This is a genomic window from Zhenhengia sp. (assembly GCF_046966505.1).
GTDB classification, from domain to species: domain Bacteria; phylum Bacillota; class Clostridia; order Lachnospirales; family Cellulosilyticaceae; genus Zhenhengia; species Zhenhengia yiwuensis.
In genome coordinates this window covers 115,343-173,013 of record NZ_JBKVCH010000008.1, presented here as the reverse complement: position 1 = coordinate 173,013, position 57,671 = coordinate 115,343, and the positions used below count along the sequence as shown (strand labels likewise).

At 32.7% G+C, this 57,671-nt stretch carries 53 protein-coding genes (2 of these 53 running past the window's edge); 4 read left to right on the top strand and 49 right to left on the bottom strand.

The features are described from left to right. The 34 genes from ACLTBU_RS10670 to rfbA form a co-directional block, all read right to left on the bottom strand. Nucleotides 1-145, bottom strand: partial view of a lipopolysaccharide biosynthesis protein gene (locus ACLTBU_RS10670; protein ID WP_412218883.1) — the beginning only. 1,373 nt of this gene lie to the left of the window's left edge; the window shows 145 of its 1,518 coding nt (coding positions 1-145); the start codon lies at nt 143-145; the stop codon falls past the left edge of the window. Then, nucleotides 138-1,235 (bottom strand): polysaccharide pyruvyl transferase family protein, encoded by a 1,098-nt coding sequence (locus tag ACLTBU_RS10665; protein WP_412218881.1) that lies wholly within the window; start codon nt 1,233-1,235, stop codon nt 138-140. Before ACLTBU_RS10665 ends, ACLTBU_RS10670 begins: the two co-directional genes overlap by 8 nt. Before the next feature lie 18 nt (nt 1,236-1,253). Then, entirely contained in the window at nt 1,254-2,297 is a 1,044-nt protein-coding gene (locus tag ACLTBU_RS10660) for a glycosyltransferase family 2 protein (protein ID WP_412218879.1), read from the bottom strand. Next, nucleotides 2,290-3,531: an O-antigen ligase family protein gene (locus tag ACLTBU_RS10655; protein WP_412218877.1), complete on the bottom strand. Its 1,242-nt coding sequence runs from the start codon at nt 3,529-3,531 to the stop codon at nt 2,290-2,292. The genes ACLTBU_RS10660 and ACLTBU_RS10655 overlap by 8 nt, the downstream gene beginning before the upstream one ends. 28 nt (nt 3,532-3,559) lie before the next feature. After that, nucleotides 3,560-4,726, bottom strand: a complete 1,167-nt coding sequence (locus tag ACLTBU_RS10650; RefSeq protein ID WP_412218875.1) for a glycosyltransferase — start codon at nt 4,724-4,726, stop codon at nt 3,560-3,562. Nucleotides 4,727-4,737: 11 nt separating this feature from the next. Next, nucleotides 4,738-5,757 carry a hypothetical protein gene (locus tag ACLTBU_RS10645; protein WP_412218873.1) on the bottom strand — a complete coding sequence of 340 codons (1,020 nt, stop codon included), beginning with the start codon at nt 5,755-5,757 and terminating at the stop codon, nt 4,738-4,740. Nucleotides 5,758-5,776: 19 nt separating this feature from the next. After that, complete coding sequence (locus ACLTBU_RS10640) at nt 5,777-6,571, bottom strand: glycosyltransferase family 2 protein (protein ID WP_412218871.1); 795 nt, start codon at nt 6,569-6,571, stop codon at nt 5,777-5,779. Continuing rightward, nucleotides 6,564-7,715: a glycosyltransferase family 4 protein gene (locus tag ACLTBU_RS10635; RefSeq protein WP_412218869.1), complete on the bottom strand. Its 1,152-nt coding sequence runs from the start codon at nt 7,713-7,715 to the stop codon at nt 6,564-6,566. Before ACLTBU_RS10635 ends, ACLTBU_RS10640 begins: the two co-directional genes overlap by 8 nt. Continuing rightward, complete coding sequence (locus tag ACLTBU_RS10630) at nt 7,715-8,569, bottom strand: NAD-dependent epimerase/dehydratase family protein (protein ID WP_412218867.1); 855 nt, start codon at nt 8,567-8,569, stop codon at nt 7,715-7,717. Before ACLTBU_RS10630 ends, ACLTBU_RS10635 begins: the two co-directional genes overlap by 1 nt. A 3-nt stretch (nt 8,570-8,572) precedes the next feature. After that, nucleotides 8,573-9,217: a sugar transferase gene (locus ACLTBU_RS10625; RefSeq protein ID WP_412218865.1), complete on the bottom strand. Its 645-nt coding sequence runs from the start codon at nt 9,215-9,217 to the stop codon at nt 8,573-8,575. A 1-nt stretch (nt 9,218) separates the two neighbouring features. Continuing rightward, nucleotides 9,219-9,764, bottom strand: coding sequence for a NeuD/PglB/VioB family sugar acetyltransferase (locus ACLTBU_RS10620; RefSeq protein WP_412218863.1), 546 nt, complete (start codon nt 9,762-9,764; stop codon nt 9,219-9,221). A 180-nt stretch (nt 9,765-9,944) separates the two neighbouring features. After that, nucleotides 9,945-10,715 carry a CpsD/CapB family tyrosine-protein kinase gene (locus tag ACLTBU_RS10615; RefSeq protein WP_412218861.1) on the bottom strand — a complete coding sequence of 257 codons (771 nt, stop codon included), beginning with the start codon at nt 10,713-10,715 and terminating at the stop codon, nt 9,945-9,947. Nucleotides 10,716-10,729: 14 nt separating this feature from the next. Continuing rightward, entirely contained in the window at nt 10,730-11,428 is a 699-nt protein-coding gene (locus ACLTBU_RS10610; RefSeq protein ID WP_412218859.1) for a YveK family protein, read from the bottom strand. Nucleotides 11,429-11,512: 84 nt separating this feature from the next. Continuing rightward, a complete protein-coding gene (locus tag ACLTBU_RS10605; protein WP_412218857.1) occupies nt 11,513-12,166 on the bottom strand; it encodes a hypothetical protein in 654 nt (217 codons plus the stop codon). A gap of 3 nt (nt 12,167-12,169) precedes the next feature. Continuing rightward, nucleotides 12,170-13,681: an S-layer homology domain-containing protein gene (locus ACLTBU_RS10600; RefSeq protein WP_412218855.1), complete on the bottom strand. Its 1,512-nt coding sequence runs from the start codon at nt 13,679-13,681 to the stop codon at nt 12,170-12,172. A 186-nt stretch (nt 13,682-13,867) separates the two neighbouring features. Next, nucleotides 13,868-15,835, bottom strand: a complete 1,968-nt coding sequence (locus tag ACLTBU_RS10595) for an S-layer homology domain-containing protein (RefSeq protein WP_412218853.1) — start codon at nt 15,833-15,835, stop codon at nt 13,868-13,870. 192 nt (nt 15,836-16,027) lie between these two features. After that, nucleotides 16,028-17,035 (bottom strand): UDP-glucose 4-epimerase GalE, encoded by a 1,008-nt coding sequence (gene galE, locus ACLTBU_RS10590; RefSeq protein ID WP_412218851.1) that lies wholly within the window; start codon nt 17,033-17,035, stop codon nt 16,028-16,030. Nucleotides 17,036-17,231: 196 nt separating this feature from the next. Beyond that, on the bottom strand, nt 17,232-17,792 hold the full coding sequence (locus ACLTBU_RS10585; RefSeq protein WP_412218849.1) for an ECF-type riboflavin transporter substrate-binding protein: 561 nt from the start codon (nt 17,790-17,792) through the stop codon (nt 17,232-17,234). A gap of 162 nt (nt 17,793-17,954) precedes the next feature. Beyond that, nucleotides 17,955-19,700, bottom strand: coding sequence for a polysaccharide deacetylase family protein (locus ACLTBU_RS10580; RefSeq protein WP_412218846.1), 1,746 nt, complete (start codon nt 19,698-19,700; stop codon nt 17,955-17,957). A 32-nt stretch (nt 19,701-19,732) separates the two neighbouring features. Next, a complete protein-coding gene (locus ACLTBU_RS10575) occupies nt 19,733-20,689 on the bottom strand; it encodes a glycosyltransferase family 2 protein (RefSeq protein WP_412218845.1) in 957 nt (318 codons plus the stop codon). Further along, entirely contained in the window at nt 20,628-20,819 is a 192-nt protein-coding gene (locus tag ACLTBU_RS10570; protein WP_412218844.1) for a hypothetical protein, read from the bottom strand. Before ACLTBU_RS10570 ends, ACLTBU_RS10575 begins: the two co-directional genes overlap by 62 nt. Before the next feature lie 204 nt (nt 20,820-21,023). Further along, nucleotides 21,024-21,596, bottom strand: coding sequence for a dTDP-4-dehydrorhamnose 3,5-epimerase (rfbC, locus tag ACLTBU_RS10565; protein WP_412218843.1), 573 nt, complete (start codon nt 21,594-21,596; stop codon nt 21,024-21,026). Beyond that, on the bottom strand, nt 21,589-22,542 hold the full coding sequence (gene rfbD, locus ACLTBU_RS10560) for a dTDP-4-dehydrorhamnose reductase (protein ID WP_412218841.1): 954 nt from the start codon (nt 22,540-22,542) through the stop codon (nt 21,589-21,591). The genes rfbC and rfbD overlap by 8 nt, the downstream gene beginning before the upstream one ends. Nucleotides 22,543-22,682: 140 nt before the next feature. Continuing rightward, nucleotides 22,683-23,657 (bottom strand): glycosyltransferase family 2 protein, encoded by a 975-nt coding sequence (locus ACLTBU_RS10555; RefSeq protein WP_412182141.1) that lies wholly within the window; start codon nt 23,655-23,657, stop codon nt 22,683-22,685. A gap of 45 nt (nt 23,658-23,702) precedes the next feature. After that, complete coding sequence (locus tag ACLTBU_RS10550; RefSeq protein WP_412182140.1) at nt 23,703-24,107, bottom strand: GtrA family protein; 405 nt, start codon at nt 24,105-24,107, stop codon at nt 23,703-23,705. Continuing rightward, nucleotides 24,108-25,049, bottom strand: a complete 942-nt coding sequence (locus ACLTBU_RS10545) for a glycosyltransferase family 2 protein (protein ID WP_412182139.1) — start codon at nt 25,047-25,049, stop codon at nt 24,108-24,110. It lies immediately after the preceding gene. A gap of 47 nt (nt 25,050-25,096) precedes the next feature. Next, nucleotides 25,097-26,926: a hypothetical protein gene (locus ACLTBU_RS10540; protein WP_412218840.1), complete on the bottom strand. Its 1,830-nt coding sequence runs from the start codon at nt 26,924-26,926 to the stop codon at nt 25,097-25,099. Nucleotides 26,927-27,041: 115 nt separating this feature from the next. Further along, the gene (locus ACLTBU_RS10535; protein ID WP_177671911.1) at nt 27,042-28,142 is read right to left on the bottom strand and encodes a hypothetical protein; all 1,101 of its coding nucleotides are present in this window, start codon (nt 28,140-28,142) and stop codon (nt 27,042-27,044) included. A gap of 2 nt (nt 28,143-28,144) precedes the next feature. Beyond that, on the bottom strand, nt 28,145-28,996 hold the full coding sequence (locus ACLTBU_RS10530) for a glycosyltransferase (RefSeq protein ID WP_177671910.1): 852 nt from the start codon (nt 28,994-28,996) through the stop codon (nt 28,145-28,147). Nucleotides 28,997-29,013: 17 nt separating this feature from the next. Beyond that, nucleotides 29,014-30,543 carry a methyltransferase domain-containing protein gene (locus ACLTBU_RS10525; RefSeq protein ID WP_412218839.1) on the bottom strand — a complete coding sequence of 510 codons (1,530 nt, stop codon included), beginning with the start codon at nt 30,541-30,543 and terminating at the stop codon, nt 29,014-29,016. Nucleotides 30,544-30,545: 2 nt separating this feature from the next. Then, nucleotides 30,546-31,733, bottom strand: a complete 1,188-nt coding sequence (locus ACLTBU_RS10520; RefSeq protein ID WP_412218838.1) for an ABC transporter ATP-binding protein — start codon at nt 31,731-31,733, stop codon at nt 30,546-30,548. Between the two features lie 18 nt (nt 31,734-31,751). After that, nucleotides 31,752-33,137, bottom strand: a complete 1,386-nt coding sequence (locus ACLTBU_RS10515; protein WP_412218837.1) for an ABC transporter permease — start codon at nt 33,135-33,137, stop codon at nt 31,752-31,754. A gap of 51 nt (nt 33,138-33,188) precedes the next feature. Then, nucleotides 33,189-34,241 carry a dTDP-glucose 4,6-dehydratase gene (rfbB, locus tag ACLTBU_RS10510; protein ID WP_412218836.1) on the bottom strand — a complete coding sequence of 351 codons (1,053 nt, stop codon included), beginning with the start codon at nt 34,239-34,241 and terminating at the stop codon, nt 33,189-33,191. A 38-nt stretch (nt 34,242-34,279) separates the two neighbouring features. After that, nucleotides 34,280-35,152, bottom strand: coding sequence for a glucose-1-phosphate thymidylyltransferase RfbA (gene rfbA, locus ACLTBU_RS10505; RefSeq protein ID WP_412218834.1), 873 nt, complete (start codon nt 35,150-35,152; stop codon nt 34,280-34,282). A gap of 238 nt (nt 35,153-35,390) precedes the next feature. Here rfbA and ACLTBU_RS10500 point away from each other — a divergent pair, with 238 nt between their 5' ends. After that, a complete protein-coding gene (locus ACLTBU_RS10500; RefSeq protein ID WP_412218833.1) occupies nt 35,391-36,788 on the top strand; it encodes an undecaprenyl-phosphate glucose phosphotransferase in 1,398 nt (465 codons plus the stop codon). Between the two features lie 49 nt (nt 36,789-36,837). Here ACLTBU_RS10500 and ACLTBU_RS10495 read toward each other — a convergent pair whose 3' ends face one another. The 9 genes from ACLTBU_RS10495 to spoIIR all read right to left on the bottom strand — a co-directional run bounded on the left by ACLTBU_RS10495 (nt 36,838) and on the right by spoIIR (nt 49,212). Beyond that, nucleotides 36,838-38,751 carry an O-antigen ligase family protein gene (locus ACLTBU_RS10495; protein ID WP_412218832.1) on the bottom strand — a complete coding sequence of 638 codons (1,914 nt, stop codon included), beginning with the start codon at nt 38,749-38,751 and terminating at the stop codon, nt 36,838-36,840. 112 nt (nt 38,752-38,863) lie between these two features. Then, nucleotides 38,864-41,026, bottom strand: a complete 2,163-nt coding sequence (locus tag ACLTBU_RS10490) for a stalk domain-containing protein (RefSeq protein WP_412218831.1) — start codon at nt 41,024-41,026, stop codon at nt 38,864-38,866. A gap of 123 nt (nt 41,027-41,149) precedes the next feature. Further along, nucleotides 41,150-42,289 (bottom strand): stalk domain-containing protein, encoded by a 1,140-nt coding sequence (locus ACLTBU_RS10485; protein ID WP_412218830.1) that lies wholly within the window; start codon nt 42,287-42,289, stop codon nt 41,150-41,152. A 250-nt stretch (nt 42,290-42,539) separates the two neighbouring features. Then, nucleotides 42,540-44,675 carry a stalk domain-containing protein gene (locus ACLTBU_RS10480; RefSeq protein ID WP_412218829.1) on the bottom strand — a complete coding sequence of 712 codons (2,136 nt, stop codon included), beginning with the start codon at nt 44,673-44,675 and terminating at the stop codon, nt 42,540-42,542. A gap of 485 nt (nt 44,676-45,160) precedes the next feature. Next, complete coding sequence (gene galU / locus ACLTBU_RS10475; protein WP_249332075.1) at nt 45,161-46,030, bottom strand: UTP--glucose-1-phosphate uridylyltransferase GalU; 870 nt, start codon at nt 46,028-46,030, stop codon at nt 45,161-45,163. 49 nt (nt 46,031-46,079) lie between these two features. Continuing rightward, nucleotides 46,080-46,493, bottom strand: a complete 414-nt coding sequence (locus ACLTBU_RS10470; protein WP_412218828.1) for a DUF1934 domain-containing protein — start codon at nt 46,491-46,493, stop codon at nt 46,080-46,082. 100 nt (nt 46,494-46,593) lie between these two features. Beyond that, nucleotides 46,594-47,400, bottom strand: a complete 807-nt coding sequence (gene murI, locus ACLTBU_RS10465; RefSeq protein WP_412218827.1) for a glutamate racemase — start codon at nt 47,398-47,400, stop codon at nt 46,594-46,596. Nucleotides 47,401-47,410: 10 nt separating this feature from the next. Then, on the bottom strand, nt 47,411-48,460 hold the full coding sequence (locus ACLTBU_RS10460) for a D-alanine--D-alanine ligase family protein (protein WP_412218825.1): 1,050 nt from the start codon (nt 48,458-48,460) through the stop codon (nt 47,411-47,413). A gap of 113 nt (nt 48,461-48,573) precedes the next feature. After that, on the bottom strand, nt 48,574-49,212 hold the full coding sequence (gene spoIIR, locus ACLTBU_RS10455; RefSeq protein ID WP_412218823.1) for a stage II sporulation protein R: 639 nt from the start codon (nt 49,210-49,212) through the stop codon (nt 48,574-48,576). A 141-nt stretch (nt 49,213-49,353) separates the two neighbouring features. Between spoIIR and ACLTBU_RS10450 the strand changes: the two genes are divergently transcribed. Beyond that, the gene (locus tag ACLTBU_RS10450; protein ID WP_412218822.1) at nt 49,354-50,526 is read left to right on the top strand and encodes a MalY/PatB family protein; all 1,173 of its coding nucleotides are present in this window, start codon (nt 49,354-49,356) and stop codon (nt 50,524-50,526) included. A gap of 53 nt (nt 50,527-50,579) precedes the next feature. Next, on the top strand, nt 50,580-51,083 hold the full coding sequence (locus ACLTBU_RS10445; protein WP_412218821.1) for a putative ABC transporter permease: 504 nt from the start codon (nt 50,580-50,582) through the stop codon (nt 51,081-51,083). On the opposite strand, the gene ACLTBU_RS10440 is transcribed toward ACLTBU_RS10445, so the two are convergent. The 6 genes from ACLTBU_RS10440 to ACLTBU_RS10415 all read right to left on the bottom strand — a co-directional run bounded on the left by ACLTBU_RS10440 (nt 51,035) and on the right by ACLTBU_RS10415 (nt 56,860). Beyond that, entirely contained in the window at nt 51,035-52,033 is a 999-nt protein-coding gene (locus ACLTBU_RS10440) for a glycosyltransferase (RefSeq protein ID WP_412218820.1), read from the bottom strand. The two genes, ACLTBU_RS10445 and ACLTBU_RS10440, sit on opposite strands and share 49 nt — an antisense overlap. Before the next feature lie 236 nt (nt 52,034-52,269). Beyond that, nucleotides 52,270-52,494, bottom strand: a complete 225-nt coding sequence (locus ACLTBU_RS10435; protein WP_412218818.1) for a hypothetical protein — start codon at nt 52,492-52,494, stop codon at nt 52,270-52,272. Between the two features lie 217 nt (nt 52,495-52,711). Continuing rightward, nucleotides 52,712-53,896, bottom strand: a complete 1,185-nt coding sequence (locus tag ACLTBU_RS10430; RefSeq protein WP_412218817.1) for a Ger(x)C family spore germination protein — start codon at nt 53,894-53,896, stop codon at nt 52,712-52,714. After that, entirely contained in the window at nt 53,889-54,992 is a 1,104-nt protein-coding gene (locus ACLTBU_RS10425; RefSeq protein ID WP_412218815.1) for a GerAB/ArcD/ProY family transporter, read from the bottom strand. Before ACLTBU_RS10425 ends, ACLTBU_RS10430 begins: the two co-directional genes overlap by 8 nt. 2 nt (nt 54,993-54,994) lie before the next feature. Then, nucleotides 54,995-56,647, bottom strand: coding sequence for a spore germination protein (locus ACLTBU_RS10420; RefSeq protein ID WP_412218814.1), 1,653 nt, complete (start codon nt 56,645-56,647; stop codon nt 54,995-54,997). Between the two features lie 15 nt (nt 56,648-56,662). After that, nucleotides 56,663-56,860 carry a CLC_0170 family protein gene (locus ACLTBU_RS10415; protein WP_249332057.1) on the bottom strand — a complete coding sequence of 66 codons (198 nt, stop codon included), beginning with the start codon at nt 56,858-56,860 and terminating at the stop codon, nt 56,663-56,665. 644 nt (nt 56,861-57,504) lie between these two features. Between ACLTBU_RS10415 and ACLTBU_RS10410 the strand changes: the two genes are divergently transcribed. After that, nucleotides 57,505-57,671, top strand: the start of a protein-coding gene (locus ACLTBU_RS10410; protein ID WP_412218813.1) for a beta-N-acetylhexosaminidase. Its footprint extends 1,723 nt past the window's final position; only the first 167 of its 1,890 coding nucleotides appear in the window; the start codon lies at nt 57,505-57,507; its stop codon lies off the right edge, out of view.

Sequence of the window (57,671 nt, the reverse complement as noted above, 5' to 3'; positions counted from 1 at the left end):
GTGCAATAGAAGAAACTAATCCATTTATCTCTGATCCATAAGTATTTATCATAATTCTAGGGGTAATAAAGCCAACTAGCATAGTTACTAATTGCATAATTGCTGTAGTAATTGAGTTATAAAAAAACTTTTTAGTTCTATTCATTGCTTACTCCTAGAATTTCTCTCAAATAGGACTTTGCTACTTCTCTCTCCTCAGCTATTTTAGCATTAACCTTATTATAATCAATACTTTTATCTATATTTATATTTTTACCATTTACAATCTGTCTATCTCTTAAATTCAATAAATCCATAATATTTTCAAGTCTTGAATTTACTTTCGCTGGTGGTGGCAGTAATTCTACAAAGAAATTCTTATTAAAGTTGATCGAAAATGCTGTACCATGAAATGAATTAGTAACTATATATTCTGCACCAGCAAAAAGTCCTAAAAATTCTTCTGGACCACTTGTTCTGATGTATTTTCCTTTTGCTTTTTTTATAATTTCATTATTTATATGAATTATCTTATATCCTGAACTTTTTGATAGATTTTCTGCAAATTTAATAATACTAGGTGAATATTGCATTAAATACACTAAAATATATTTATCTTTATTACTAGTATCTTTTACAACATTCAACCACTCTTCCTTAGTAAGTAAAAATGTGGGATCTAAGTGTACAGGTACATCTATATTAATTAGTTCTCTTAAAATTTCTTGTCCCTGTTTCTCTCTTATTGAAATATTATTAAACTTTCCAAGCAATTTTCTATAATCCTCTTCCAATTCTTCTATTATACAATTAGTTCCAAAACTTGCTGCATAAGAATTTTTTTTCGTATCATCTTTAACAAAATCTAGAAAATAAGCTTTATCAAATCCAGTACACTTATTATTCCATACTTGATCACTTCCTGTTATAAAAGCTTCATAATTCATATTAATTTCATTTAAGTCATTTTTAGTTTCTATTTTAGAACTCATTTTGATATTTTGCTCTATAAATTTTTTAAACTTATTTGATTTTATTTTATTCACTGGATCATATAAAACAATATGTATTAAATTTCTTAAAGATTTTATTTTTTTTATATCAAATAAGGAATATGCATCTTCAATATGTCTACATCTATAATCAATAATTTCATTATCTACTCCTAATTTATTTAAAGCTTGTTGTAATGCATATGCTTGTAATATAGCTCCATAATTTACTGCTCTATGAAATGTAATTATTCCTATTTTCATTATTAAACCTTCCTTATATTATCTTTTAAATATTTTATAGATTAAATATAATAAATTAAACATCTTAAGTTTCAACATAATAAACTTAATTTTATTTGATATACTAAAAAAATCCATTTCATCTATAGTAAAGTATTCTTTTATTATTTCATCTTTACTATAGATTACTCTTATTTTTTTTATTTTATTTTTATATCTATTGGTATTTTTTATACTATTTTCATTTCTAATTATTCCAATCATATATGAAAAAGCTAATGCATTTATTCTCTTTTTTAATTTAATTCTTATATCTTCACGTATATAATTTTTTGCTAATATTTCTTTTAGTTTTATTAATATTTTTTTATGTATATCCCAATAGTTTTCTTTGTATATATTAGTAGCAGATTCATCATTTATACAGTAATGGTAAAAATAACCTTTACTAACAGCTAACTTTTCTATGTTTAACATATATAATATATTAAATATAAAATCTTCTCCTATAATTAGAGATTCATCAAAACAAATATTGTATTTAGTTAAAATAGATTTCTTATACATGTATATCCAAGGACTTCTAAAAGAAGATAATATGTGTGTTTTTCCAATTTCTTCTCCCCCTATTAAATTTAAAACTAATTCTTCAATTATTTCTTCTTTTTTTAACTCATCTTTTTCTATAAGATTATCAATATATACTGCATCTTTATTAGTGTGCTTTATATAATTATAAATTAACAGATCACTGTCTTTTTGAATTATATTCTTATATAATTCTTCACATGCATCTACTTCTAAATAATCATCAGAGTCTACAAATAGTATGTATTCTCCGTTTGCTATTTTTAGTCCTAAATTTCTGGTAGATGACACCCCACCATTTATCTTATTTATTACTTTAATTCGTTGATCTGTTTTTTCATATCTCTTACATATTTCTAAACTATTATCTTTAGAGCCATCATTGATTAATATTATTTCTATGTTTTTCATTGTTTGGCTTATTAAGCTGTCTATGCATTTATCCAAATATTCTTGAGCATTATAAATGGGTACTATAATACTTATTTTACTCATACACTTCTCCTCTATTAGTATAAATTATTTTAGATCTATAGTCCGTATTGCTATAAATAAGATAAAGTAAAATAATAAAATAATCAAATAATGGATTGCCACTAAAGCCATATCCAATAAAGAATATTTGAATATATAAAGATTGAATTAAATATTCTTCATATATCAACTCCTCTTCATTTAAGGGAATTTTATGTGATAATTTTTTGATGGTATTAATAATATTTAAAATAAGTATAGTTAAAAATATCATTAATCCTATTATCCCGATATCATTTAATAATTGAATATATATATTATGCACACCTGTACTAAATAAGCTCCAAGAAGCACCTAATCCATGACCAAGTAACGGCTTATCCATAAAACTTTCCATTACTACCTCATACATATGGAATCTTCCATTACTAATGTCTCCTTGCTCTATTAAAAGATAAAATTTTTGTATGATATCTCTAGTTGTGGGAATAAGAATAAATGCAAAGGGAATAGTCGTCACTCCACCGATTAGCATCTTAAGAGGTAATTCATATTTCTTTTTTCTAACCATAATAATTACACATATCATTACTAAAACTAGTATGTTTATTAGTAAAACTGCTCTTTTTGATGTAAGTAATAGTGCAATAAATCCTATAACCAAAAGAACACTATATTTCCTATTTTCATTTTTTCTTCTCATTAAAATTTTAGATATAATTATTGCTAAATATACAGTTATATAAACTGAATTAGTTCCAGTTTGATTAGCTATACCTGTATTTCCACCGTTACTTATTAAATAAGTAGTGGTGCGGAACTCATATTCACTTAAAATAATTTTCCTTATAAAATTAACGATATCTGGAACAATTAAGATTAATAAGGTACACGCAACATGTATTAGCGAGAAAGCATGCACTAATTTAACAAAATATTTTTTCCATTCTCCTATATTACAGGTAATAAGCTTTATTATTATTAACATTGTTAGTACAGATAAATATATTATTCCATCTCTAAAATTATCTGTGTATATTAAAGAAAACATCATTATTGATATAAGCAATATCCATAAAATATCACTATAATTAATTCTTATTCTTATTTTATTGCTAAAAATTATTAATATAAAACTATTTATAAATAATCCTATGATAATTACTATAGGATTATAAAATGTATACCAAAACATTATGAAAACTGCTATCAATAAAATTTCTAGTTTTAATAAAATATCCTTTTGGCTTATCATTATTTTACTATCCTTATTTATTTTTTATTTATATCTTATTTATTATATTTTCTAATTCAGCTAAAATTTTTTGACTACTAAACTCACTTACCCTTTCAGTAGATTTCTTAGAGTAATAATCATAATCCTCTTTATTCAATAATAGCCTAAATATTTTATTAGCCATATCTTGTGAATCTCCCACTTTACATACTAGTCCATATTCATCATTTCCTAAAATTTCTCTAACACCTGGTAAACTGTCTGTTGCTATTATTGGTTTAGCATAACACATGGCTTCTAAAATTACTGTAGGTAGCCCTTCTGCTGGGCTTGAATGTATAAATAAATAAGATGCTTTATAATAATTTTGTACATCTTTCCGATTACCCTCAAAAACCACATCTTGTATAATATCTAATTTTCTAGCTATACTTTCTACATGTTTTCTCGTTTCTCCATCTCCCACAAAAACTAACTTCTTATTCACGTTATATCTTTTCTTTAAAATACTAAACGCCTTAACTACTGTACCCTGATCTTTTTGGGTACTAAATCTACCCACCATTAATAAAAATTCCCCATATTTATTCTGAAGATCTTGAACAATTATGTTATCTATGTTTGTATTTGTGATATCGATAGGATTATATATTTTTTTAATGTTTAAGTTTTTTAAAAACTTATTTCCTAACATAGCACTTTCTTGAGCATAATTAGATAATACACATACATTTTTAATTTTATTATATAAATTTCCATATCCAAATGTAATTAATAAATATTCAGCTACTGCACCGTGGGCCCAACATAACTTTTTATCCGCATTAATGAAATTCTCAGCTATAAAAGTTAAGTCATTAATATGCCCTGAAAAAGCTATAGCTATATCATATTTTTTATTTCTATTCTTTCCTACAATTTTAAGTATATTAATTAAGCCCCACATTAGTATATAAGCTATAGGGTAAATATATTTACCCCACCACCATCTTTTTACACCATAACTATAGATCTCCGGGCACATTTTAGAATTTAGTCCATATTTTATTATTCTACATATATTTTTTAATTCTTCTTCCATCTCATTTTGTTTTGGATTTAAGTTATATACATCTATCTCATATCCCGCATCTATCAACATTTTTATATAACTAATTCCAACTTTTTCTATCCCCCCAATACCTAACCCATCAAATACTATAGCTATTTTCAAATTATTTCCTCCTACTTATTTTTCTCAAAATCATATAAATACTTATTAAGATTACTTTCTATAAACTTAATTTCTTCATTAGGACACTGAATTTGCTTCCATATCTGTGTGTTTTTTTTAGAATTTTTAGGATTTAGGTGATTGAATTTGTATTTGTGTGAATTGGAATCTATCCCCAGCCACTGTTCTATATTTTTAACACTCCTTTCATAATCATATATTAAATCTTCAAACTGAATAAACATAACTTTTTTCTGATCATATATTTCCGTATTTCTATGCTTTCTCGTATACTTATACCATTCACAGAATACTTCTACACTCTCCGTAGGTATTACTTTACCTTTCCATATATATTTTTCTAATAAATAAATATCCCTAGGGTCTCTATCTACAACGAATACTTTTATATCATTAAAATATCTTAGATATCTATTGACATTAGAGGGTGGTACTATCTGATCTACAATAATATTAGGTTTCTTTTCGCCATTAGCTTCACCAAATAATTTATCTATATATTCTCTAGTTAAATCTAAAAACTGCCCTTGAGAAGGTGCTGAGCATAATGTTATTTCTTTTTTCATTTCATCTAAGTTTCTATCTTTTTGGTTCTTCCATATTGTCTTCTGTAATATTTTATTATGTAGCCTCTTAACAAAATAAAACACTTCTCCTCTATCTATAACATCCTGATGCCAATAACCTTTATAGCTAAACTCCGTTAATTTATCAATATACTCATATGAGTATTCTTTCCAGTGGTAATTAAAAAAAGGTTCGTACTTCTTAATTATTTTGTTTCCAGCCAAAAAATCTACTTTCTTCTTATATCTTTTAAGTGCATGTCCAGAATTATGTCTATGGTGATTTTCTACTAAATTATACTCTAAATCTGAAATACCTTCTGGGTCTTGTACGAATCTAAATTCATATTCTGACATCGACTTACAACATTCATATTCTGATAATAAGTCTGTTATTGCACTAGAACCAGTTCCATAATAACTTGCACATGTTAATATTCTCATACCCTATTCTCCTATTTTATTAACGCTCTTGCTTAATTTTTAATAGCAATTTATTTGGAAATAATCCCACTATTAAAGGTTTAATTACATATATGACTCCCTTAGGAAATAATCCTAATCTCTTAAATCCTTTATATCTTACAATTGCTTCATCTATTCTATACCTATATTTTCTCTTTCTCATTGCTTCAGAGTTTACAAAATATCTAAGCAATGCTTCCTCAAAGTTGTATCCTTTCATTCCCCTAGCATACATTCTCATAAATAAATCATAGTCTTCCGCTCTTCTCGTTTCTTGTGCGAATCTATATCCCTTAACTTCTTTAATTTTTGAAGCTCTAAACATAGTTGCTGGGTGTACAAAAGGTGAGTTCCATAAAAAATCTTCTTTTTGTGGGAATTCTTTTCTTTTTTCTTTATAAACCACTTTTTCCCCATCATATATATCTACAGCTGAAGATACAAAATCATATTCTTTATTTATTTCTAAAAAATTCACCTGTGCTTCTAGTCTATTTGGATAGCTAAAATCATCATCATCCATTCTAGCTATGTACTTACCTTTTGCAATTTTCAAGCAGTGATTAAGCGTTTTTGTTAATCCGATATTTTCTTCATTTTTAATAGGTTTGATTCTACTATCTTCTTCTGCTAATCTCAAAAGGATTTTATATGTATTATCTGTAGATCCATCATCACAAATTATAAATTCCCAATCTGGAAATGTTTGATCTTGTATAGATCTAATGGCCTCTTGCATTCTATTCTCAGCATTTAATACACCCATTATGATAGATACTGTTGGATTATTCATTTACTACCCCCTGATATATTTGTTTCATACTCTTATTTACTATTTTCACATCATAATCGTTACTTCTAATAAGGTTGTATTTTCTCATACTCTCCCTTAAATTTGAATCTTTTATAAGGATATTTAGAGCTTCAACATAATCATCTACATTTTCAACATTACATAAATATCCTCCTTTTTTTTGATGAACTAGATCTTTATTTCCTCTAATATTTGAACATACTACCGGTACACCTGCTGCTAATATTTCCATAAGAGCTACTGATAACCCCTCTCTATATGATGGAAAACAGAATATATCTGCAGCTTTACTTAATTCTGCTATATCATTTCTAAATCCTAATAGGTATACTTGTTTATCTAAATTTAACTTACCAATCTCTTCTTTAAGATCAGACTCTAAATCTCCTTTACCAGCAATATAATATTTTACCTTAGGATTATTTAAGCGTGATATTGCTTTTATTATTATTTGATGGTTTTTATTCTTATTGAGTTCTCCCACTGAAAACAACATAACTTCATCTTTATTTATATCTAAGCTTTTTCTTTTTTCTACTCTATCTACTATTTGCTTAAATCTATCTGTTTCAATGCCTACTCCTGGAATATAGCTGATTTGTTTGGCTTTCATCCTTTTTTGTGCTAATGAATAATCTTCTTTATTGATAGTTATTAAAACATCTGTAAACCATGAACATATCCATTCTACTGGATAATAAATTAACCAATTTACTAGTGATGATCCTTTATAAAAATGGAACCCATGAGCTGTATAAATAACTTTTGTCCCCTTTTTCCTTGCCCTTCTTGCAGCTAAGCGAGTTATTACTCCACCTATAGGTGAATGGCAGTGAATAATTTCATAGTCATTCTCGTCTATAATCTTTTTCAATTGCTTATACACTTGAATATTACATTTATCAAATATCTTCCTATTAAATAATAAGTTGAATACATTTACATTAACATCTTTTAACTCTTTTTGAAATTCTTCAACTCGCTCTTTTGAGGATGTGCTTCCAAACTCAAAGTTTGCCACTACATCTACTTCATATCCTAATTCTTGCAATATATTTATATTAGGCATAGTAAACTGATCTATCATAGAAGCAACCGATGCTACTTGTAGTGCTTTTTTCATCACTTCTCCTCCTGTGTTAATTCAATAGATTCTTTAAATGTTCTAACACAGTATTTAAAATCCATGTAATTAGACATAGATTCGTCATATGTAAGATTACCAAATACCTTATTTGCTAAATTGATTTTGTTTATCATTACCTGAACTATAGGATTAAATACTTTCGTTACATAAACCTTTTTATGATGCACTTCAGCTATTGTTTTCACCAAATAAGTAGTATTTACATACTCTTTATTCTGAGGATAAAAATATCCCTTTTCATTATTCTTTATAATTAAACGAATGCATTCACATAAGTTATCGATATGCAACATACTACGACTATTATCTATATTAGGAAATACTGGCGTTATCTGTGCTAACTTAGCTAATTTAGGATAATTTCCTTTTGAACCTTTCCCATAAATCATAGGAGGTCGTATACTTACTACATTGAATTTACTATCTTGTAGTTGTTGTATTCCTTCATCTGCTTGTAATTTACTATTTCCATAAAAGTTTTCTGGTTTAGGAACCGTATGCTTAGTTATTACTTTTTCGCCATTTCCATAAACGATAATACTACTCATAAATACAAATTGCTTTACACCTTCTGCTTTGGCTTTTTTAGCTATATCAATAGTTAAATCTCTATTAACCTTATAATATAACTCCTCTAACTTAGGGTCCGAAGATACATGCGCAATCCCTGCTACATGGAAGATCGTATCATATTCTGAAAAACTCATTTTCTTCCACTCTTCACCTTTTGTATCTACTGTATCTATTTGCCACTCTGGATTATCTTGTTTTACCCATTTTTCAAAACTAGTCCCTATGTAACTATCTTTGCCTGTTATTAATATCTTCAAGGCCTATGCCCCCATTTCTTCTTTTACTTCTCTGTTTTGTGCTACTTTTTCAGTTTCAAGCTTGCCTGTTCCACCTTCAACTACGCCTTCAGACTTCGCTACACTAATAAAGGTTCTAAAGAATAGTTGTACATCTAACTTAAAGCTCATTTTCTCTACATACTCTCCGTCGTATGCAGCTTTTACGGGTATAGGTAGTTCATCTCTACCACTTACTTGAGCAAGCCCTGTTAATCCTGGCCTTACACTATGCACATTTAGCCTATCTCTTTCTTCAATTAAATCCTCTTGACTAAAGAGTGATGGTCTTGGGCCTACAAAACTCATATCTCCTTTTAGAATATTGATTAATTGAGGTACTTCATCAATGCTTGTCTTTCTAAGAAATGCTCCTACTTTGGTAATGAATTGATTTGGATCACTTAATAAGTGTGTTGGCACATCTGGTGTCTCGGTCCACATACTTCTAAACTTATAAATCTTAAAGGGTTTCTTATCTTTTCCAACTCTTATTTGTTTAAAGATAACAGGCCCTTTAGGATCCTCAACCTTAATTGCTATAGCTGCAATCAACATAAATGGCCATGCTCCTATTAAAATACCAACTGATAAAACCACATCTAATACTCTTTTAATCTTTGGATACATCTTATTTCTCTCCCCTTATTTCAATATTTCTACCTACCATTGCCCCAATATCCACTAGAACTTTACATCCCACTTTAGCCTCCCCGCCTAATACTGCTCGGTAGGCTATATGACTTCCATCTCCTACTATGCAATCATGTTCAATGATGGCTCCTGTATTTATGATGCAAGCCTTGCCTATCTTGGCATCGGCATTGATAACAGCTTGTGGCATGATAACAGTTCCTTCCTTTATAGTGGTGTACTGACTCACTACACTTGTCGGGTGCACCAATGTCGGTACATGATAACCTAGCTCTTTAAGCTTCTTAGTAAGTTCAAGTCTTATTTCATTATTTCCTAATGCAACAATGGCATCTGTATAATCTTTGCTATGTAAATGACATTCAGTAATCTTCCCGACTACTTGATGCCCTAAGACTTCTTCTCCTATTTCCTTACCATCATCCAAGAAGTGAATGGTCTCATAACACCTCATAGACTCCGCTACATCTAGCACCACTTTTCCATGCCCACCTGCTCCTAATATGAGTAAGTTTCTACGCAACACTTCACCCCCTAAAAACTTTTTATACCTCTTTAACTACCACTTATTCTATATAGGTAGCATTAAACAAGTATAAAATATATGTCTTGCTTTCCCCTAAAAAGCCCATGAAAAATACCAAGTATGCCTTGGTATCTTTCATGTAACTTTATTGATATCTCATCTTTAATGCTTTAATTTTTACTGTCCATATTGTGTATAGGCATCATTTTTATAAGCATAGCGGCTATACTTACCATATTTACCATATTTACCGTACTTACTGCCTTTCCCTTCTTTTACATCATGAAGGATAAAGCCGAGCACTTTGGCGTTAGCAAATTCAAGTTTTCCAAGGGCATCTTGCACATCTCTATGATGTGTTACCCCTTCACGTACAACAACCACTGTACCCGATACGCGTTGTGATAAGACCGTTGCATCGGTTACCACATTAAGTGGTGGTGTATCAATAAAGATGTAATCATAATTTTGTTCAAGTGCCTCGAGTAATTCTCCCATCATCTCTGATGCAAGAAGCTCTGCTGGGTTTGGTGGAATATGTCCTGATGTAATAGCATCGAGATTCTCATAGCTTGTATGCTGGATAGCTTCTTCTACTGTACAGAAGTTACTCAGTAAATGAGCAAGCCCATTACCATTGGTCATATCCAGCTTGCGATGTACAGTTGGCTTTCTCATATCTGCATCAATTAGAAGTACGCGTGAACCTGTCTGTGCAAAGGTAATGGCTAAGTTAATGCACGTTGTACTTTTACCTTCTCCTGGGAAGGAGCTTGTCACAACAATTCTTTTACAGCCCTTACCTACTAGTGAGAACATAATATTGGTACGTGTTGCTTTATAGGCTTCTTTAATATGAAAGCTCGATTCTCCTGTAAGAATCATCTCTTGTTCTTGTTCCTTTGTTCTTTGGGTTTGTTGTTTATTTTTATTAAATAATGTTTTCATGGTTAATCCCCTCTTTATTTGATACGCGTTGCAGCATCTTCTAAGTCTGGTATAGTCCCAAGAATAGGAAAGTCATAACCTTTTTTAAGGTCATCTTCAGTTTTGATACGATTATCAAGCATTTCCGCCACTAATACACCAAGTACAGAGAGTACACCACCTAACATAAGACCAATAATGGTATTTAAAAGCACATTAGGAGAAGATGGACTTGTAGCTGGCACTGCTTCATCAATAAGTTCTACTGAACCTGCTTTAACAACACGAATGATTTCTTCTGGTGCCACTGCTGCTATGGTATTGGCAATGACTGCAGCTTCATCGGCATCTTCTGTTGTAATTTTCACTTCAAAAATCTCTGTACCATTTACAGCGCTTGCTGTAAGCATTTTACGAATTTGTTCTGGTGTATAATGAAAGTCTGTTTCTGTAATTACTTTACTGAGCACGTTATCACTTTTTAAAATCTCAATATAAGTACTTACAAGCTTTTGAGAAGCATTAATATCATTAAGACTAGCAATTGTATTTTCACGTTCTGTATTACTGTTCACATACATACTCACACGGGATGTATAAGTTGGGTCGAGTACAAAAGCACTTATGCCAAACGCCGCTACACCTCCTATAAGGGAACAAAGTATAATCACCCATACTTTGTTCCATAAGATCATAAAGATCTCCTGTAATGAAATTTCATTTGTTTCTTCCATCTCTAATCCTCCTATTTTGTCTTTTCCCATGCAAAAAGGCCACTCGTTATGTTATTCGAGTAGCCTTATCGATCACCATTCAGTTTAGGGTATCAGATGTTTGTAGGTATCATAATATCCTTTTACGCGTTCAAGATCTTCCTCATTAAAGCTTTGCATCGCAATGCGTTTGGCCTGCGCTAAATCTGAACTTGATACTCCATCTAATGCTAAACCCATTAAGTAATTTAGATCTGAAGATGTCAAATTACTTAACACCAAATTAAGCATGGCACTTTTATCTTTGGTTGGAATACTTTTTGCAATATTTTTAGCCTGTTGCTCCACAGCGATTTTTATATCATCTGTTGTCACGGGCTGTGTCTTTTCCTTAGCTGTTTCATGCCTAGTAGCCTCTTCTACTGTACTAGACTCTGTATTCCCCTGCTGTGATTGTACAACCTCATCCTGTTCTAGTTTAGTTTGTACACTTTCAGCACTTTCTGCCCCTTCTTCCTTACTTGGCTCTTTGGTGTTTAATATGGCTTTAAAGCTCTCTTTTTCTTCTTCTGTAAGCACTCTACCTACTTCCCCTAGGTCAATGCCTGTCTGTGCTATAAGTTCTTGTGTCATCTGACTGACTAAAGTTTTTTCTACAAAATAAGCACTTACTCGATCATATAAAAGATAACCTGCTCCCCCTAATAGTATAAGTAGGGCAAGTATAATCCCTATAAGAATTAAACCTCGTTTTTTCATAACCTACTCCATAATAAGGCGAATCGTAAGTGTTATAGGTGCTTCGTTTTCATAACGAAGATTACGTTTTAAGGTGTATTCACTTGGCAAAGTAGCCCCTGTATAGCTCTTTACTAGACTTTTCACATTTTCATATTGCATAAGCATATGGTTAAGTGAAATTTGCCCTCCATCTGAAAGAAGTGCATAGATAGTATCAGATGAAATACCGAGTGAATCTGCCATCTCTTTAAGTTCGCTAGATGTCGCTGTGATTTTATCTAACATTTCTTCAAATATACCAAGCTGAACATCTGCTTGTCTAAAGGAATAAGCTGTATTGGTTCTCATTGTTCCCCCAAATGAGCCTTCAATATAAGCCCCTTCTACATTTGTATAAACCGCTAAGCTTTCCATTTTATCATTCATTGGATACTGCTTTGCGAGTTCTTTTACATTGATCGTAATTTCTGTCCCTGCTACTTCAACAGGTACAAAGTTGCCGCCAATGAAAACACCTGCTTCTTCTACGTACATTTTAGCTTTTTCTGTTGTAGAAGTTTCTTTTACAAGCCCCTCGATTGTAAAATCCGCTTTCGCAGCGACTAAGAGGTAATCTGTAACCGTATTTTCATAAAGTCTGATTTTAGAACCTTCTTTAGCTACAATCATTTGTTTCATATTACCTTTAATAAATTCAACAGGCTTGCCACTTTCTACTTGAACAATGTTATAGTCTCCAAGTAATTTTACATTTCCACCTTGAATATAAACTGTCCCTGTAACTTTTACATTATCAAGTCTTACCTTACCATCACCAATACCAGCACTTAAATACACATCCCCTTCAATCGTTGTATCTTTAAGCGTCACATCACCTGTATTAATGACTACATTGCCTTTAACCACTTCTGTATAAGTCCCTGGCTCATGAATAAAGTTCGGTGTTAGATTTTCTAATAAAGTAACCACTTCAGCACGTGTAATCGATGCCTTTGGTTTGAAGCTTCCATCTGGATTCCCTTTTATAAAGCCATTTTGCACAAGCGCCTTCACACTATCTATAGCCCATGCAGAAATATCTTCTACATCTGTAAGGTTAATCTCTGTAGCACTATCTGCTTTTACACTGTACGCTTTTGCAAGGGCATAAGCCACTTCTTCTCTTGTAGCTGCCTTACTTGGCTCAAACTTTGAACCTGGTGCATACATGATTCCACGTCCTGTTACATTGGCAATGGCCTCACTATACCACGCCCCTGGTGTAAGGTCTTCATATTTTCTATTTGTTTCGACTTCAGTAAACTGGAAAGTACGATTAAGAAAAGTTGCAAGTTCCGCTCTTGTAACCGATTCATTTGGTTTAAAATCACCATTTTCCATTCCTTTTACAACTTCATAAGTAGACCATCTATCAATCGCTTCTTTCGCCCAATGCCCTTCATAATCTTTGGCCCATACTGGCTGAGCTAAAATAAATGCTCCCATTATCATTGTTATGGCTAATTTATTATAAAACTTTTTGCTAAGCTTCATATGTCCCCCTGCTCAAAAAATATAACTAAATATATTTTTATATTAATATTTATTTTACAAAAGTGATTTTATCATATATTTTGTCGCTTTAAAACCTATTTTTTAGATTTACATAGATTTATATAAAACAATATATAAAAGATAGGCTTCTTATAGTATAACTATACGAAGCCTATCTTCTAAAATTTATTTATATGTTACTGTAATTGTGTAATCTGAAGTTGTTCTACCCTCTTTTTTAAGTGTTACAGGTACTTTAACTGTAATAGTTCCAACTTTTTCTTCGAAATCTAAACCTGAAATAGTGCCATTCATAACACCATTAATAGCAGCTTGTAATTGAGTACGACCATCTAGAGTAATTTCCTCTAACATAACTTTACCTGTTGCTACTTTAGCTAATACTTTAGAAAGGTCTACATCCTTAGCTTCTGAATTCACAAATTCATTATACTCTGTATCTAATTTTGCTACTAATTTATTATATCTGTCCTCTGTTAAACCTTTACCTATTAATTTTGGTAAAATTTCACCTTTAAGTACTGGATAAAGGTCTTGTACCATATCTTTTAAGTCTACTAATTTTTGTTCTTGTCCAGCTTCTAATGATACTGTAGTAGTTGTAAGTCCTGCAATACTTGCTGTTATAAGACCAGAGCCAGTTTTTTCAAAAGCAGTTACACTTTGAATAGCCTCTTCTTGACCAATGTACTCATTTTCAATGACAATACTATCATCATATACAAATACTTGGATATCTTTGTCTGATAATTCAATATTTCTTGTTCTTGTTTCTTCACCAACTGTACTAATTACTTTAAGCTCTGTAAGTTTTACAGAATCATCAACAACAGTGCTGCCGCCGCCTGTGCTTCCACCTGTGCTTCCGCCACCGCCGCCGCTGCCGGATGCTGGGAATTTAGGTGCTGTCGTTACGCCTTCAGCTACTGTAACTTTATCTTTGTTGTATTTAAAGCCTTTTTTAAGCTCTAAACCATTTGCTTCAACAATGATATTTTTGATTTCACTCTTTTCCCCTCTACCACGAAGGATTGTGTTGACTGCATCTTTTGTTACAGTTAATTTGTTAATGGTTACACCATCTACAAGTACAAGTTCTGTAGTTTTATTGATGATTACTTCTTCAATTTTTAAAGTACCTACAAGTTGTGGTTCAGCTGCACCATCTACTACTACTTTGCTAAGGCTAACAGCGTTACCTTCAAGAACAGATGTAGATGCAAGTGTAACAGTTCCTTTTACTTCAACTAAGTTACCAAGTAATACGCGAACTGGGTTTTTACCTGCTTTATCTACGATAATGTTGTTAAGTTTTGATTGACCAAGTACATGTACAGTGCTTACACCGCCACCTTCAACAATTACATCACCAAGTACAGTTACGTTGTTAAGTTTAACATCACCTTCACCAATACCTTCTGCAAGGTAAAGGTTACCTGTAATTGTCATATCTTTAAGTTCTACATCTTTTGTATTCACTACAAGATGTCCGTCGATATCTTGTGAGTATGTACCTGCTACATTTACAAGATCTGCTGTAATTTTGTCTACCATTGTTACAGCTTCTGCACGTGTAAGAGATGCAGTTGGTCTAAATGTACCATCTGGGTTACCATTTAAGTAACCACCTGCTACTAAACTTGCAATTTCAGCTTCTGCCCAATCAGAGATTTGAGCTTGGTCTTTGAATGTCACATTTGTTTCTTTAGTTGCTACTTTGTAAGCTTTTGCAATAGCGTAAGCTGCTTCTTCACGAGTTGCTTCTTGATTTGGTTTGAATGTACCATCTTCATAGTCATTCATAATCCCTGCAGATGATACTTTTGCGATATCTGATGCATACCATTTAGTTGCTTCTACATCTGTGTATTTTTCTGCTGCTGATGTATCTGTTAAACCAAACACTCTTACAATAATTGCTGCTAATTCCCCACGAGTTACTTTGTTGTTTGGTTTGAAAGTTCCATCTTCATAACCTTCAAGAACTTCCTTTTCTGACCACTTTGTAATAGCTTCCTTAGCCCAGTGGTTATCATAGTCTGCTGCATAAGTTACAACTGGTAAAGCTGTTGCCATAATTGTAGCAGCTGCAGTTGTTGCAAGCACTTTTTTTAGTCTAAGATTTAATCGCATCTTACTCCTCCTTAATACTTTTGAACATTTTTATACTATTATATAATAATACTTTAATAATTTTATCTTAACACTTGCCAATAATCAACCCTTTTATGCACACTATTCGCACTAAAGGTACATTTTAATAAAAATAAAGCCCTAGAACACTTCCGTAAGGCAGAAATGTCTAGGGCTATAAAGCTTTTTACTCTATTTATTTGCTTCTCTTTGACACATATATCTCCAAGAATCCTCACACATATCATCAATATTCTTTGTTGCTTCCCATCCGAGAAGTTCTTTAGCTTTCTTCGTTTCTGCATAGCACTCTGCAATGTCACCAGGTCTTCTTGGTGCAATGCGGTAAGCTACTGTGCGTCCACTTGCTTTTTCGAAGGCTTTAACCATTTGAAGTACGCTGTAGCCATTTCCTGTACCTAAGTTGTAAGCATCAATGCCTGTTTCGCCAAGGATTTTCTCAATGGCTTTCACATGACCTTTAGCAAGGTCTACAACGTGAATATAGTCACGTACACCTGTACCGTCTACTGTTGGGTAGTCATCTCCAAATACGTTAAGGGCTTCGAGCTCACCTACTGCTACTTTTGCAATATAAGGAAGTAGGTTGTTTGGAATACCGTTTGGCTCTTCGCCGATAAGGCCTGATGCATGTGCACCAATTGGGTTAAAGTAACGAAGAAGTGCTACGCTCCACTCCTTGTCTGCTGCATACACATCTTTAAGGATGTTTTCTGTCATCAGTTTTGTAGCGCCGTAAGGATTTGTTGTAGAAGTTGGGAAGCTTTCATTAATTGGTACTGAAGCTGGGTCTCCATATACTGTAGCGGATGAGCTAAATACTAATTTTTTAGCACCATGTGCTGCCATAACTTCACAAAGTATGATTGTGCTCATTAAGTTGTTATGGTAGTAAGCTAAAGGTTTCTCACAAGATTCGCCTACTGCTTTAAAGCCTGCAAAGTGAATAGCTGCTTCAATTTTATGCTCTGTAAAAATACGTTCAAGTAAATCTTTATCTTTTACGTCTCCCTCATAAAAAGCAAAGTCTTTGCCTGAAATATGTCTGATCTTATCCAGTACACTTGGATTAGAATTGCTAAAATCATCAATAATAACAATTTCATATCCTGCATCTAATAACTCGACGCATGTGTGACTTCCAATATAACCTGCACCACCTGTTACTAATATCGCCATGCTCATACCCTCCTGAATAAATATAATTTTACTAAAAATTTTACTCTATTCTTATTTTATCGTATTAATCACTCAAAATCAAGTGAAGGCAAAGATTTAACACAAATTTAAAAATCTAAAAAAAGACGCACGCGCGCCTTTTTTATGGAGTCCATTTTACCTCTATTTTTACTAGTATTTTACTACTTTTTTACTACTATTCCTCTTCTAAGTCTGTTGTTCGACCTTTAAGTGTGGCAATAGCAACCACAACTGGAATACCAATCACTGCTACAACAATAAGGTTTGTTATGTTCGCTACAATGATTTGAAGCCAAACTTTCTCTGCTGGTTCACCATATACGCATACATCCCCTACATAAGAAAGCACACTTCCTAATACTGCACCTAATAGAGCGTACACATACAGTAAACCAATATGCACTGTGTTGATTTGACCTTTAAGGACATCGAAGTCCGCTTTCATCACAATGAAACCTGTGCATAAACCAATTGAGCCTGACATAAAGACCCAGCTCCACCATACACTCCCGTAAGAAATAGCATCATTTAAAGCATGCCCAATAAAACCTACTAAAAATCCTACTACAGGTCCGAATATTGCCCCAAAGATACAAAGAAGTGCTACAGCAAGTCTAAGTGACGTATTCGGTGCTACGTTAATTGAAATCATAGATGCTGCCGCATAAAGCGCTGCACCAATACCAATGGCTACAACATGTTTCGTTGTTAACTTAAAAATTGATTGTTTCTCCATTTTCTTCTCCCTTTATTCTTTTATGATACGAATATTTTGTCAAGAATCGTATTCATTATACAGGATAGAACGGATAAAATCCAGTCTAAGCTACCTATTCCTTTACTCCATCTAACCCTTTTCGAACCTCTCTCTCTTTACTTTGAAAAGGTAAATCCTCTGTTATTCTGTTAAGTGTTTAATCTGATTTAATAACTTCTGTGGGGATAAATCATTCGAAACATGAATACGCTTAATATCTATCTTTTGGGTAGCTGTGGGTCTATACTTAGAAACGAGGTTCGTCACCTGCAAGTCTACACCACATTCACTTGCCCATTCCTTCACCTTACTTGTATGTAAAAACTGAGGGTAAGCCAGTACCTTCACATCTCGCTTGCCTAAGTACTTCTCAATGTCTCCAAAAGATTTTTGAATTTCATAAGAAACATCTGTCTTATCTAACGCATTCATCAGTGTATGCCCATGGGTATGACTTTGAATATCAATAAGCCCACTTGCCTCCATCTCCTTCGCCTGTTCCCAAGTGAAATGTTCATTCTCATTGGTTATCCCTACATAAAGGCTCGTCACAAAAAAGGTTGCTTGTACATTGTACTTTTTAAGGATTGGATAAGCCTTTGTATAATTACAAAGATACCCATCATCTGCTGTAATGAGGATAGGCCTTTTAGGTAGTCCTGACGTTCCTTCAAGATAATCCTTAAGTTGCTTAAAGTTAATAGGTGTATACCCCGCTTCAAGTAAAGCTTTAAGCCGGGCTTCAAAGTTGGCTGTGCTGACGGACATGCTTTGGTCATCCTCTGTGTTTTCTACTTGGTCCTTAATCTTATGATACATCAGAGTAGGGATATAGCCCTTCTTATAAACGGGTTTCTGACTGATAGGGTAGACTGCTTCCTTCCTAGCTGCTCTTTCTTGGTAACCGATCTCTCCTTTGTAGTCTATAGAGAGATTCTGTACATGATACTGCTCTTTCCCCTTTAATTTCATAACCACTTTAACCTCATTGATACCCTTATGTAAAAGTTCTTCGTCTAGGGTAATGGGATAAGGATACCTAAAACTCTGTCCTGCAGCTGCATCATTCACCTTATATTCTATATAATCTACGGGTTCTTTAGTACGTACTGTAAAGCGCAAAGTCTGATTAGGCTTGCTTAGCTTTTTGACTTCATAAAGATTTTCTTTCTTTATAAGTTCATCATTCACTTGAAGCATTTCTTCTAGTCCTGCATAGAAGTCACTATATTTAATAGGTAATTGACCTAACTTACTTTGCCTAAAAATCTTATCGATATGCTTATACTCAAAAGGCAAATCATAATAAATTTTATAAGCGGCATCTAACCCTTTTGCCACATCTTGCCCATAATGAGTTGCTAATTCATCTGTAAGTATAAGCTCATACTGCTGATTATATTGATCATTTAGGTACTTCATTAGCTTTTGGTCTTCTTCTTGATCTACATGCATATTTAATACCTTTATAAAAGGCATCTCCTTAAATAGAATATCCTTCTCATCTAAAGGCGTATAAACAAAATGAAGCTTTAAATCCGTTAAAGCTTTTAGTTCTTCATGATTAAAAAGAAGACTGTAAATCGCTTGAACTTGTTGCTGCTCTTCTAAGTTTTTGCCATATAAGCTTAAGTAAACCTCACCACTTCTCCCCTTAAGCTCCTCTATACGAGCTCGTAAATCTTCTTCCTGATAATCTGCAACATGGGCCCAAATTTGCTTTTCTACTTGCTCTACTTTAACCCCTGCTCCTTGCTTTTCTCTTCCTATATAAATAGGCAATTCTTTGTTCTGTCTAGTCTCTGATGCATACACCGATGTAATGGTCATTAAAAACACTGCTAAGAATAAGCTCTTGATAACTTGTATTTTTCTACATTTTCTCATAGCTCTCCCCCTATTGATCTCTGTTTTATAACCTATACACTTTCATTTTGCTGTATCTTAGTATCTTGCACACTTTTATTTCCGCTAGACTTCATAGCATTCTTTCCTATTTCAAGTGCATATTTGGCCCATATTCCTACATAAACCAAACTATTTATCCACAGACTATAAGTTTTTATATAATGTTTCTTATAAAAAATCCACATGGCATTGTGGAAGTCGTAGATAACTTTAGTCCTACGTTTTTTAGAACTCCCTCCTTTATAATGAATAATACTTGCTTCTGGATAATACATAATTTTATAACCACCTTCTTTAATGCGGTAGCAAAGGTCTATATCCTCACCATACATAAAGAAATCTTCATCTAAAAGGCCTACTTGATTGAGTACATGCCTTGGCATAAGCATAAAAGCTCCCATTAGGCAATCTACTTCCCCTACTTCATTTTCATCTAAATGAAGTGCATCATACAAACCATATTTTACTTTATCTCTTTTATGTAACTTTAAGAAATAATATAAAGAAGCCCTTGGCGTAGGAAACCCTCTCTTGCAAGCATGATCTAAGGTACCATCTGGTAAAATGACCTTGCATCCTAGTGCACCGATTTTACGTTCATTCTCTCCTTGTATCGCTGCCTCTGTATTATAACGCTCTATGTACTGCATACACTGCTGTAAGCAATCTTCTACTACATAGGTATCTGAATTGAGGAGTAAGATATACTCTCCCTTTGACTTTCTCATGCCAATATTATTGGCTTTTGCAAAGCCTAAATTCGCATCATTTAATGTAATGTTAAGGATCCCCTGACTTATGATTTCTTTATAATCTTCTTGTAACCTTGCCATACTATCATCTTGAGAAGCATTGTCTACAAGCATAATTTCATATTCAAAAGGTAGTTTCTTCTCGAGCACTGAATCAATCGTTTGTTTTGTCAATGTATATGTATTGTAATTGACGATAATAATAGATAGTTTCATAAGTCACCCCCTCTTTGTCTTCTATCCCATAACAATGTGGTCTATTACCTTCTTTGTTCCCTTTAAGATAAGGATTATTAAAAGTTTCAAAGTAACTGTCTTTTATAATATAAAAATGATTCTTGTTCATGAGTTTCTCCTTGATACAAAGAAAGCTCCCTTATTTATTATAGGGAGCTTTAACACTTTCAAACCAACTATTTTATGAGTCGCATATTGGTTAGCGACAATACTTTCAATCTAACTTAATAGTACCTTATTCATCCTAATAAGTCAACCAGCTGGAAATAAGATACTATTATAGGCTATGCACTTTTAGAAACTTTGATACAACTTAATATTTAAAAGGATTACCTTTTGCTACAAAATCCTTCAGCATAGGTTGCTTCTGATCTTTCTCAGATAAGCATACTTCCTCTATCCCTTCAAGAGGCCATTCAATGCCAATGTCAGGATCATTCCATCTTACCCCACCATCATACTCTGGTGCATAATAGTCTGTACATTTATATTGGAAAGTAGCTACATCTGATAAAACTAAGAACCCATGAGCAAAACCTTCTGGCACATAAAACTGACGCTTATTCTCAGCACTTAATATTACGCCTTCCCACTTTCCAAAAGTAGGAGAGTCCTCTCGTAAATCTACAGCCACATCATACACTTCCCCTTCAACCACTCTTACAAGCTTACCTTGTGTATGCTGAGTCTGGAAGTGAAGACCACGGAGTACCCCCTTCTTAGAACGCGATTCATTATCTTGAACAAATTGCATATGAAGTCCTGCTGCTTTAAAATCTTGTTCAGAGTAACTCTCCATAAAGTAACCACGGCTATCTCCAAACACTTGAGGTTCGATGATATAAAGATCTTTAATTGATGTTGGTATGACATTTATTTTACCCATTAACTTTACCTCCTAAGTTTTCCTCTTGCCATGCTGCATCTGCTTCTAGATAATCTGCTAATGCTTCTTGCCATGGTCTAAAGGTATTTAGTCCTTGGATTTTCAGCATAAAGTTATCTAATGAAGAGTAGAATGGCCTTTTAGCAGGTCTTACAAATTGTTCACTCGTTACTTTGTTGACCTTAACATCTATTCCTTTAAGTTCAAATATTTTTGTAGCAAAATCATACCAAGAGCATGCCCCTTCACAAGTTCCATGGTACACACCATAATATTCTGTTTGGATCAGGTTCACAATAGCTACAGCTAAATCCTTAGCATAAGTAGGATTACCAAACTGGTCTCCTACTACATTAAGTTCCTTATTTGTCTGTGCTAACTTGAGCATTGTTCTAACAAAGTTATTACCCTCACCATAAAGCCATGCTGTACGAATAATGAAATGTTTTTTACATAACGTGCGAACAAGTTCTTCACCCATTAGCTTACTTGTCCCATAAATACTTTGAGGCGCTACTTTATCATCCTCACGCCATGGTCGACTAAGCTTAGCCTTCTCTATGCGTGACTGTAATACATCTTCTAAACCTACTTGCTTAGCCTCTAATGTATTAAACTCTCCATCAAAAACATAGTCTGTAGAAACTTGTACAATTTTTGCTCCTATTTGTTCACATACAATAGCTAAATTGCGTGGCCCTATCGCATTAATCTGGTAAGCACGCGCTCTCTCTTCTTCACATTTATCTACAGCAGTGTGTGCTGCACAGTTTATGACTATATCTACTTTGTTAGCCGTTAAGTATTCTTTTACTTGTTCAAAGTTTGTAATATCTAAAGTATCATAGTCTGTGCTGATTACTTCATAAGTTTGACCTATCTGTGCAAATTCATTTTTAAGTGCAATGCCTAACTGTCCATTGCCACCTGTTAGCAATACTTTCATGGTCTACCTCCATTTTATCTATCTATTTTACAGTATAGAATAGATTATTATTTTTTTCTACTTCAATTCTTCCAATAAAAATAGAGGATATATAAATTCTAATTATCACCTATATATCCTCATTATCATGTTTATAATACCTATCTACGAAACACTTTAATACTTATATAACCCATTGTATTCTTAATTAATAACCACTCTATATAAAGATAATGCCCTATGTTTTTCCATTCAAATTTAACTTTATCTACCTTCTTTAATGTTCTTAATCCCTCTAGAAAGCCTTCTTTGTATTCTTTTCCAAAACCTTTTTTCACAAAGAACATATATTTAATTAAATAGCCTACAAGTAAAAATGGCATATTGATTATGAGCTGTAAGAATGGCATATTTTTATAAGGAACATAGATATTATTTCTAGCTGCTAATCTCACTTTGAACGCATTATACTTACTTCCAGATGTGGCACTTCCTATATGTAAAACTTTTGCCTCAGGACAATACATATTTTTATAACCATGTATAAGAGCTCGATAAGAGATATCTACATCTTCCATATAAGCAAAGAAATTCTCATCAAAGTAACCTATTTTCTCAAAGATAGACTTACGATATAGTGCTGCACCTGCACAGGCAGAAAATATTCGTTCTCTTTTGTTATATGTATCTACTACCTGTCCATCTCCCCTCTTATAAGCCCATCCTAGTAAATTATATTCATCACCTGCATCATCAATCAGTGTTTGATTGTGATATTGAATCATCTGACTACATACTGCAAAAATAGATTTATCTGTTTGAATTACACCTAATAATGCTTCTAAAAAACCTGCCTGTATCTCTGTATCGTTGTTAAGTAGAAGTATATATTCACCCTGAGCTAATCTAATCCCTTCGTTAACTGCTCGGCTGAATCCATAATTGTATTCTAGTTGCTTAAAAAAGATACTAGGATACTGTTGAGCAATCCATTCATAAGTAGAATCTGTCGAAGCATTATCAATAATAATGAACTCAATTTGTTCATCTAATACTTTGATAATACTATATATAGAATCAATACACGTCCTCAAGTATCTTTTTCCGTTATAATTAGGTATTATTATTGATATCATTTATATCACTTTCCTTGTTTTTAACCAAATAATTTTATCCTATCCTTATTTAAAAATAATCTTTTTACTAATTATATAATTCAAAATAATAACTAAAAAAGAAATAATTAACTTACAAATTAATTCATAAGACACTATTGGAACTAATATTAGCAATAAAATAGTTTCTAATAAAAAACTTCCAACTCTAAGAGAAGAAAACTTTATAAATTTAAATATCTCCTCTTTTAATTCAACTTTTTTATTAGTTTTAAAAACAATCTTATTATTAGCTATATATGCAAATAATACCGCTCCAATAAAGGCCATTGTGTTTGCACCTATTAACTCTATATTAAGATTTCTTGCGAAAACAAATATTATTAGATTCACCAAAGTAGTTAATGCCCCTACTACTATATATAGAATAACTTCTTTATATGTATTAACTATATTAAGTATTGTTTTCATTTACTGTTCCTCTTTATTAAAGCATACTATATTTGTTTTATCTATAATATAGATAGGTCGATGTTTTACTTCTATATAGATTCTGGAAATATACTCCCCTAGTATACCAATAGTTAAAAGAATTAGCCCTCCCACAAACAGTCCCCCAGCCATAAGGGAAGCATATCCAGGCCAATCTACTCCAACTATTAAAGTCCTAATTATTAAATAAAATCCATATATAAACCCTAGCATCGATGTAAGTACACCTGTTACTAATGCAATCCTTAACGGAACTGTTGAAAATGCTACAATTCCTTCTATCGCATATTTAAATAGTCCCCAAAAAGACCACTTACTCTCTCCTACTGGCCTTTCTATATTCTCATGTTCAAACCATTTTGTCTTAAACCCTACCCAGCTAAAAATCCCCTTAGAAAATCTATGATATTCTGGCATACTAATAATGCTGTCTACCACTTTTCTCTTCATAATTCTAAAATCTTGTGCTCCATCTTCAATTTCTATATCTACTAACTTATTAATAATTTTATAGAATTTCTTCGAAAAATAGCTCTTTGTTCTTCCTTCACCTACTCTATTTACTCTCCTAGCTGCAGCTATATCATAACCTTCTTCTAATGCTTTTAACATTTCTAATATTTTTTCAGGAGGATGCTGTAAATCTGCATCCAAAATAGCAATATTTTCTCCTTCTGCCATTTTTAAACCTGCCAACATAGCTGCTTCCTTGCCAAAGTTTCTTGAAAAAGATATATACTTTACCCTATTATTTTTTATACTTAGTTCTTCTATGATATTTAATGTATTATCCTTACTTCCATCATTCACAAAAATTAATTCATAATCTATCATCTTTAAAGTTGATGTAATTTTATCGTAAAACATTAGTAATACATCTTCTTCATTATAACAAGGTATTATACAACTTAATAAATACATGTCTCTTCTCCCTAATTAGTTTATTTTTAAATCTTAGTTTCTTGTAATTAGAATCGATATACATTATTAAGATTAATAGTAGGTATTGTTTCATTCGGTAATATTCCACTCTTTTCAAAGATAGCTTTCAACTTATCTCTGTTGTCTTTATCCAATTTAGCATAGTCAATTGTGTACAACCCAAAGTTTTCATTTAAAATATATAATTCATTTAGAGTTTTTATTTCTTCTTCAACAAGGTAGGGAACTATAGTATTATATGTTTCAATAGAAAGAACTTCTATAAATTCTTTATTGCTAGATGTCGTTATAGTAATTTCATCTCCATTAATACCTAATTCTTTAAAGGCCATGCGTGTTGCGTTTATTGTGTATACATCTGCTTGTCCAGGATATAAACTTCCATATAAATGTATTCTTTCTGTTGGGTTAGTATCCAAAATTTGATTTTTTAAGTAAGTATATCCATATTCATTATAACCCACCCAAAAATCTCTGATATAAGTATTTGCATTAATCAACATATAAAAACATATTAATACAGGCACCACTTTATATATTTTATTTCTTATATCTATCCTAAAAAACTTTTTTGTTAAACTATAAAATGAATAGATACATACAACTAATAAAATACTGCATAATCCTACTGAATAATAAGACGTATAGCTATTTTCCTTAAGTATTATAAAAACATAGTATGATAGTCCCATACAAACAATTAATAACAAACCATTTATACCACTTCCAGATTTTTTAACGACTTTAATACATCCATAAAATATAGTTAAGAAAATAAATATTATTAATAGTATCCCTATATCTTTATTTGTAAAACTTAAAGTATAATGTTGCCATTTTTCTAAAAATAAACCAGTTCCTAATACAGATGAAATAAGTTGTTTAATATTTTCAATAAAGACTATTCCTATAAACCATTGAATTTTCTCTATTAATTCTTTTATGCTAAATATAATATCTCCTCTTTGCATTAAATATATTTGGAAATATCTCATCGTTAGCCTATACCCTATATAATAAATACCAGTTGAACTAATAAATATTACTATATACCCGATATAATAAATATAATTTTTATATCTACCTATATAATCTAATTTTTCTTTATTAAAAATAATATATAAAGTTAAACCTAAAAATGCTACTGTACTAGTAGCTTGATATATAAGATTACTACATATAATTAAAATACTTGTTGCTACTAATCCTTTTATTAAGTGCTTATAGTTTTTATTACCTAATCCTTTTATAGCTTCCATATAATATTGAACCGAAATGAGTGCAAATACAAATGACCAACTATAAATAAACATACTGCCATAAGATACTACATTTATAATAGGAATTATAGTACTAAGTACTAAACTAATACAAAAAGCACCTAATTGATTTCTTGTCAATTTAAAAATAATATTATAAAGGCTTATTAAATAAAAAATTAATCCCAATATACTAATCCAACGCAAAAAATATGAATTATTGACTGTTATAAAGCTCATTAAATCTGTAAATAATCCCGTAATAGGTCTAGCTTGTGTTAATGAGAAGTTAAAAAAGTTTATGTTATGACCCATAAAATTTATATAATCATCATGGAAATAAAATCCATTTGTTAATATAGGTAAATATGTTAATACTAAAAAACTAATTGCTAGTAATTTATATTTATCAATTCTTATTGATATATCTTTATGATATATATTTATTCTTATCAACAAAATTAAACATACCAAAATAAAAAAAATCGATAATATTTTCATAAAATTTATTCCCGAAAGAATGTTAAATAATACTACAAACATTATTAATATACTTATTAAACCAATTGTTGATTTATTATTTAGTACATTTTTCACTTATTTGCTCCTTTACATTTTATATTGCTTATAAATATCTATATATCTTTTATAGATTTTATAAATGAGCTAATATATTACCATATAACTAGCTCATTTATAAAATTAAATTAATCTATTTATTTATTTTACCATAAGCTTTCTTTAACACTCCACTTATACCTTCCTCATTAAATACCTTTATTATTCTATCTATGGTAGAAGGATTTTCTACTTTCTTTTCTCCTTGTTTTTGCATAAACCATTCATTACTATACTCAAAAGGATTTTCTATACTAAATTGTAAATCATAATTTCCTCTATAATCTATTCTTACCTTGTTATCTACTTTTTCACCAGAAATATAACATTGATATCCCCATGGATATTTACCCATCTTAGATTGTCCTGCTACTTCCATTTCACTAGCATATACTTTGTAAAGATCTACAAAAGGATTACTTTCTGGATTTGGTAGCCATTCTTTAATAGCCCAATCTATTGTACCCGAATCATAACCAGAAAAATGTATAAACCTTAGTGGGTCTTCACCAATGAAAATTTGACCATCTCTTTCATTAACTTGACTATTCATTAAAGACCATGTAGCAAAATCATATCCTTTATGTTTAAGGATTTTCACATCAAAGAAGCAAGGTGCTAAATCAATCCATTTTTGATCTGTAAAAATTCCCTTTTGAATATCATCATAACAAAAAAGATGTAATCTATCAGTCCACCATTTAATAAATCTTTGAGCTTCTTCACTTCTATTTACTGCTAAAAATCCTAAATTATACACCCCATGTGCTGTACTACTAAGCTCCATATCAATATTACCTGGTTCCAGCAAATGCGGACATACAATAATAGGCTCTTCTTTCAACATTTCTTTGAGTTCTAGAAAATCTGAGTATACCTTAACATCTGGATCTAAATATACAAATTCATTTTCTTCTGGAAATCTTTCATATAGATATGTAAAGAGTTGTCCTTTCACTGCTGTTGATGCTTCTACAATACTATGTTTAAATATAAATCTATCAAAATTTCCGTATCCTAAGTCTTTAGCTAATACTACTAAATCAAAATCCTTGTTTTGAAGTGCATAATCTGGTATTTCCTTTTCTACTAAAGAAATTACAACTGTTGCATCTTTAATATGTTCTTTAATTGACTTAGCGAGAACCGCTGCTTTTGGCAAGTAATTTGCACATATTGAGGTACTTATAATCATTTTTACTTACTCCTTTTAACCATAAAATAATTAATTATCTTTTTTAATCTAGGAAATTTATCTAGATACTCAATATAAGATATACTTTCTTTTAAAGCTCTATTTAAAAACAATTGATGAATTAACTCATCTCTTAAAATATTCGCATATAAATCTTTATACTTACTATATAAAATAGGATGATTAAGATATATTTGCCTGTAAGTTTCTACTACTTGATCCATACTTTTTTGAAATCTTGTAGTTCTAGAAATTGGTTTTATTCTATAATAGAATAGTACTTCTGGAATTTGATAAATCTCCCTATCAATCTCTAATAAAGAAAGCCAAAAATCATAATCTTCCATCCCATTTTTCATTTTTTCATTGAATCCATTTACAGCTTCCCAATCTTTTTTATAAAACATAGCTGTTACAAACACAATATTATCTAACAACATTTTTTCTAATGAATAGTTTGGCAAATCCCATCTCCCAGTCTGCTCTCCAAATAATTCCGCCTGACAGTATACGACTCCTACACGTGGATTATCTATCATAATCTTTACTGCTTTTTCAATATATGTGGGATCGATTCTATCATCAGAATCCACTGGTAGAATATACTCTCCTGTAGCAGTTTTAATTCCTAAATTTCTAGCTCCAGCAGGGCCTATCCCACCACTCTGTATTACTTTAACCTGACTTGGCCATTGTGTTGTATTAAGAATTCTATTTGTCAATTCATCTGTCGAACCGTCATTAATTATAATAAGTTCAATATCTTTATAAGTTTGATTTAATACTGTCTCTATTGCCTCTTCTATATAGAGTCCATCATTAAAACAAGGCATTATTATACTTACTTTTCCCATTGTTTTACCTTTTCCCCTTATTTACTTCCAAATATTTTGAAATACCATTTATGTTGTATTTCTTCAATATTTTTTACTAGTTTTAAGTTTTTCTCGACTTCTTCTTCTAATTTTTTATTCAAAAGCTCTATTATGTCTTCTTGTTCTTTAATCACTTTAGAATAATTCTTATTAACCTCGTCTGCCTCTGTTAATTGTTTTGTTAGCTTTTTCTCCATTACTTGTGCTTGCTCTGTTTGATGTTTCACCTGTAATTCTAATGTTTCTATATTCTTCTCACATTCAAGCAAACTTTTCTTATGCTTATCTATTTGTTTACTAAGTTCTTCATTATACTGTGCGCTCTCTCTAGCCTCTAGTTTAATATTTTCTATTATTTTATTTAAGTTAATTTCTTTACTATTGCTTTCTATATATTGTAATTTAATCTTATTGAGAAGGAGTGTATATTGTTGTAATAGATTTTCATAATCGCAAAGATCTTCATAATAAAATTTAATACTAAACTCATTTATATGTTCAAAAAAGCTAAATTGAACTTGTCCATTAACATTACTATTAAAGCAAAAATAATTATCTACATAGGTAGATGCATTATTATTAATACTACTTGGATCAATATAATCACCATTAATATAAGTTTCATAGATCTTACATAGGCACTTTGGAGTAGGAAATTCAACTATAATATTTTTAATCTTTCTATTGCACTCAAATTTTAATTCTAATGTATTATCTCCTATATTTATAACCCTTTGTAGATAACTACTTATTTTAAACCCTTCACTATCTTCATAAGAAATCTTAAGAATATAACTTGATATATCTTCTTTGATATTATTTAACTTATCAATTACATCTATATGTCTTCTATAATAATCACCTTTTAATATAGTAAAAATAAATTGATAAACATTATGATATTTCCTACTCATCAATTCTCTCTTTAAGATATTAGAAATATCATTATAAGAATTTCCAAATTCAGTTTCTGATGGCTCTTTGTAAATTGCTTCTTCTCTTATAATAGCTAAATCTACTTTTTCAAATAATTCATTAATGCTATCCCTAGTAAAAAATCTCAGATGTGTATTATCCAAAATACCTAGTTGCCTGTATCTAAATTTATTTTTCACTAAATCTATCATTACAGCATCATGTGCTACATTAGGTAAAGAAATAATTATCTTTCCATCTTCTTTCAGTAATTCTTTACTTTTCTTTAATATTTGTTCTGGATTAATAAGATGTTCTAATACATCTGCAAAAATAATGTAATCAAATCCTATAGATCTAAATTTTGTATACCAATTCAGGTTACTTATATCATCATTTATTCCATCTACTGCAAAATTAATTGATTTATTAAATCCTTCTTTGTCTATCTCTACAATATATACTTCACAATTTAGATACTCTTTTAGATACTTTGTCATTCTTCCTGTAGCAGGGCCAAATTCCAAGACACGTGTATTGGAGTCTATTTGATTAATAATGATGGAGTTTGTATTAGTATTATTCATATCTAATTCGAAATCATACTTCATTTTTATATCTCCTTCTTCCATTCATGTTCTAATATGAATTCTCCCTCCCCTATATATGGAGTTCGCACAAAAAATTCCATAAGTCTGACTTGATGATCTATAGGAACATGCGCATTACTTTCAAATATTGCAGCATCAAAGTAATAACTTCCACCTATCAAATTAATACTTTTATACTCTAGTATAATAATATTTTTTCCTATATTGTAATCAAAATTATAACCATCAAGCAATGTATTTAAACCACATATATATTTATGATCTATTGTTTTTATAGCAATACCTGCAACTATATCACCTATTTTTTTCTTAACTTCGAACTCCATCTTAACCTGGATTTTACTTCCAAATTCTACTTCTGTTGTTTTATTCCCTTCACTATCTATAATACAGATATCTGTAATTTGAGCTATATCTGACGCTTTAATATAATTTGTTTCTTGAATTTTCTCACTCTCATCTTTCTTTAGAAAATCTAGATACTTATCTGTTACATAATCAGTATCACCTTGAGCTTCTATTTTACCATTTTTAAGCCAAATTACTTTATCACAATATCTTTTTATACTATTAATATCATGTGATACAAATAAAATTGTTTTTTTCTTTTCTCGGAATTCGTTAAATTTACTCATACACTTCAATTGAAAATCTAAATCTCCCACTGCTAAAGCTTCATCTACAATTAGAATATCTGGCTCTACATTAATTGCTACAGCAAAAGCAAGTCGAGCAAACATACCACTTGAATAGGTCTTTACAGGTTGATGAATAAATCCCCCAATATCTGCAAAATTTACAATGTCTTCAATCTTTGCATCCATTTCTTCTCTTGTATACCCAAGCACAGTTCCATTTAAATATATATTCTCTATTCCAGTATATTCAGGATTAAACCCTGCACCTAATTCTAATATCGCTGATATCTTACCATTTATCCTCATACTACCTTCTGTTTGATTAAGGACTCCTGTAATAATCTTTAATAGTGTTGATTTTCCTGCACCATTTGTTCCTATAATACCTAACATTTCTCCCTGTTGTACATTAAAGGAAATATTTTTTAATGCAAAATATTCTTTATAGCGCTTTTTTTTACCTATACTTAATGCCTCTTTTAACCTATCATTAGGTGTAGCATATAACTTATACATCTTACTTAAATTAGTAATCTCAATAGATATACTCATCGTATATTGACATCCTTCCTATAATATATCTGCAAAGTGAACCTTTAATCTCTTAAATGTTAAAGTTCCTATTACAAATAACACCGCTGTTATCAACCAAAAATAAATTGTCTGATTATATCTCTCCCAAAACCATATATGATTAATCAAAGAATCTCTATACCCTTCCACTATGTAATAAAGTGGATTTAGCTTAAGTATCCATTGATAACTAGTAGGAATCATATTATAGCTCCACATAATAGGAGTAGCCCACATTCCTACTTGTAAACAAATTGCAATAATTTGACTCAAATCTTTAAAAAAGATGACTACTGCACTAGTAAAATAACTAATTGCCAAAATAAATATAATTAGACAAATACTATAATAGAAAACTTGTATAGTAAACACTGTTGGCCTATACCCATATATCATAAATAGAAGTATAGTAAATCCTATAAAAAATAAATGTACAAATAAAGAAGATAAAATCTTAACTATAGGCAAAATACTTATTTTAAAAACTACCTTTTTAACTAAATAACTATACTCTAACATAGAATTTGTTGCATTCATGATAGCCTCATTAAAGAAAAACCAAGGGACAATTCCTGCTACTAACCATAATATAAAAGGAAAATCGTCTACTGGCTGTGATTTAAATCCCACTTGAAACACAAACCAGTATACTGCCACTATTACTACAGGATGAATAAACGCCCATATTATACCTAAGCAAGACCCTGTATATTTATTTTTAAAGTCATTTAATGCAAGTTTCCACATTATTTTTTTATTTGCATTAATATCTTTCATCAAAACAATTATATTCTTAACTTTTCTTCTTACTACTTCTAACATGAAGATAATAACAATACATACCATCAACTTCATCAGAAGATTTATATTTTTATCTATCTGACTAATTATACCCGCTAGCTGATTATCTAACTTAATAATTAGGTATGGATCTAAACCATTTACTTCTATATTTATGACATTATTCTCTTCATAAATATCTTTAATGTTATTTAAACTTTTTATATCAGTAATTTCTAAATTAGCAAGATAATCATATAACCTAATTTTTTCCCATCCATATTTTATATATATATTGGAGAGTTTTGAACTATATCCTTTACTTCCTAAATCTATCCTAATATATTTAGTATTCTTTGGAATTTCAAAAGACATCTTTTGTATAATGTTGTCTTGTACATATTCTTGTTTTATAGACATCTCTTCATTCCATTCTCCATCAACACTATAAAACACCTGATATATATCTTGTTGCTCACCTATCAAATCATAGTAAAGAGTTATATCTGCTTTATAATCAAATCTTATATTAATTAAGACAAGTACACTTATAATAACTAGTGTTAATATGTATACACTTCTTTTTATTATTTTCTCTTTCACTCTACCTACCTCCTTTATCTTTTTAAAGTCGCCACTGTATCTTTACCCCCCCTAAACTCCAGTATACATTTCTTTATAATAACTCATATATTCACCAGATACAATTTTCTCCATCCAGTCTTGATTTGTAAGATACCACTCAATTGTCTCTTTAATACCTTGTTCAAATGTATAACTTGGACTCCATCCTAATTCAGTAGTAATTTTAGTATTGTCAATGGCATAACGTCTATCATGTCCTGGCCTATCTTGAACATATTTAATCATCTCTTCTGATTTACCAAGGTTTTCAATGATTAATTTAACAATTTCAATATTAGCTTTTTCATTGTTACCACCAATATTATAAACTTCACCAACTTTACCTTTATGAAGCACAGTATCAATTCCTGTACAGTGATCTTTTACATGAAGCCAATCGCGAATCTGCATACCATCTCCGTATACAGGAAGCTGCTGACCCTTAAGACAATTATTAATCATGAGTGGAATAAGTTTTTCTGGAAATTGGTATGGTCCATAGTTATTAGAACATCTTGTAATGTTGACTGGCATACCAAATGTTTCATGATAAGCTCTTACGAAAAGATCTGCACTTGTTTTAGATGCTGAATATGGGCTATTCGGTGCAAGAGGTGTTGTTTCTGTAAACATACCCGTTTTACCAAGTGTACCATATACTTCATCTGTAGAAACTTGTAGGTACTTTACACCTTCTTTAAACTCACGGCAGTATTTATCATGAGGATTTACTTTCCAATGTTTTTTTGCTGCATCTAATAAAACCTGTGTACCACGTACATTAGTCATTAAGAATATCTCTGGATTTTCAATACTTCTATCTACATGAGATTCTGCAGCAAAATTTACAACTGTATCAATCTTATATTTTGCAAAGATTTCATCTACAAGCTGTACATCCGCAATATCTCCTCTAATAAAGGTATATCTTTCATTATTCTCTATATCTCTTAAATTTTCTAAGTTACCTGCATATGTAAGTGCATCTAAATTAACAATATTATAATCATATGTACTAAGCATATGTTTAACGAAGTTTGTTCCTATGAATCCTGCTCCGCCTGTTATTAATATATTTTTCATATCAAAATGCCTCTTTTCTTTTTAGTTTTCTCAAAAATTTATTGTTCCATCTGTGCTATTTGCATCATATATTGACCATACTCTGTTTTAGCCATAGGCTCAGCTAATGTTATTAATTGTTCCTTACTAATCCACCCTTGTCTATAAGCAATCTCTTCAATACATGCTATGTATAACCCTTGTCTTTTTTGAACTGCTTGTACAAAACTACTCGCTTCTGTAAGCCCTTCACATGTTCCTGTATCAAGCCAAGCCATCCCACGTCCAAAGAGTTCCACTTTAAGCTTACCTCTTTTCAGGTATTCTTCATTAATAGAAGTAATTTCGAGCTCTCCCCTCCATGAAGGTTGGATGCCCTTTGCGATTTCTACAACATCATTATCATAAAAATAAAGTCCCGGAATAGCATAGTTAGATTTTGGCTTTTGTGGTTTTTCTTCTAATGAAACAACATTTCCTTCTTGGTCAAATTCTACCACTCCAAAGGCATGAGGATTACTTACATAGTACCCAAAGATTACAGCTCCTTCTTCAAGCTCTGATGCCTTTCTAAGCGCTCCTGTAAAACCTTTCCCATAGAAAATATTATCCCCTAATACAAGTGCGACTTTATCCTGTCCAATAAAGTTTTCCCCTATTGTAAATGCCTGCGCAAGCCCTTTAGGCTCATTTTGCACGGCATATTCAATTCTCATGCCTAATGTACTACCATCTCCTAATAATTCCTTATAGACTGGTAAATCTCTAGGTGTAGAAATAATCAGTACTTCCCTTGTTCCTGCTAACATAAGTGTTGAAAGAGGATAATAAATCATAGGTTTATCATAAATAGGTAAAATCTGTTTTGATATTGCCTTTGTAATTGGATAAAGTCTCGTTCCCGATCCCCCTGCTAAAATAATGCCTTTCATAAGTCACTCCTTTTATTCTCTATTTACATATATAAATCCATAAATTTTATATATCTAAAATCATACTTTTATTCCTTTATTATAGCATATTTTAAAATATCCTTCGGCTTTTTTTCCTAAATTTCTACAGTTAAATATTACAATTAATTTACATTTATTTGGCACATGTATTATTTTGTACTTATTTATCACATATAGTATAATAATATCTATCATGTTTTAAAGGAGTCTTCTTATTATGATCCGTGAAAATCAAAAATATCTAAATAGACTACAAGTCTTTCTAGATTTAATGGTTATACTTATTTCATTTTTAATCGCTTATTACATACGCTTTTACCAAATGGCTGATGGTATTCATTCACTTACATTTCAACAGAACTTACGTCCTATATTACTCTCAATGCCACTCTACCTTATCTTCTATAATATATTTGATATTTATAGTACAAGGCGCACTAAACCCCTTCATGTAGAGCTTTCTGCAATTGCTAAAACGAATATTTTATGTGCTATCTTTATCATGGTAGGCTTATTTATCTTCAAGATTGTAGATTATTCTCGAAAATCTCTTGTGTTATTTTTTATCATTAATACTATACTTACTATGTCTAGTAGATTGGTAATTCGTATCATTCTTAAAAAATATAGACGCAAAGGTTATAATCTAAAGCATTGTCTTATTATAGGTGCTACCGATAGCAGTGCTCTCTTTATTGATAAAGTCAAAAAAAATAAACACTGGGGCTATAATATCGTCGGTATTATCACTTCTTCCCTTAATCATCACAAAAAATTTAAAGGACATCCTATAATAGGGAATACTATAGAGCTCGAAAAAATCCTATCTGAAAAAGCTATTGATATCGTGATTATAGGAGTCTCTGGAGCAGACCTAAGTGAACTAAGACATATTCTTCAAGCTTGTGAGAAGTCAGGTGTTAAAACGCAGATCATTCCTTATTACCATAAATATATACCTGCCAAACCTTATATGGATGATTTAGATGGCTTACCTGTGATTGATATACGTCACGTTCCTTTAGATAATGTGTTTAAAAACTTCTTTAAGCGTAGCTTTGATATTATTTTTGCTTTGGTAGCTCTTATTCTAACAAGCCCATTATTACTCTTTGCAGCAATTATGACTAAACTTTCCTCTCCAGGTCCTATTATTTATAAACAAGAACGTGTAGGACTAAACCGAAAAAACTTTAATATGTATAAATTTCGTTCTATGCGCGTTCAGACTACTGAAGAAGAAAGGGATAAATGGACTACTCAAAATGACCCTCGTAAGACCAAATGGGGAAGCTTTATGCGTAAAACAAGCATTGACGAATTACCTCAGTTTTTTAACGTTCTCAAAGGAGATATGTCCGTGGTAGGTCCAAGACCGGAACGCCCTTACTTTGTAGATCAATTTAAGGAAACTATTCCTCGTTATATGATCAAACATCAGGTACGCCCAGGTATTACAGGTTGGGCACAAGTATGTGGCTATAGAGGCGATACCTCCATTAAAAAACGTATTGAACACGACCTTTACTATATAGAAAACTGGACCTTTAGCTTCGATTTAAAAATTATCATTCTTACGATTTTCAAAGGATTTGTTAATAAAAATGCTTATTAGAAAAAGCCCTCAAAAATTATGTTTAAATAATTTTTGAGGGCTTCTATTCTTATATATGCTTCTTATTTTTCATCAAAATAGTCGCATGCTCTAATGTTTTCTCATAATCTCTTCTTTCTTTTTGAATAATAAAATTAACAGCCATACCCGTACCTAATAATATCCAAAAGATAGGTGCTACAGATACTACAGAGTCATTGAAAATGCCTGCTCCTAAATAACCTATAATACCTAAAAAGAATGCTATTCCTATTATCTCGAATTCACTATAGCCTTTTCTACAAGCATAAAGCTTTATACTTTGTACTATATACGTACCTATTAAAATCATAAAACCTACTAAAGCAACTACACCTTGGTTCAGTGCAATTTGTAAGTAGAGATTATGAGGTTTATCCACTATCATATTCGTTGTGCCATAAGCATACCATTTCCCAAGATAATCATCTTGTGGGAAATATAAAGCATAATTATCTGCTCCATATCCTGTTATTAATGTATCTTTTAGTAAAGGTAAACTTCTAGACCAAATATATCCTCTAGCTGAACCTAAGCGTTCTTTTCCATAAAAGCCTATCTGTTTAGGGTCTTCTAATACATCTCTTTCATATGTAATCGGATTCACATAATATACTTCATCTTGCTCTACACCTAAATAAAAAATACGCTCTTTATCATATTCAACAAGCCATTTACTTGCCGTTTCAGATAGTTCTGTACGTCTATCTATTGTAATATGTATAAATCGTTCGTCCTCAAATCGGTATGTTTCCCCATCTAATATATTAGGAATTACATTTCCCTCTATATCTTGGAAAATTAGTGTTTGTTCTTCTGCTTTTTCCTGCCCAGCTGAACGAATAACCATATCTCCTTGAGACGTTTTTAAGATAACCTCATTCTCACTTTCCTGTAGTCCCTGAATGGGTAATTTTTGTTTTAAGTCTTCTTGTTCTGAAGGACTTTGCACAAGCTGTATGGCATCTGAGATTAAACTTGGGATTCTAGCAAAAAGTTTTCCACCTAGTGCACTATTTAAAACAATCACCCCTATTAGTCCTATCCCTGCAATAGGTACAATCCATTTCCAAGATTTTAAAATCCTCTTACAAAATACAATAACAAACACCACACTTGTAAGTCCCGCACCAATAAGCCCCGCTCTAGAAGTACTTCCTAGGAGAACAATAACACCACATACTGTAAGCCCTCCAAATACTACTCTATATTTTATATTATGCGTAAACAAAAAGAGCGTTAAAAAGATTGGTACGATGAGTGCTCCAAAACTCCCTACATAATTATAATGGTACATTGTTCCATACATCTTTCCCGGCCCATGTACGCCACTTAACCCTTCTCTATACTGTGCATAGGCTTCAGGAACAATTAAATTTTTCCCAAAATCGGTTGTCAAAACAATATCCTTCCCAACATATTGACAAATGCCCAGTATAGCCACAATACACGTCAAAATTCCTAGAGGTATAAGTATTAATTGTATATTTTCTTTCTTCTGTACCATATAATATGTATAATACATCATCACTATATAGGCTAATAACACAACAGTTCCTTCTGCTCTATCTGCAGCTCCCCACCAAGCTATATCTTGATGCTGAGATAAAACACCTGATAAAACAGTAAAAATCAGATATATTCCAACCCCTATACTCATTATCTTAAAACCTTTATCTACTTTTAAATCCTTCTTATTAAATGATAAAAAGAGCATAATTAACATCACAGCAGCAATACCTAGTATACTGCCTGCTTTATATTGAGAAAATATATCTACAATTTGCACCTGATTAAACAAATCTGCATACTCTTGATCTGTAATATCTACTATGGTCATCCTCATTATTAATGGTATGATGCCTACACCTATCATAATAGGTATATACCACAACCAAGAGAAATTAAATTGGTATCTCCCCTGACTTTCCTTGACTTTTTCCAACTGTATCACCTCTTTATTTTTCATAATGAGTTTATTATAACATAATTTTATAAAAGTAAGCAAAAAAGGTACTCCCTAAGGAGTACCTTTTTTATAATTCATTATCACAAAATTATTTTACTTGGTTTGTGAAAGTAATTGATTTTGTAGCTGCATCGAAGCTGTAGCCGATTCCAAGACCGTCTGCAACATATTTAAATGGTACGTATGTTCTACCTTTAGTGATTACAACTTTTGTATCCATAGGGATTTTAACACCATCTTTAAGCATGATGTTTGAACCATTTTGGAATTGAAGTACAGAACCATCTTTGAAGATTGTTACAGTACCAACACCATTGATTGTACCAAAGTCAACTTTACCAAATTCTTCAGCTACAAATTTAACTGGAACCATAGTTCTGTTATTTGCATCAATGTATGCAGCAGCATCAGCAGTTTTAGCTTCACCGTTTACTGTGTAAGCTGTGCTACCAACTGTTAATACGATTTCTTTAGCTGCAGCAGCATTTGGAAGGTCTTCTGTATTTTTTGTACCAACTACGAAGAAGTCTTTAACAGTGATTGCATCTGTTTTTTCTTCATCGTCTTTGTCGTATCCTGGATGACCTTTAACGTTCATTTCAGAGATAGCTTCACCGTAGATTTCTACGTCGAATGAACCTTCTGGAACCATTCTGTCTGTTGTTACTTCAACACCTGAAATTGTGATTGTAGAAGCTTCATCAGATGGTCTCTTAACTGTAACTTTAATTGTTCCATCTTTTTGTACTTCTGATTCAATTTCAAGGTCACCTTCTGTAACTTCTACTTTTGCATCTTCAATTGAGAAGTATTTTGTTGGAGCAACGTAGAACACTTCATCTCTATCGAACATTTCTTCTTCTGTTTCAGCAATAGTGATTTTACCACCTACTTGACCTTGAAGACCAACTTTAACTGTCATAGCTTCTGATGCTACTTTGAATGGAGCTTTTACAGTACCAATTTCTGCTTTAAGCGCTTCTTCAAATCCTCTACTCTCTGCAGTAATTGTAATTGGACCATTTTGGTTTACATCTGCATATACTTCAAATTCCATTGTAATTGTGTTGATTTTATTTTTTTCAATTACACTTGTATCTAAAGTAATTTCACCTGTTTTTTCATTAATTGTTGCTGCACCTTTTTTCTCTGTATCATTTACTTTTACAGTAACAGCTGTACCTGTAGTAACATGTGCACCTTCTACTGTGAAGTAAACATCTCTCTTAGCATCTAAGCTGTCGATAGCTGTTTCTTTTAATTTTACATTAACTTTTTTAGCTTCTTTACCGCCTACTAATTCAACTTTTTTGTCATCTACTACAGAGATATTGATATCAAAGTCTGCAACGTTAGCTACTACTAATTCTGTTTTAGCAAGTTTTTCTGATTTACCTGATGCTACTACGTCTTTTACATCAACTTTTACTTCACCAATTGAGCAATCTTCTCTTGGATTTTCTGGTTTAACACCGATACCTTTAAGTACGATTGAACCTCTTTGTGCATCTGAATCAAAACCTGTTACAGTTACGATTAAAGATTTACCATCATTTGTTACTTTACCATCTGCTTTTAATGTTGTGTTAGCATGACCTCTTTTACCTTCTACATCTACAGTACCATCAAATTCTAAATCTGATCTGTTTGGTAATTCAATTTCGAATTTAACGCCATCTGCATCGTTGTAGAATGAACCAGCTACTTTTTCTTCGATAGTGATATCAGCGATTTCACCTACACCTTCGATAGAAACATTTTTTGCATCACCAGCTGTAGCTACGTATACTTTATCTCCAGCAATTTCTGATGCTGTTAAAGTATATTTTCCAGATGTAACGACTGAATCTTGACCATCAACGATGATTGCTGGAGTTCCTTTTTTAACTTTACCAATAACAGGAATTTGAGCTGCTTTGTCACCTGTTACAGTTACTCTAGCCTCAGTTTTTGATAAAATTTCTACTTTAACATTACCTGCTACATATACACCTGTTGTTTGACCAGCAGTTGTATATTCATCTTTATTGAATTCAAATGCTTCTGTAGTTAAGAAGAAAACAGTATCTCCATTTGATGTTCCTTCAATATCTACTGTTAAGAATAATTCATCTTTTTCTACTACTGTGCCTTCTACAGCAGAAATAGTTTTACTGATTTCATTTGTTGATTTAGCCATTGTTGTTACTGGTACTGCTGTTACTACCATAGCTGCAGCTAATACCATAGCTAATTTTTGACGTAATTTCATGATTAACGTCCCCCTTCATAATTATAATTCATTATATAACTTTCCATTTCATAGTAAATTATATATGTGTATATTTTCAAAGTCAATCTACTAAATGTAATTGTAACTTTCTTGTAATAAATTTTAGTTTAATTTTAGACGTGTATCGTAAGTTGCAATAACATCTTTACTTTCATTCAATACATATACAGTAGCATCTGTATCAAATTCTGTTTCTACATCATCTTGAATATCTTCTAAATAACTCTCTAGTTTATTTTTAGCTGTTCCATCCATCTCATTCCACGCTCTTTTAGCTATACTTAAATTAGCATAATCTGTGTAAATCTCAATTTCCAAATCTGAATCATCTTCCTTAATAGTCATATTACGTATACGTATTGAACCACCATCAAAAAGTCCACCCAAATTTAAAGATGGAAAATTATCATATTTATTTTTTATAAATTCTGTATACTTTTTAATATCTTCTGCACTAAATTCACTATTTCCTTTGTACTCAAATCTAAAACTTCCTTTTGCAGATATTGTAAATGTTGCTTTTTCTACTTTTTCCCTCTTATCGTAAATTTCACCTTCAACTTTAATATCACCGCATTCTTTTTGAATATCTTTCATAATATCTTTTGCCATTTTCTCTAGGTTAGCTTTTGAAATATCTTTAAATTCATCACCAAACTTCATACTATCATAACTCATTTTAAACTCTAATTTATCCTCATCCCCTTTAAGGCTTAAGTCCCACTCTATATTATAGCGATCATCATATTCTTTCTCTAATTCTTTAAGTGCTTCTTCTAAGACTTTTGCAAACTCTACAGTCACATCTTCTTGTTCATTATCTTGTTTATTGTCTTCTTTATCTGTAATCCCTAATTTTTTCTCATATTGCTCAATTTTAACTTGCATTTTTTGTATTTCTGATTTAGCTACTGCAAGTTCATGATTTCTAGCCGCAAGTTCTGCTTCAAGTGCTGAATGAGCACTAGTACTGGTATTGATTTCTACTGTATTTGTAGTGCCATTCCAGTTTACTTGACTTCCAATTAATTGGCCTGCGTCACGAAGTGATACATATACAGAATCTCCAATAAAAAATGGTTCCATATTGGGCATTTTATGCTCTCCATCTACTTTAACATTAATATTGTTATAACGAAGTTGTACATTTTTTGTAAGGTTTGCTGCACTTACTGCAAATGCGCCTGTTCCGATAGCACTTGCCATAAGTACTGCCATGATTTTTTTACTTCTTATTTTCATTATCATTGCCTCCTCATGTAAAATCACTAGATTAATTTCTTTGATTAATACAAGTATATTATTGACTTTGCAGTTATTCAACTATTGTAGTCAAAACTTAATATTACATTAATATTAAAACAATATTAATGTATCCTCTTCTTATCTAAATTCCTAAAAAACTCCACCTATTATTCTACCTTCTCTATAACAAAAAGAGACATAGGACTTAAGCCTATGCCTCTTTTGAAGGGGTAGTTATTTATTAAAGTTATCTATTTGTAAATGTAGCTGTTTTTGTTTCGTTTGACCATTCAACTTCTACGTTTAATAGTCTAGCCATTTCACCTACTGGTACGTATGTTCTACCATCGATGATTGTCACTTTTTCATCCATAGGAACTTTAACACCATTTACAAGTGCAATATTACTTCCGTTTACTACTTGAAGTACGCGATTACCAGCAAAGATAGTGATTGTTCCACCATTTTCTTTAGAGAATAACACATCTTTACCATTTACACCAAATACGTCTGATACATATTTAACTGGTACCATTACACGATTTGATTTAGCAACGTATGGTGCTGCGTCCATCTCTTTCACTTCACCATTTACTGTGTATTTTCTTTCTCCAACTTTAAAGATACCTGTACCTTTTTTAAGACCATTAGTTGTGTTGTCTTCTGTATTTGGAGTACCTACTACGAAGAAATCTTCTACTGTGATTACATCATCAGTATGTTTAGAAATAGCATCCCCACCAACTGTAAGATCAAATTTTCCTTCTGGAACAGTTCTATCTGTATCTACTGTAATATCAGAGATTGTGATTTTACCAAGTTCATCAGATGTTCTATCGATTGTGAAGAAGATTTTACCATCTTTAACTTTTACATTTTTAATTTGAATATCTTCTGCTTCTACTTTAGCATCTGTTACAGTGATACCTGATTTACTTCCTTTAGCAACCTCAACAACAATTTCTTTACCACGTGGTAACATTTCAGCTTCTGTCTCTGTAATGACTACTTTACCACCTTTTTGATCTGTAAGACCAACTTTAACCGTCATTGGAGCCGCTTCTACTTTAACAGCTTCTTTAACTGTACCAAGTTTAATTTGAATATCTTCTTCAAAACTTCTGCTTGATGCTGTTAATGTAATATCACCTGCATCTGCAACTTTACCTTCTACTTCAAATTCAAATACAATTTTATTTGCTTTAGCTGGGTCAATTTTAGCTGTATCTAAAACAAGACCGATAACATTTTCTTTTTTAGCATCTAATTCTGCTGTTACAACGCCTTCTTTACCTTCAACGATTTTAATATCTTTTGAAGTAATTGTTGCACCTTCAATGTCGAAGTAGATGTCTTGACGTTGGTTTAAGCTAGCAATGGCATTTTCTTCTAATGTTACTTGTACAGTTTTACCATCTTTACCAGCTACAACTTCTACTTCTTCTTTAATATTAAGTTTAACACCGAAATCTGTTACGTTAGCAACTACTAATTTAGTTTCATCCATTTTTTCAGCTTTAACTGTTACTTTAACTTCGCCAGTTTTTACATCATATTTAGCATTTTCAGCTTCTACTTGGATACCTTTAATTTTGATACCACCTCTTGATACTGATGATGTAATACCACTCACTTTAAGTTCAAGAGTCTTTGCATCATCATCTAATTTTGCATCTACAACCTTAATATCTTGTCCTGCAAGGCCTCTAAGTTCTTCTACTTCAAGAGTAGAAACCTCTTTAAAGTTAAGATCTGAGCTATTTGGAAGAGAAACTGTGATAATTGCATCATTTTGAAGACCACCTGCTACTTTTTCTTCAATAATGATATCTGCAATTTGACCTTCACCATCAATAGAGATATTTTTAACTGTACCAGCTTTTACTGTTAATGTTTTATCTGTTACAACTTCACCTGTTGCAAGAGAATATTTGCCAGAAGTTGCAAGTGAATCTTCACCATCTACAACGATTGCTGGGTTACCTTTTAATACTTTACCATATACAGGAATAGAAACTTTATTTCCAGCTACCTTTACTGGTACTGTTACTTTAGCTTCTGTTTTTGATAAGATTTCTACTTTAAGACCTGTTGTTGCATCTACGTATACACCTGTTGTTTGATTAGCTGTTGTATAAGCATCTTTATCAAACTCAAAATCTTCTGTTTTTAAGAAGAATGTTGTTGTTGTATCTTGAGTTGTTTGATTTGCATCAAATTTCATATCTAATGCAACACCTTTAGCTGCATCTAAAATAGTACCTTCTACGATAGATACTACTTTATTCATTTCATTTGTTGACTTAGCCATTGTTGTTACTGGTACTGCTGTTACTACCATAGCTGCAGCTAATACCATAGCTAATTTTTGACGTAATTTCATAATTAAGCCTCCCTTAAGTTGTCGTTAGGCAATTACAAGGTTATGTGTATGTAATGTTTTGTAATATTTATTTAATATTTTTTAATATATTTATAATAAAATAAAACACCTTGTAAATTGCACATCTTTTTTGTTTCACAGTCCGATTATACAAGATATATCCAAGTATTATCAAGCTTTTTTGCCACATTGTAATATTTATGTAACCTACCAACATTAACCAATTATGGTTTTCCCTTGTATTTTCAAGGGGTATCCCCTAAGCAATTACAATATGGAAATTTTTTCTTATCCCTTGTCCCATTTAATATTTCGTAATAATTACTTAAAAATTTAAATGGTAGTAAAAATTTAATTAAGATATAAAAAATAACCCATAACTCTTTATAAGAGTTATGGGTTATTTAAGGGGATAATGCTTGATTCCCCCCTATTATAACGAAACCTTGTCTTTCTTATCAACAGGCAAGTTATGGTATTTGATCTTATGCTTTACTTACAACTTCCTTTAAATAAGTCATAAATTCATCACGTAAATCAGCGCGATCAAGTGCAAAATCTACAGTAGCTTGTAGGAAACCAATCTTACTTCCTACATCATAACGTCTGCCAATAAAGTCATAAGCATACATTTTCTCTTGCCCAGCTAATTTACAAAGTGCATCTGTAAGCTGAATCTCACCACCTGCACCAGCTTCTTGTTTCTCAAGTAATGGGAAAATAGCTGGTGTAATAATGTAACGACCAAGAACCGCCACATTAGAAGGTGCTTCTCCGATTTTTGGCTTCTCTACCATATTTTCTACTGTATACATTCTATCAGCAACTTGTGCCCCTTGCACGATACCATATTTATTCACTTGGTCTTCTGCCACTGTCTGAACCCCTAAGATAGTTGATTCATATTGTTCATACATATCCATCATTTGCTTTAAGCAAGGTACTTCTGATGTAATCACATCATCCCCTAGTAAAACTGCAAAAGGCTCATCCCCAATAAAAGTTTTTGCAGTGAGTACTGCATGTCCAAGCCCTTTTGGCTCTTTTTGTCTAATGTAATAAATATTGGCGATTTCAGATACGGATCTTGCAATCTCAAGAAGTTCATCTTTACCATGCTTCTCAAGTTCCATCTCAAGTTCTACAGACTTATCAAAATGGTCTTCAATAGACTTTTTCGTTCTACCTGTAACAATAATAATATCTTCAATACCAGAAGCTACCGCCTCCTCTACAATGTACTGGATAGTTGGTTTATCCACTATTGGAAGCATCTCCTTAGGTTGTGCTTTAGTCGCTGGTAAAAATCTTGTCCCTAGCCCTGCCGCTGGTATAATCGCTTTTTTAATTTTCATCTTTCAAACCTCTTTTATCCTCTTTTTCTTTGCTTTCCCCTATAACACTTTACTTTACTCTCTCAATACAATATATATTATCACTTATTTTTTTACCTTGCATCATCATTTCGTATTTTATCTTTAATTTTACATCTTTCTCTGATATTTCACTTTCAATTTTATGCGTGGTCACATAAATATTAAGTTTACCATAAGGTGTCTCATAATGGGTTGCATAAGGTTTCTCTACGTCAAAAACCATAGTAGATTCAAGGGCTCCACTGCGTTTAATCGAAACAATGCCATTTTTAATTTTAACTAAGTTGTTAATCGTTACATTATAATGAGGGTCAACTTGCTTGAAAGTAATGTAAGAACTGCCATTACGTTCTGCTACTACCCCCTCTATAATCATTTCATCTACATTATCATGTTCTTCATACTGCTGAGATGTGACAAGTTTTAATTTTAAGTTCTGCATATTTTCTCCTTCTGCACTATCAAAAATGAGAGTGGATGCTCCGCTAAGCTTAACGGAACATGACACCCCCATCTTTATGCTCTCTTTACTTGATCATACTTTAGTAAGATTCAATATCTACTTTTTCTACTTGTGTAACGGGATAATCTAAAAAGATTTGAGCCATCTTCTGCATACGACTTGGATGATCACTCACATAGAATTTATATGTAGCAACCTCCCCATCACTTTGTTTATCTGTACTTTTCAGAAGTCTTTTAATATTAAAAGCTGCTTCTGTAGCTGGATTAATCAGTTTAATAGAAGGTCCTAATACCTTTCCAATTTGCTCAGTAAGCATTGGGTAGTGGGTACATCCTAAAATGAGGCTATCAATACCTGTACTTGCCAGTGGGAGTAGGTACTCTTCTATAACTTCTTTTGTGATTTTATGCTGCGCCCACCCTTCTTCTACTAAGGGTACAAAAAGTGGGCAAGCTCTATCATACACTTCAAGCTCTGGTCTTTCTGCTTTAAGAAGCTGAGGGTACTTGCCACTTGCTACAGTCGCCTCTGTCCCTATGATACCAATTTTATTATTCTCTGTTGCCTTAAGAGCCATACGTACACCCGGTTCTACTACTCCTTCTATAGGAAGACCTGGGAATAATGCTCTTAGCTCTTCAATACAGTTCGAATTTACTGTATTACAGGCAATAATAATGGCTTTAACATCTTTAGTTTGTAAAAAACGAATAATTTGTGCTGAAAATTTTGTAACCGTCTCTTTTGACTTACTTCCATAAGGCACTCTCGCTGTATCACCAAAATAGATGATTGATTCATTACTAAGCCTTTCCATGACAGCTTTAACTACAGTGAGCCCACCTACTCCTGAGTCAAAAATGCCTATTGGTCTTTTATCCATAACGTTCTCCTTACAGGCATGCTAAATCTAGTAATCTTGTAATAAGGTCTTTTGTCTCTATACCTGTTGCTCTCCAAAGCATTGGGTACATACTAATAGAAGTAAAGCCAGGAAGTGTATTGATCTCATTAAAGATAATACCTCCATCTTCTTTAACAAAGAAGTCTACCCTAGAAATCCCTTTACCTTCTACTGCTTCAAATACATCTTTTGCATAACGCCTAATTTGCTCTTTAATAGCAGGGTCTAAGTCTGCATCTACTACCGTTTTAGAATCTGGGTTATTATATTTCCCATCATAATCATAGAACTCTGCCGCGGAGAAAATTTCACCTACACCTGATACTTCTATATGACCATTACCAAGTACTGCAGTCTCCACTTCACGTCCTACAATAGTCTCTTCTACAAGCACTTTACAGTCATGCTCAAAAGCAAGTTTAAGACCTGCTAAAAGTTCTGCTTTATTCGTTGCTTTTGAAATGCCCACAGATGAACCTGCATTCGCAGGTTTAATGAAGTATGGATAAGGGAAAGCCGCTTCAATTTTGCTCACCACTGCTTCTTCGTCTTTTAATTCTCTTTCATAAACAAGTACGAAATTTGCTTGAGGTACACCTTTTTCTTTTACGACGATTTTAGTAAAGGCTTTGTCCATAGAAACTGCAGAAGCTAATACCCCGCAACCTACAAATGGAATTTGGGCAAGCTCGAATAGACCTTGGACGGTACCATCTTCACCATTTCTTCCATGTAATACAGGGAATATCTTATCTATTTTAATGTAAACGGGTACTTCTTCCTCTTTTAATACAACAAGGCTTCTTTGAGTGGCATCTGGACTAAGAACAGCTGGAATACCTACTTCTTGCCATCTATTGCAGGTAAAGTCTGGGTTATTACCTGTATAGAGTAACCATCTTCCCTCTTTGGTAATCCCTACAGGATAAACTTCAAATTTATTATGATCTATATGCTTCATTACAGTTGTAACGGATTTTAAAGATACTTCATGTTCAGATGATTGCCCCCCAAATAGGAGTAATACACTTTCTTTCATTCTTACTTTCTCCCTTCACTTATGCGCTTAAATTTAATTGTATTACTTTTATTATAAATATTCAAGACTTGCCCCCATTTGTGCATTGTCTCCATGCAAAATAAAAAATGGCTCTATTTACCGAGCCATTCTACAATTTTAAATCTTATATCATAAGGTTTATCTGCTTGGAAAGCTACAATATCATATTGTTCTTTTGTAAGGTTTTCTTGTAACTCTTCCTTTCCTTCTAAAGGTACAACGCCTGTTGCGGCATCTACATAGCATAAAGGTGGAAACATGACACACCACCAGTTTTGTCCCTTACCTTCTCCAATCACAATGCGACATGCTTCATAGTTGCCCGCAGGGAATACAATATCTCCATAAGACTTCGTTGGAAAATCTTCATGTGTAAGCTCTGTATAAACACTATAGTCCTTACCCCAGTTCGTAATAATAGTCTGTGCGACCTGGGTAATCTCATCCCTATGATCATTAATACGACTACGTGTCTCTTCAATACTAGGAGAATCTGCTAAGATAGGTTCCATATACATAAGCACTGCGTCACGTACATTCTCCTTAAGGAGCTGATCCTCTGTGGTATCACTATTCGCAATAACATGGAAGCGAATAACACTTTCACTTAAACCTGAAGAAATAGTCTGTGCATAATCCGTCATTAAAAAGAAAGAAAAAGCAAGCATAAAACAGATCACACTTGATATGTAAACAACTTCTAACCAATATTTATTGATAAACTTTGTCATGGTCATAACCTCCTCAAATAATCTAATAGGAGTATTACCATAACCTATATTTTTATACCTTAATTTAAATATATTTTTAGTTTTTTCAAACTATAGAGTATAATAATGTTAACCTTATACTCTAAAAAAGGAGTGTTTATTATGAATTATGATTTTAACCATCCTCTAGACCGCCTACATACAAACTGCTACAAAGTCGATGCAAAAGCTTACTATAACATACCTGAAGATGTCTTATCCCTATGGGTAGCGGATATGGATTTCGCCACAGCCCCTTGTGTGCAAGAGGCTATCGTTAAAAGAACGAGCCACCCTATTTATGGTTATACTTTTATTCCTGATGCTTACTATGATGCCATCATTCACTGGATGCATTCCCGCCATAACTGGCTCATTCAAAAAGACTGGATCGTCCCTACACCTAATATTCTCTGTGGTATGTATATGGCTTTACAAACCTTTCTTTCAAAAGGAGACAAAGTCATTATCCAAAAGCCTGTCTATAATAACTTTGAAACAGCTATCTTAAACAGTGGATGTGTACCTGTTAACAATGCGCTTCTTTATAAAGAAGGAACATACACCATCAACTTTGAAGACTTGGAGGAAAAGCTGAAAGACCCAGAGGTGAAAGCCTTTATTCTCTGCAATCCTCATAACCCTGTAGGCCGTGTTTGGACAAAAAAAGAACTTACCCAATTAGGTAAGTTATGCGTTCAATACAATGTCCTTATACTGTCAGATGAAATCCATCACGACCTCATTTATAGCCATGCTCAGCATACTTCTATGGGCAATCTTTCACCTGAGATTTTAAACCATCTTATCGTATGCACTTCACCAAGTAAGACGTTCAACTTATCCGGTATAAGTTCTGCCAACTTCATTATTGCCAATCCTTCCATTAGGAAGCAGTTTACAGCTAAGCTTAACTGCCTTTCTCTTCATAACTTATCACCACTTGCCATCGATAGCCTTATTGCAGCTTATACAAAAGGGGCCGAATGGGTAGATGCCTTAATAAGTTATTTGGAAACTAATCGTAACCATGCTATAAACTTTATCAAGAAAGAACTTCCTCTACTAAAAGTAACACCTTGTGAAGGCACTTATCTGCTTTGGATGGATATGAGCGCCCTTCCTTATAGCCAAGATGAACTCATGACCTTCCTCTCTCAAAAAGCTAAACTCTGGCTAAATGCTGGTACAACTTATGATAGTGATCATACAGGGTTTGTTCGCCTTAACTTCGCTGTACCAAGGGCTGTACTTGAGAAGGCTTTAAATCAGCTTAAAGCTGCTTTTGATGCATAAAATTTCCAATCAGTGTAGATATTAAAGATAACCTATTTAGAAAGAGGGTCTTTATGTCTACACTTTATTATTTAGCCTTTAATTTCTTATTCTATTCCTTTTTAGGTTATCTTATCGAACAAATTTATGCCCGCTTTACACGTGGACATTTTAAAAGTGAGGGGTTCTTATATGGACCTTTTAAACCCATGTATGGTTTTGCTATGACTTTTTTAATTGCCATGCTTTATTTGTTCAAGGTACGTCCTATAGCCATGCTTGTCCTGTGTCTTGTTATCCCTACAGCTGTAGAATACGCCAGCGGTTTTTTAATTAACACCTTTTTTCATGTCTTATATTGGGACTACTCCCTTGTTAAATGTAATTATCAAGGTCTTATTTGCCTGCCCTTCTCCTTAGCCTGGATGGGATTATGCTTTATTGGCATTTATTATTTTCAGCCTTTTTTAAATACCTTCTATATGAGCTTTGCAAATTGGTGGGGTATTTTATTTTGGCCTTTTCTTATTTATTTGGCTTTTGACTTCTTCTTGACTGTACGTCGGCTAGCCGTTTGAGTGTACGCACTTCCTCTAATAGGATGTATACGCTCCAAGCTTAATTTAAGCTTTTCATCGCCGCAGATTTCTTTCACTTTATCGACTTTGTATTTCACACCGGCCTTGCTTCTGCCATTGACTTCATTATAAATAGCACCAAAGGCCATCCCTACATAACGCATGTCCAAACGATTACGCATCATTTCCTCAAGACCCGCTTCTTTTATATACCCTTCAAGTAAACTGTGTACCCTCATTTGGTCAGTCCACATATTCTTATTATAGGTATGAAGGATAGATTTTGGATTTTGTACATAATGATATAAGAATTTTGGTACAATACATAAACTCTCTACTTTTAATAAAGCTCTTACGTTAAAAACTAAATCTTCCATAAAACCTATACCTTCTTCAAAACGAAGGTTATTTTTTTCTATAAAGCTTCTCTCATACAAGCAGCGCCATACACAACCCATAACATAGTTATAACGAGGCATAATATCATCTACCCCTACCATATTGCTTACTATAACTTTTATAACTTCCTGCTTATTTAAAATCTCTTTCTTCACCTTAAAGCGTTTAGGGACGCTATTATTTTTATCATCTTTATAATAATTACACAGACAAACAGGACACCCTAATGAATGGATCTTCTCATACATTAGGGCATACATATCTGGTTCAACCCAATCATCTGGATCTACAAATCCTACATATTGCCCACTAGCTCTATCAAGACCCGCATTTCTCGCAGCTGATACCCCTGCATTTTTCTGGTCAATCACGATAATACGTGAATCCTTCTCCTCATAAGCTCTACAAATGGCTAAACTATCATCCTTAGAACCATCATTAATAAGTATAATCTCAATATCTTCTAATGTCTGAGCTAACAAAGAATCTAAACATCTATTTAGATAGTTTTGAGCATTGTAGATAGGAACAATAATACTTACTAACTTCATCTCTCTCCTTCACTTCCTTTAAATAGTCTCTCTCTTTAGATTATACTACCAAAATGTAGAATATGTTAATTTTCATCTCTACTTAATCTATTTCTTCCTATTAGCATCTCCACGCTTAATTTATAGTATTCTTTTTTAAAAAGAGGTGATAACAAAATAGGCTATTTCCCTTTGCTATCACCTCCTTCTTATTATTTATTTTTTATTTTGTGTGACTTACTTCTACTACTTACCCTCTACACTCTAAGGCACCCACCTATTCTACTCATAACAGTCCTTTTCATTCCTTCAGTCCTGTGTTCCACACCTCGAAGTTGCATGTCTGAGCGAAGCGAGTTTGCAGCCTCCATAAGCCTATCAAACTTAGAGCTACTTATCATTCTGTAAACAGAAGCTGGAAAAGTATCATCACCTACTCCTTCCACAGCAGTTCTTTTTACTACTTCACTCCTGTGTTCCACACTTCGAAGCTGCCTGTAAGGCTAGGTGCGCTACTCTGTAGGTTTCCTTTGGAGGAATGTCTAGAAGCTCTTAGTGAAGATAGACTCATGGTATTTAGCTGCATGTCTGAGCGAAGCGAGTTTGCAGCGTTCATGAGACTATCAAGCTTAGCGCTTCTTACATTCCGGAAACAGAAGCCGGAAGAGTAGCTCACCTAGCCCCTCCACAGCAGCTTTTCTACTCCTCAATTCCTGTATTTTGGATATCAACATTAACGCCTATACTAATAGGCATATTTTGATAAGTCTCTTGAAGCCATCCCGGTTTATATTTCGCCCACATCTTAGGGTGCTTACGATACATAGCTTGACCTATCCCAAGAAAATCTATATTCATTTCTTTAGATTTATCAATTCCCACACCTACTTGAGTAATAATTTCTTCTGCTAGAAGTGTTTTGATTTCTTCTATCGTACCGTCTTTTGTAAGGTTTGTACCACTTTCAGTAAGGTACTCTGAAATACTGCCTTTTACATCCATTTCAATCAGACATGTTGGTCCTTCTGGTGTATCTTTAAATTTAATCTTACTCTTTTCATCTTTAATTTGGTAAGTTAAGAGATTATCCTCATAGACCACTACCACAGGTGAATTCCTTACCTTACCTTCTACTAGAAGTTGCCCACGTACTTCTTCCTTAGTAAGGTAGCCTACTAGTTCATTATTATGAATAACAGCCCCACCACTTATATCAATCTGGCCTTTCATTTCTTCTTTATCGGTCTGATCAACATGGAATACAGGTAGAGTGGAAACACCTGTGTCCTCCATTTCTTTAATATAAGTGCCTACTAATTGTTTTTTGAAAAAGCTTGTAGCACGCTCTTTATTATTAAAATAGTCCATAATATAAAGTCCTAGTATAGGTTGCTCATTATTCTCTATTTCAGTTGTCGTACTCGCCTCACCATTTACTGCCAAAAGGGGTACATTTCTTGCAATAAGCATATCTCTCGATAAAGCATCTAGGGTAGCTTTAAAAAGTTTAGGATCCTTTAAAAGGTCTTCCCCTAAAAAAAGTGCTTTTACATGACTAAAGCTAACAGAGTTCTTACTACGTAGCTCTATATCCGCAATACTCGTCGCTATCGTTGCTGACTGTGAAGTTAAATTGGTTTCTACATCTTTAGCGAGACTATCCGTACCTGAGAGCTTACCAAAGTCAGGAATTGTATAAGAAATGGTATAGACAGGCTGACCATCTAACAATCTTTCTGGATCGTACTTATAATCCGTATTTTTATCTATCGCAAGCTCTAATATAACAGACCGACTATTCACCTCTGTACTATCCCAGCATCCTGTTAGCATCATAGGGAGCATACATAAAACTATAACTTTTATAAATTTCTTTTTAATCATGTGCACGCCCTCCTAAATTTCTGAGTTTTGCTAGGATAAGTAAAATAAGTGGCAATATAAATAAGAAGAAAATACCTATCTGCCCATTAAAACGTACTAAATAAGTATAAGACTCTGCTAAACTGCTTGGAATCATACTGATAAAGAAAACAATAGGAACAAGAGGCAGTGTCGTCACATTTTGCCTATGAAAATGTACAAGTCTACTGATTGTAAGAGAAGCCACATACATAGCCCCACTAATGTACATATAGATACTCATAATCCACCAGCACATCATAAAGATTTCTTGATTCTCCACAAAAGAACCAGGCAGCTGTATACTCTGCATTAAAGTAAGTACGGGCCAAAGTTGTTTAGTACTTGTGACCATCCCTACCCCTGTAAAGGTAAGGGCGATTAAAATCACTTCTATGATACTAATAATACCTACTGCCCAGAAGCATATACTTTTTAATTTCCCTGGTTTATTGACTAAACAACCTGTAATAAGCAGAAACTCTAGAGGCATAAAAGTCATACTGACATAGTACGCCCCTACTAGCATTCCCTGTGGCCTAGCTGTAAACATAGGGAGAAGTTGCTTATAATCTGTCTTAACAATAACTAAACAAAAAATGAGTACAAGCGGTGCAAAAACAAAATAAACGACTACTTCTGCCATACGCCCGCAAGCCTCAATACCTGATTTAATCAAATATTGAGCAGCAAAAAGTAAAATTAAAATAATCACTGGAAGAGGTGTTTTAGGTAATAGTACCTGTGATACCATCTCTGCAAACATACGCAATTCAAAGCCTGCACCCACAAGGAGTTTAATTACATATAACCCAACAATAAAAAGACCAATCCATTTGGTCAGCACCTTAGGGGCTATAGTATCTAGCCCTTCTCCTGGGAATCTGTTAAGAAGAGATGTAATAGCCCAGATGTAAAGGGTACCTATTGCAAATCCTATAATGGGAAGCATATAGCCATCATGTCCTGCTATCTTACCTGCAATACGAGGAAGAATAAGCATAGACATATTAAACATTTGGAGAATAAGCAAAATCTTTGCCTGCCTTATTGAAACATTGGCATTATGTGTATACATGATTATTCATCCCCTTTCTTTGGTTCACCTTTTATATCTGTAGCAGTCTGAGCGCTATCCGGTCCTGGAGGTGTTTCTGTTACACTATTTGAATCTGATAAACGAATACGTGTCTTTTGATGCTCTCTTGCATAACGTGGTCTACGATTTTGTAGGAAAATAGGGAATCGAATCATCGTATCCCTGAAGTCTCTATAGCCATTTCTATCTCCCGCTGTATAAGGTGCAAAGAATGGTGTACCAAAACTTTCAAGAGAGGATAAATGTGCTAAAAGCCAAATAAGCCCAATTAAAAAACCATAGAGTCCAAACATGGCACAAATAATAATGAAGATATATCTGAGTAATCTATAGGCTGCTGTAAGGCCATAGTCAGGAATAGCAAAGGTTGCTATAGCTGTAATGGCAACAATAATAACTATCATAGGACTAATAAGTTTAGCATCTACCGCTGCCTGTCCAATAACAATACCCCCAACTACCCCTATAGCATGTCCTACCGGTCCCGGTAGCCTAATTCCTGCCTCACGAAGTAGCTCAAAGGCCGTCTCCATAATAATAATTTCTAGTACACTGGGTAGGGCTATCCCCTGCCTGGATGCCGCAAGCGACACAGCTAATGACGTAGGCAACATAGCTGGATGGAAATTAAGTATAGCAAGATACACGCCTGGCAAAGCAAAGGATAAGAAAGATACAATATAACGGAGTATCCTTGTAAAGCTCATAATCTGCCATCTTTGATAGTAATCTTCCGATGCTTGATAGAAGCTGTTAAGCGTAGTGGGTACGACAATAACAAAAGGTGAGTTATCTACAACAATAGCCACCTTCCCTTCCATCAAACTTGAAGCCACTTTATCTGGCCTTTCAGTAGCCTGTGTCTGTGGAAATGGACTCTTCCAGCTATCCTCTATAAGCTGCTCAATATAGCCACTATCAAATACACCATCTATTGTGTATTTCTTAAGTCTTGTCCTTACTTCTTCTACTAAAGATTCTTGTACGATATCTTCCATATACATGATAGCGATATCTGTTCGACTTCTTGTTCCTACTGTAGTCATTTCTACTTTAAGTTTGGTATCACGAATACGTCTTCTAATGAGAACTGTATTAAAACGAATCGTTTCTACAAAACCATCACGAGGCCCTCTAACGACAGCCTCTGTCTCAGGTGCACTAACTCCTCTTGTTGGCCATCCTCTTGTGGCAATGACCAAGCCCTTAGACTCACCATCAACAAAAATTGCAGTATCACCTGATAATACTGCATTAACCATATCATCCATTTTCTCTACTTCTTTAATATCAAAGGTCGCTGAGAAATGATCCATAATAAGCTTAGTCTTAGGCTTATCAACAGCAATACGCTCTTCATTTAAGTTTTTGTAATCAATAATACGCGATAAGAAGAAGTTTTCGATAATATCACGATTGACCATCCCATCAATATAAACACCATAAATACGAATAGGGGTAAGGGTACCTATATCGACCTCTCTTTTGACCACATCCATACAATTTTTGAAAAGATAATTAATATTTTTTATATTAGCATCTAGAGATTCAGCTAAAGGCAACGTAATCTTATTGTCTTTATCATGAAATGCATCTTCCCTACTTGGGTGATTGACCCTCTCTATTTTATCCATACCCACTCCTCCTTCCTAATCCACAAATAAAATAAGCGCACTGCAAATGGCTATAATAATATAGGCGTAACCCACAAACTTTGTAAATTTAGCTTCCTTCTTTAGATGATTAACAGCAAGAAAGGTACGTGTCTGATGAAACGCCATATAAACACCAATTCCAAACATAACCAGTACAATATAAATACTCAGCATTTCCTGTAATTTTGCCATAAACACACCTCAACCTATTATGTTTTGCTTCTAACACATTTTGTGAAAAAATGTGGAAAAATATGCACTATACGAGGTAGAAAAAGTATATTAGAATACTTGTAAGATGGTTTTGAGTGGAACGGCCTATGGGATGGTCGGGAAGGAGTGTTATTCCACCTGCTGTTTACACTTTTTGAGAACTTCTATTCATATCAATAGAAATAACGCCTCAAACTCGCTACGCTTAAACATGAGGCTAAGTACATTTCTCTTGATATCTCATGAAGTTCTAATCAAAAAGTTCCAAAGGCAGGTTCCATAACCCCCCTCCCCTTCCCTTAAACGCCAGGAGACCTAAGCTTCTTTTAGGCCGAGGCACTTATAGATTCCCCCTAGGCTTCCGGGATACAGCAAAGCGCTTAGCAAGTATTTGGGATGGGGGCAAAAGAAGAAGAATCTGAGGGTACTCAAAATATTTATCAAGAATTTTGAGCGTAGAGACTAGAAGAATAAAATAAGATAAGTACTCTAGCTATGCTTAGCATAGAAATAATTAAGTATTTAAAGAGTTATTTGATAAACTTATTATTTGTATAGTAAGTATAAGTCATACTTATTTTAAAGTAAGTAATATTATAGGATGTAGTAGGAGGATATAAACGATGAGATTTACCGGGGATTTACTTGAACTTGACTTTGGGTTAAATGAAATGAAGCAGTTCTTTGGATTAATGCTAGATGAGGATGTTGAAGTTGTTCAGCTAGGTCATGATGAAGAAATTTGCTTACGTATTACACGTGGTGATGTAAACCGTATTGAATATAAGGC

Bases quoted from the DNA above. Each gene is read 5' to 3' on its own strand.
- ACLTBU_RS10665 (WP_412218881.1), bottom strand. From the start codon at position 1,235: ATGAAAATAGGAATAATTACATTTCATAGAGCAGTAAATTATGGAGCT.
- ACLTBU_RS10660 (WP_412218879.1), bottom strand. From the start codon at position 2,297: ATGAGTAAAATAAGTATTATAGTACCCATTTATAATGCTCAAGAATAT.
- ACLTBU_RS10655 (WP_412218877.1), bottom strand. From the start codon at position 3,531: ATGATAAGCCAAAAGGATATTTTATTAAAACTAGAAATTTTATTGATA.
- ACLTBU_RS10645 (WP_412218873.1), bottom strand. From the start codon at position 5,757: ATGAGAATATTAACATGTGCAAGTTATTATGGAACTGGTTCTAGTGCA.
- ACLTBU_RS10640 (WP_412218871.1), bottom strand. From the start codon at position 6,571: ATGAATAATCCAACAGTATCTATCATAATGGGTGTATTAAATGCTGAG.
- ACLTBU_RS10635 (WP_412218869.1), bottom strand. From the start codon at position 7,715: ATGAAAAAAGCACTACAAGTAGCATCGGTTGCTTCTATGATAGATCAG.
- ACLTBU_RS10625 (WP_412218865.1), bottom strand. From the start codon at position 9,217: ATGTATCCAAAGATTAAAAGAGTATTAGATGTGGTTTTATCAGTTGGT.
- ACLTBU_RS10615 (WP_412218861.1), bottom strand. From the start codon at position 10,715: ATGAAAACATTATTTAATAAAAATAAACAACAAACCCAAAGAACAAAG.
- ACLTBU_RS10610 (WP_412218859.1), bottom strand. From the start codon at position 11,428: ATGGAAGAAACAAATGAAATTTCATTACAGGAGATCTTTATGATCTTA.
- ACLTBU_RS10605 (WP_412218857.1), bottom strand. From the start codon at position 12,166: ATGAAAAAACGAGGTTTAATTCTTATAGGGATTATACTTGCCCTACTT.
- ACLTBU_RS10600 (WP_412218855.1), bottom strand. From the start codon at position 13,681: ATGAAGCTTAGCAAAAAGTTTTATAATAAATTAGCCATAACAATGATA.
- ACLTBU_RS10595 (WP_412218853.1), bottom strand. From the start codon at position 15,835: ATGCGATTAAATCTTAGACTAAAAAAAGTGCTTGCAACAACTGCAGCT.
- galE (WP_412218851.1), bottom strand. From the start codon at position 17,035: ATGGCGATATTAGTAACAGGTGGTGCAGGTTATATTGGAAGTCACACA.
- ACLTBU_RS10585 (WP_412218849.1), bottom strand. From the start codon at position 17,792: ATGGAGAAACAATCAATTTTTAAGTTAACAACGAAACATGTTGTAGCC.
- ACLTBU_RS10580 (WP_412218846.1), bottom strand. From the start codon at position 19,700: ATGAGAAAATGTAGAAAAATACAAGTTATCAAGAGCTTATTCTTAGCA.
- ACLTBU_RS10575 (WP_412218845.1), bottom strand. From the start codon at position 20,689: ATGAAACTATCTATTATTATCGTCAATTACAATACATATACATTGACA.
- ACLTBU_RS10570 (WP_412218844.1), bottom strand. From the start codon at position 20,819: ATGAACAAGAATCATTTTTATATTATAAAAGACAGTTACTTTGAAACT.
- rfbC (WP_412218843.1), bottom strand. From the start codon at position 21,596: ATGGGTAAAATAAATGTCATACCAACATCAATTAAAGATCTTTATATC.
- rfbD (WP_412218841.1), bottom strand. From the start codon at position 22,542: ATGAAAGTATTGCTAACAGGTGGCAATGGACAGTTAGGCATTGCACTT.
- ACLTBU_RS10555 (WP_412182141.1), bottom strand. From the start codon at position 23,657: ATGATATCAATAATAATACCTAATTATAACGGAAAAAGATACTTGAGG.
- ACLTBU_RS10550 (WP_412182140.1), bottom strand. From the start codon at position 24,107: ATGAAAACAATACTTAATATAGTTAATACATATAAAGAAGTTATTCTA.
- ACLTBU_RS10545 (WP_412182139.1), bottom strand. From the start codon at position 25,049: ATGTATTTATTAAGTTGTATAATACCTTGTTATAATGAAGAAGATGTA.
- ACLTBU_RS10535 (WP_177671911.1), bottom strand. From the start codon at position 28,142: ATGATTATAAGTACCTCAATATGTGCAAATTACTTGCCAAAAGCAGCG.
- ACLTBU_RS10530 (WP_177671910.1), bottom strand. From the start codon at position 28,996: ATGGGAAAAGTAAGTATAATAATGCCTTGTTTTAATGATGGACTCTAT.
- ACLTBU_RS10525 (WP_412218839.1), bottom strand. From the start codon at position 30,543: ATGAAGTATGATTTCGAATTAGATATGAATAATACTAATACAAACTCC.
- ACLTBU_RS10520 (WP_412218838.1), bottom strand. From the start codon at position 31,733: ATGAGTATATCTATTGAGATTACTAATTTAAGTAAGATGTATAAGTTA.
- rfbB (WP_412218836.1), bottom strand. From the start codon at position 34,241: ATGAAAAATATATTAATAACAGGCGGAGCAGGATTCATAGGAACAAAC.
- rfbA (WP_412218834.1), bottom strand. From the start codon at position 35,152: ATGAAAGGCATTATTTTAGCAGGGGGATCGGGAACGAGACTTTATCCA.
- ACLTBU_RS10500 (WP_412218833.1), top strand. From the start codon at position 35,391: ATGATCCGTGAAAATCAAAAATATCTAAATAGACTACAAGTCTTTCTA.
- ACLTBU_RS10490 (WP_412218831.1), bottom strand. From the start codon at position 41,026: ATGAAATTACGTCAAAAATTAGCTATGGTATTAGCTGCAGCTATGGTA.
- ACLTBU_RS10485 (WP_412218830.1), bottom strand. From the start codon at position 42,289: ATGAAAATAAGAAGTAAAAAAATCATGGCAGTACTTATGGCAAGTGCT.
- ACLTBU_RS10480 (WP_412218829.1), bottom strand. From the start codon at position 44,675: ATGAAATTACGTCAAAAATTAGCTATGGTATTAGCTGCAGCTATGGTA.
- galU (WP_249332075.1), bottom strand. From the start codon at position 46,030: ATGAAAATTAAAAAAGCGATTATACCAGCGGCAGGGCTAGGGACAAGA.
- ACLTBU_RS10470 (WP_412218828.1), bottom strand. From the start codon at position 46,493: ATGCAGAACTTAAAATTAAAACTTGTCACATCTCAGCAGTATGAAGAA.
- murI (WP_412218827.1), bottom strand. From the start codon at position 47,400: ATGGATAAAAGACCAATAGGCATTTTTGACTCAGGAGTAGGTGGGCTC.
- ACLTBU_RS10460 (WP_412218825.1), bottom strand. From the start codon at position 48,460: ATGAAAGAAAGTGTATTACTCCTATTTGGGGGGCAATCATCTGAACAT.
- spoIIR (WP_412218823.1), bottom strand. From the start codon at position 49,212: ATGACAAAGTTTATCAATAAATATTGGTTAGAAGTTGTTTACATATCA.
- ACLTBU_RS10450 (WP_412218822.1), top strand. From the start codon at position 49,354: ATGAATTATGATTTTAACCATCCTCTAGACCGCCTACATACAAACTGC.
- ACLTBU_RS10445 (WP_412218821.1), top strand. From the start codon at position 50,580: ATGTCTACACTTTATTATTTAGCCTTTAATTTCTTATTCTATTCCTTT.
- ACLTBU_RS10440 (WP_412218820.1), bottom strand. From the start codon at position 52,033: ATGAAGTTAGTAAGTATTATTGTTCCTATCTACAATGCTCAAAACTAT.
- ACLTBU_RS10430 (WP_412218817.1), bottom strand. From the start codon at position 53,896: ATGATTAAAAAGAAATTTATAAAAGTTATAGTTTTATGTATGCTCCCT.
- ACLTBU_RS10425 (WP_412218815.1), bottom strand. From the start codon at position 54,992: ATGTATACACATAATGCCAATGTTTCAATAAGGCAGGCAAAGATTTTG.
- ACLTBU_RS10420 (WP_412218814.1), bottom strand. From the start codon at position 56,647: ATGGATAAAATAGAGAGGGTCAATCACCCAAGTAGGGAAGATGCATTT.
- ACLTBU_RS10415 (WP_249332057.1), bottom strand. From the start codon at position 56,860: ATGGCAAAATTACAGGAAATGCTGAGTATTTATATTGTACTGGTTATG.